General features: G+C 61.0%; 57 protein-coding genes and 1 pseudogene (1 of these 58 cut by a window edge). 30 read left to right on the top strand and 28 right to left on the bottom strand.

Going from position 1 to position 56,299, the window contains the following annotated elements:
• The 5 genes from fghA to NKJ32_RS23195 all read right to left on the bottom strand — a co-directional run.
• A protein-coding gene (gene fghA / locus NKJ32_RS23215) for an S-formylglutathione hydrolase (RefSeq protein ID WP_352593991.1) crosses the window boundary here: on the bottom strand, window positions 1–817 show its 5' portion. Its footprint begins 35 nt before the window's first position; 817 of the gene's 852 nt are visible here — the first part of the coding sequence; its start codon is at window positions 815–817; the stop codon falls past the left edge of the window.
• Window positions 818–1,274: 457 nt separating this feature from the next.
• Window positions 1,275–2,729, bottom strand: a complete 1,455-nt coding sequence (locus NKJ32_RS23210) for an aldehyde dehydrogenase family protein (RefSeq protein WP_352829018.1) — start codon at window positions 2,727–2,729, stop codon at window positions 1,275–1,277.
• Window positions 2,726–4,000 carry an NAD(P)/FAD-dependent oxidoreductase gene (locus NKJ32_RS23205; protein WP_352829016.1) on the bottom strand — a complete coding sequence of 425 codons (1,275 nt, stop codon included), beginning with the start codon at window positions 3,998–4,000 and terminating at the stop codon, window positions 2,726–2,728. Before NKJ32_RS23205 ends, NKJ32_RS23210 begins: the two co-directional genes overlap by 4 nt.
• Before the next feature lie 56 nt (window positions 4,001–4,056).
• The gene (locus NKJ32_RS23200) at window positions 4,057–5,235 is read right to left on the bottom strand and encodes an alanine racemase (RefSeq protein ID WP_352829014.1); all 1,179 of its coding nucleotides are present in this window, start codon (window positions 5,233–5,235) and stop codon (window positions 4,057–4,059) included.
• An 11-nt stretch (window positions 5,236–5,246) separates the two neighbouring features.
• Entirely contained in the window at window positions 5,247–6,284 is a 1,038-nt protein-coding gene (locus tag NKJ32_RS23195; RefSeq protein ID WP_352829013.1) for a GNAT family N-acetyltransferase, read from the bottom strand.
• A gap of 54 nt (window positions 6,285–6,338) precedes the next feature.
• On the opposite strand from NKJ32_RS23195, the gene NKJ32_RS23190 reads away from it, so the two are divergent.
• Complete coding sequence (locus tag NKJ32_RS23190) at window positions 6,339–7,277, top strand: ornithine cyclodeaminase family protein (protein WP_352829011.1); 939 nt, start codon at window positions 6,339–6,341, stop codon at window positions 7,275–7,277.
• Window positions 7,278–7,423: 146 nt separating this feature from the next.
• Here NKJ32_RS23190 and NKJ32_RS23185 read toward each other — a convergent pair whose 3' ends face one another.
• From NKJ32_RS23185 to NKJ32_RS23160, 6 genes are all read right to left on the bottom strand, one after another.
• A complete protein-coding gene (locus tag NKJ32_RS23185) occupies window positions 7,424–8,755 on the bottom strand; it encodes an NAD(P)/FAD-dependent oxidoreductase (protein ID WP_502902697.1) in 1,332 nt (443 codons plus the stop codon).
• A 30-nt stretch (window positions 8,756–8,785) separates the two neighbouring features.
• On the bottom strand, window positions 8,786–9,664 hold the full coding sequence (locus NKJ32_RS23180; protein ID WP_352829008.1) for an ABC transporter permease: 879 nt from the start codon (window positions 9,662–9,664) through the stop codon (window positions 8,786–8,788).
• Window positions 9,665–9,696: 32 nt separating this feature from the next.
• A complete protein-coding gene (locus tag NKJ32_RS23175; RefSeq protein ID WP_352786750.1) occupies window positions 9,697–10,647 on the bottom strand; it encodes an ABC transporter permease in 951 nt (316 codons plus the stop codon).
• Between the two features lie 84 nt (window positions 10,648–10,731).
• A complete protein-coding gene (locus NKJ32_RS23170) occupies window positions 10,732–12,402 on the bottom strand; it encodes a peptide ABC transporter substrate-binding protein (RefSeq protein ID WP_352450650.1) in 1,671 nt (556 codons plus the stop codon).
• Window positions 12,403–12,425: 23 nt separating this feature from the next.
• The gene (locus NKJ32_RS23165) at window positions 12,426–14,090 is read right to left on the bottom strand and encodes an ABC transporter ATP-binding protein (protein ID WP_352622922.1); all 1,665 of its coding nucleotides are present in this window, start codon (window positions 14,088–14,090) and stop codon (window positions 12,426–12,428) included.
• A gap of 416 nt (window positions 14,091–14,506) precedes the next feature.
• The gene (locus NKJ32_RS23160) at window positions 14,507–14,710 is read right to left on the bottom strand and encodes a hypothetical protein (RefSeq protein ID WP_352622923.1); all 204 of its coding nucleotides are present in this window, start codon (window positions 14,708–14,710) and stop codon (window positions 14,507–14,509) included.
• 156 nt (window positions 14,711–14,866) lie between these two features.
• On the opposite strand from NKJ32_RS23160, the gene NKJ32_RS23155 reads away from it, so the two are divergent.
• The 3 genes from NKJ32_RS23155 to NKJ32_RS23145 all read left to right on the top strand — a co-directional run bounded on the left by NKJ32_RS23155 (window position 14,867) and on the right by NKJ32_RS23145 (window position 17,837).
• Entirely contained in the window at window positions 14,867–16,192 is a 1,326-nt protein-coding gene (locus NKJ32_RS23155; RefSeq protein WP_352829006.1) for an NAD(P)/FAD-dependent oxidoreductase, read from the top strand.
• An 84-nt stretch (window positions 16,193–16,276) separates the two neighbouring features.
• Window positions 16,277–17,350 carry a tartrate dehydrogenase gene (locus NKJ32_RS23150; protein WP_352593981.1) on the top strand — a complete coding sequence of 358 codons (1,074 nt, stop codon included), beginning with the start codon at window positions 16,277–16,279 and terminating at the stop codon, window positions 17,348–17,350.
• A 10-nt stretch (window positions 17,351–17,360) separates the two neighbouring features.
• Window positions 17,361–17,837 (top strand): Lrp/AsnC family transcriptional regulator, encoded by a 477-nt coding sequence (locus tag NKJ32_RS23145; protein ID WP_023678802.1) that lies wholly within the window; start codon window positions 17,361–17,363, stop codon window positions 17,835–17,837.
• A 305-nt stretch (window positions 17,838–18,142) separates the two neighbouring features.
• On the opposite strand, the gene NKJ32_RS23140 is transcribed toward NKJ32_RS23145, so the two are convergent.
• On the bottom strand, window positions 18,143–19,519 hold the full coding sequence (locus tag NKJ32_RS23140; RefSeq protein WP_352786752.1) for an aspartate aminotransferase family protein: 1,377 nt from the start codon (window positions 19,517–19,519) through the stop codon (window positions 18,143–18,145).
• 429 nt (window positions 19,520–19,948) lie between these two features.
• Between NKJ32_RS23140 and NKJ32_RS23135 the strand changes: the two genes are divergently transcribed.
• A complete protein-coding gene (locus tag NKJ32_RS23135) occupies window positions 19,949–20,638 on the top strand; it encodes a haloacid dehalogenase type II (protein ID WP_352593978.1) in 690 nt (229 codons plus the stop codon).
• Window positions 20,639–20,792: 154 nt separating this feature from the next.
• On the opposite strand, the gene NKJ32_RS23130 is transcribed toward NKJ32_RS23135, so the two are convergent.
• From NKJ32_RS23130 to argE, 5 genes are all read right to left on the bottom strand, one after another.
• Entirely contained in the window at window positions 20,793–22,268 is a 1,476-nt protein-coding gene (locus NKJ32_RS23130) for an NAD-dependent succinate-semialdehyde dehydrogenase (RefSeq protein WP_352593977.1), read from the bottom strand.
• Window positions 22,269–22,286: 18 nt separating this feature from the next.
• The gene (locus tag NKJ32_RS23125; protein WP_352786753.1) at window positions 22,287–23,330 is read right to left on the bottom strand and encodes a tartrate dehydrogenase; all 1,044 of its coding nucleotides are present in this window, start codon (window positions 23,328–23,330) and stop codon (window positions 22,287–22,289) included.
• A gap of 171 nt (window positions 23,331–23,501) precedes the next feature.
• Window positions 23,502–23,858, bottom strand: coding sequence for a cupin domain-containing protein (locus tag NKJ32_RS23120; RefSeq protein ID WP_352786754.1), 357 nt, complete (start codon window positions 23,856–23,858; stop codon window positions 23,502–23,504).
• Window positions 23,859–23,872: 14 nt separating this feature from the next.
• Window positions 23,873–24,796, bottom strand: coding sequence for a 2-hydroxyacid dehydrogenase (locus NKJ32_RS23115; protein ID WP_352786755.1), 924 nt, complete (start codon window positions 24,794–24,796; stop codon window positions 23,873–23,875).
• Between the two features lie 16 nt (window positions 24,797–24,812).
• Window positions 24,813–25,937, bottom strand: coding sequence for an acetylornithine deacetylase (argE, locus tag NKJ32_RS23110; RefSeq protein ID WP_352786771.1), 1,125 nt, complete (start codon window positions 25,935–25,937; stop codon window positions 24,813–24,815).
• Between the two features lie 242 nt (window positions 25,938–26,179).
• Here argE and NKJ32_RS23105 point away from each other — a divergent pair, with 242 nt between their 5' ends.
• The 6 genes from NKJ32_RS23105 (at window position 26,180) to NKJ32_RS23080 (ending at window position 31,265) form a co-directional block, all read left to right on the top strand.
• Window positions 26,180–27,058: a GNAT family N-acetyltransferase gene (locus NKJ32_RS23105; RefSeq protein ID WP_352786756.1), complete on the top strand. Its 879-nt coding sequence runs from the start codon at window positions 26,180–26,182 to the stop codon at window positions 27,056–27,058.
• Window positions 27,059–27,124: 66 nt separating this feature from the next.
• The gene (locus tag NKJ32_RS23100) at window positions 27,125–27,304 is read left to right on the top strand and encodes a YdhR family protein (RefSeq protein ID WP_352455573.1); all 180 of its coding nucleotides are present in this window, start codon (window positions 27,125–27,127) and stop codon (window positions 27,302–27,304) included.
• Window positions 27,305–27,737: 433 nt separating this feature from the next.
• Window positions 27,738–28,706 (top strand): helix-turn-helix domain-containing protein, encoded by a 969-nt coding sequence (locus NKJ32_RS23095; RefSeq protein WP_352829030.1) that lies wholly within the window; start codon window positions 27,738–27,740, stop codon window positions 28,704–28,706.
• Between the two features lie 145 nt (window positions 28,707–28,851).
• On the top strand, window positions 28,852–30,369 hold the full coding sequence (gene adh, locus NKJ32_RS23090) for an aldehyde dehydrogenase (protein ID WP_352786757.1): 1,518 nt from the start codon (window positions 28,852–28,854) through the stop codon (window positions 30,367–30,369).
• 69 nt (window positions 30,370–30,438) lie between these two features.
• Window positions 30,439–30,771 (top strand): DUF779 domain-containing protein, encoded by a 333-nt coding sequence (locus NKJ32_RS23085; protein ID WP_352455633.1) that lies wholly within the window; start codon window positions 30,439–30,441, stop codon window positions 30,769–30,771.
• 62 nt (window positions 30,772–30,833) lie between these two features.
• Window positions 30,834–31,265: a potassium channel family protein gene (locus tag NKJ32_RS23080; RefSeq protein ID WP_352593970.1), complete on the top strand. Its 432-nt coding sequence runs from the start codon at window positions 30,834–30,836 to the stop codon at window positions 31,263–31,265.
• 12 nt (window positions 31,266–31,277) lie between these two features.
• Here NKJ32_RS23080 and hemN read toward each other — a convergent pair whose 3' ends face one another.
• Window positions 31,278–32,627 (bottom strand): oxygen-independent coproporphyrinogen III oxidase, encoded by a 1,350-nt coding sequence (gene hemN, locus NKJ32_RS23075; protein WP_352829005.1) that lies wholly within the window; start codon window positions 32,625–32,627, stop codon window positions 31,278–31,280.
• A 155-nt stretch (window positions 32,628–32,782) separates the two neighbouring features.
• On the opposite strand from hemN, the gene NKJ32_RS23070 reads away from it, so the two are divergent.
• Window positions 32,783–33,511 (top strand): Crp/Fnr family transcriptional regulator, encoded by a 729-nt coding sequence (locus NKJ32_RS23070; protein ID WP_352593968.1) that lies wholly within the window; start codon window positions 32,783–32,785, stop codon window positions 33,509–33,511.
• Here the strand turns inward: NKJ32_RS23070 and NKJ32_RS23065 are convergent.
• Window positions 33,508–33,924 carry a hemerythrin domain-containing protein gene (locus NKJ32_RS23065; RefSeq protein ID WP_352706550.1) on the bottom strand — a complete coding sequence of 139 codons (417 nt, stop codon included), beginning with the start codon at window positions 33,922–33,924 and terminating at the stop codon, window positions 33,508–33,510. The two genes, NKJ32_RS23070 and NKJ32_RS23065, sit on opposite strands and share 4 nt — an antisense overlap.
• 252 nt (window positions 33,925–34,176) lie before the next feature.
• Here NKJ32_RS23065 and ccoN point away from each other — a divergent pair, with 252 nt between their 5' ends.
• From ccoN to NKJ32_RS23015, 10 genes are all read left to right on the top strand, one after another.
• Window positions 34,177–35,787 carry a cytochrome-c oxidase, cbb3-type subunit I gene (ccoN, locus tag NKJ32_RS23060; protein ID WP_352593967.1) on the top strand — a complete coding sequence of 537 codons (1,611 nt, stop codon included), beginning with the start codon at window positions 34,177–34,179 and terminating at the stop codon, window positions 35,785–35,787.
• Between the two features lie 11 nt (window positions 35,788–35,798).
• Window positions 35,799–36,530 carry a cytochrome-c oxidase, cbb3-type subunit II gene (gene ccoO, locus NKJ32_RS23055; RefSeq protein ID WP_352578058.1) on the top strand — a complete coding sequence of 244 codons (732 nt, stop codon included), beginning with the start codon at window positions 35,799–35,801 and terminating at the stop codon, window positions 36,528–36,530.
• Window positions 36,531–36,542: 12 nt separating this feature from the next.
• The gene (locus NKJ32_RS23050; protein ID WP_023759205.1) at window positions 36,543–36,692 is read left to right on the top strand and encodes a CcoQ/FixQ family Cbb3-type cytochrome c oxidase assembly chaperone; all 150 of its coding nucleotides are present in this window, start codon (window positions 36,543–36,545) and stop codon (window positions 36,690–36,692) included.
• Between the two features lie 2 nt (window positions 36,693–36,694).
• Complete coding sequence (ccoP, locus tag NKJ32_RS23045) at window positions 36,695–37,558, top strand: cytochrome-c oxidase, cbb3-type subunit III (protein ID WP_352622943.1); 864 nt, start codon at window positions 36,695–36,697, stop codon at window positions 37,556–37,558.
• 217 nt (window positions 37,559–37,775) lie between these two features.
• Window positions 37,776–39,335, top strand: coding sequence for a cytochrome c oxidase accessory protein CcoG (gene ccoG / locus NKJ32_RS23040; RefSeq protein WP_352829003.1), 1,560 nt, complete (start codon window positions 37,776–37,778; stop codon window positions 39,333–39,335).
• A complete protein-coding gene (locus tag NKJ32_RS23035) occupies window positions 39,332–39,829 on the top strand; it encodes a FixH family protein (RefSeq protein WP_352829002.1) in 498 nt (165 codons plus the stop codon). Before ccoG ends, NKJ32_RS23035 begins: the two co-directional genes overlap by 4 nt.
• Complete coding sequence (locus tag NKJ32_RS23030; protein WP_352706455.1) at window positions 39,826–42,114, top strand: cation-translocating P-type ATPase; 2,289 nt, start codon at window positions 39,826–39,828, stop codon at window positions 42,112–42,114. The genes NKJ32_RS23035 and NKJ32_RS23030 overlap by 4 nt, the downstream gene beginning before the upstream one ends.
• On the top strand, window positions 42,111–42,266 hold the full coding sequence (gene ccoS, locus NKJ32_RS23025; protein ID WP_352455561.1) for a cbb3-type cytochrome oxidase assembly protein CcoS: 156 nt from the start codon (window positions 42,111–42,113) through the stop codon (window positions 42,264–42,266). The genes NKJ32_RS23030 and ccoS overlap by 4 nt, the downstream gene beginning before the upstream one ends.
• A 208-nt stretch (window positions 42,267–42,474) precedes the next feature.
• Entirely contained in the window at window positions 42,475–43,581 is a 1,107-nt protein-coding gene (gene nirK, locus NKJ32_RS23020) for a copper-containing nitrite reductase (RefSeq protein ID WP_352829000.1), read from the top strand.
• A gap of 39 nt (window positions 43,582–43,620) precedes the next feature.
• Window positions 43,621–44,502: an SUMF1/EgtB/PvdO family nonheme iron enzyme gene (locus NKJ32_RS23015; protein WP_502897487.1), complete on the top strand. Its 882-nt coding sequence runs from the start codon at window positions 43,621–43,623 to the stop codon at window positions 44,500–44,502.
• A gap of 18 nt (window positions 44,503–44,520) precedes the next feature.
• On the opposite strand, the gene NKJ32_RS23010 is transcribed toward NKJ32_RS23015, so the two are convergent.
• Window positions 44,521–45,735, bottom strand: a complete 1,215-nt coding sequence (locus NKJ32_RS23010; RefSeq protein WP_352828998.1) for an NnrS family protein — start codon at window positions 45,733–45,735, stop codon at window positions 44,521–44,523.
• Window positions 45,736–45,838: 103 nt separating this feature from the next.
• Window positions 45,839–46,276, bottom strand: coding sequence for a pseudoazurin (locus NKJ32_RS23005; protein WP_352570953.1), 438 nt, complete (start codon window positions 46,274–46,276; stop codon window positions 45,839–45,841).
• Window positions 46,277–46,428: 152 nt separating this feature from the next.
• On the opposite strand from NKJ32_RS23005, the gene NKJ32_RS23000 reads away from it, so the two are divergent.
• Window positions 46,429–47,130 (top strand): Crp/Fnr family transcriptional regulator, encoded by a 702-nt coding sequence (locus tag NKJ32_RS23000; RefSeq protein ID WP_352578065.1) that lies wholly within the window; start codon window positions 46,429–46,431, stop codon window positions 47,128–47,130.
• 4 nt (window positions 47,131–47,134) lie between these two features.
• On the opposite strand, the gene NKJ32_RS22995 is transcribed toward NKJ32_RS23000, so the two are convergent.
• The 6 genes from NKJ32_RS22995 to NKJ32_RS22970 form a co-directional block, all read right to left on the bottom strand.
• Entirely contained in the window at window positions 47,135–47,320 is a 186-nt protein-coding gene (locus NKJ32_RS22995; protein ID WP_352594021.1) for a DUF1858 domain-containing protein, read from the bottom strand.
• Window positions 47,321–47,453: 133 nt separating this feature from the next.
• Complete coding sequence (locus NKJ32_RS22990) at window positions 47,454–47,597, bottom strand: hypothetical protein (protein WP_352455556.1); 144 nt, start codon at window positions 47,595–47,597, stop codon at window positions 47,454–47,456.
• 65 nt (window positions 47,598–47,662) lie between these two features.
• Window positions 47,663–48,121: an RrF2 family transcriptional regulator gene (locus NKJ32_RS22985; RefSeq protein WP_352578066.1), complete on the bottom strand. Its 459-nt coding sequence runs from the start codon at window positions 48,119–48,121 to the stop codon at window positions 47,663–47,665.
• A gap of 55 nt (window positions 48,122–48,176) precedes the next feature.
• Window positions 48,177–48,647: a group III truncated hemoglobin gene (locus tag NKJ32_RS35540; protein ID WP_352783693.1), complete on the bottom strand. Its 471-nt coding sequence runs from the start codon at window positions 48,645–48,647 to the stop codon at window positions 48,177–48,179.
• Window positions 48,648–49,020: 373 nt separating this feature from the next.
• A complete protein-coding gene (locus NKJ32_RS22975) occupies window positions 49,021–49,230 on the bottom strand; it encodes a DUF6455 family protein (protein WP_352640996.1) in 210 nt (69 codons plus the stop codon).
• Window positions 49,231–49,381: 151 nt separating this feature from the next.
• Window positions 49,382–49,618, bottom strand: a complete 237-nt coding sequence (locus tag NKJ32_RS22970; protein WP_352786763.1) for a putative universal stress family protein — start codon at window positions 49,616–49,618, stop codon at window positions 49,382–49,384.
• Between the two features lie 291 nt (window positions 49,619–49,909).
• On the opposite strand from NKJ32_RS22970, the gene NKJ32_RS22965 reads away from it, so the two are divergent.
• Window positions 49,910–51,457, top strand: a complete 1,548-nt coding sequence (locus NKJ32_RS22965) for a sensor histidine kinase (protein ID WP_352786774.1) — start codon at window positions 49,910–49,912, stop codon at window positions 51,455–51,457.
• Window positions 51,447–52,058, top strand: a complete 612-nt coding sequence (gene fixJ, locus NKJ32_RS22960) for a response regulator FixJ (protein WP_352786764.1) — start codon at window positions 51,447–51,449, stop codon at window positions 52,056–52,058. The genes NKJ32_RS22965 and fixJ overlap by 11 nt, the downstream gene beginning before the upstream one ends.
• Here the strand turns inward: fixJ and NKJ32_RS22955 are convergent.
• Window positions 52,055–52,279 (bottom strand): hypothetical protein, encoded by a 225-nt coding sequence (locus NKJ32_RS22955; RefSeq protein WP_352593954.1) that lies wholly within the window; start codon window positions 52,277–52,279, stop codon window positions 52,055–52,057. The two genes, fixJ and NKJ32_RS22955, sit on opposite strands and share 4 nt — an antisense overlap.
• Before the next feature lie 274 nt (window positions 52,280–52,553).
• Between NKJ32_RS22955 and NKJ32_RS22950 the strand changes: the two are divergent.
• The 5 genes and pseudogenes from NKJ32_RS22950 to NKJ32_RS22930 all read left to right on the top strand — a co-directional run bounded on the left by NKJ32_RS22950 (window position 52,554) and on the right by NKJ32_RS22930 (window position 56,227).
• Window positions 52,554–52,999: pseudogene (locus NKJ32_RS22950) on the top strand (pyridoxamine 5'-phosphate oxidase family protein).
• 160 nt (window positions 53,000–53,159) lie between these two features.
• Window positions 53,160–53,609, top strand: a complete 450-nt coding sequence (gene trxC / locus NKJ32_RS22945) for a thioredoxin TrxC (protein ID WP_352825015.1) — start codon at window positions 53,160–53,162, stop codon at window positions 53,607–53,609.
• A 2-nt stretch (window positions 53,610–53,611) separates the two neighbouring features.
• A complete protein-coding gene (locus tag NKJ32_RS22940; RefSeq protein WP_352622935.1) occupies window positions 53,612–54,865 on the top strand; it encodes an MgtC/SapB family protein in 1,254 nt (417 codons plus the stop codon).
• 158 nt (window positions 54,866–55,023) lie between these two features.
• Window positions 55,024–55,614, top strand: coding sequence for an NAD(P)H-dependent oxidoreductase (locus NKJ32_RS22935; RefSeq protein WP_352593952.1), 591 nt, complete (start codon window positions 55,024–55,026; stop codon window positions 55,612–55,614).
• Window positions 55,615–55,936: 322 nt separating this feature from the next.
• A complete protein-coding gene (locus NKJ32_RS22930; RefSeq protein ID WP_352828996.1) occupies window positions 55,937–56,227 on the top strand; it encodes a hypothetical protein in 291 nt (96 codons plus the stop codon).
• The last annotated feature ends 72 nt before the right edge of the window (window positions 56,228–56,299 follow it).

The raw sequence follows: 56,299 nt of genomic DNA, 5'->3' as shown, positions 1-56,299 counted from the left end.
TATGGTCATGCATGAATGTCGAAATGAAAAAATAGGAGTGATCGTATTCGTCCTGCATCCGCAATTTCAACGGAATGCCTGCCTTGGAGCAGGCGTCTTCGAGCAGCCAGGGCCTGAGGCCCTCCTGGAGGAAACCGTCTGACGTTCCCTGATCGACCAGGAATTCCGGGAAACGGTGTCCATCTTCGATGAGCGAAGTGGCATCGTAGCGCCGCCACGAGGCCTTATCCAGGCCGAGATATTTTTCGAAAGCCGGCTTCGACCAGCCGGCTGTGCTTGGCTGCACGATCGGCGCAAAGGCCGAGCAACTTCTGAAACGCGCGGGATTGTTCAGTGCGATCGTCAGCGCGCCATGCCCGCCCATCGAATGGCCGAAGATCGACTGGCGCGCCATATCGGCGGGAAATTCGCGCCCGATCACGGCTGGCAGCTCCTCGACGATATAGGAATACATGCGATAGTTCTTGGCATACGGCTCTTGCGTCGCGTCGAGGTAGAAACCGGCGCCGCTGCCGAACTGCCAATTGTCCTTTTCATCCGGAATGTCGGCACCACGCGGGCTGGTGTCGGGACAGACAACGATCAAGCCAAGTTCGGCGGCAATACGTCTGTATTCGCCTTTTTCCATTACATTCGCATGGGTGCAGCTGAGCCCGGAGAGGTACCACACCACGGGGCAACGGCTTTCCCGTGCCTGCGGAGGCACGAAAATGGCAAACGTCATTTCGCACGAGCAGCTCGTCGAAAGATGAGAGTAAACATGCTGGGCGCCGCCATGCGACTTGGCAGTCGAGACGAGTTTCGGGTGCTCTGGCATATATTCTTCTCCACCAATTACCGCCGACCGTAGGCTCTACGACATCAAGGGTGATCGCGGCAACCTTGGTGGGCCGGGTGGCGCGCGGGGCTCTTGATCGGAGCCGGGATGGCCTGCCTTCGCCGACCGTCTTGGCGCAGCAAGGCGCGAGAGGCCACTCGCTGGCGCAGCGTTGCCCAGCAAGCCATACGGGCCAGGCTGGGCGATTGTTGGCGATGCTGGCTATAACAAGGACGCACTCACTGCGCAGGCATCGGCGATGCTTCCGGGACGCCGAACTCTGCGCAAATGCACTTGCCCTGGCTTTCAGTGGCGACAGCCGCTTCGACGCGGCTATGGCGGACGAGCACGCACGCGTCATCGCGTGGGCTCACAGCAAGCGCGACAGGGTACCGAGCAAGAACTTGTGAGCCGACGGCTATTCCCGACCGTCGAAAGCCACGGACAGGCCCAGGGCCTAGAAATAGCCGAGTATGGATTTTACCTCGAGATACTCCAACATGCCCTCGATCCCATATTCGCGTCCGTTTCCGGACTGCTTGAAACCGCCAAACGGGGCGTGCGGATCCCAGGCCGGGTAGTTGAGATGCACCTGACCGGAGCGGATCCGCGAGGCCACGTCCCTGACGGCGTCCACATCCTGGCCCTGCACATGGGCCCCCAGACCGTAGACCGTGTCGTTGGCGATGGTGACGGCCTCCTCGATTGTGTCGTAGGGGATGATGCAGAGAACTGGCCCGAAGACCTCTTCCTGGGCAATGCGCATGGTCGTGCGCACGTCGGAAAAGATGGTCGGCCTCACATAGAACCCGACGTTCAGATCGCGCGCACGGCCCGGTCCGCCGGTGAGAAGCCTGGCGCCCTCAGAAATGCCGACGCCGATCATGATTTGGATGCGGTCGAATTGGGCACGGTTTGCGATTGCACCGTGAGTTGTGGCTTCGCAAAGCGGATCGCCAATGACGATCTGGGCTGCGGCCCTTTTGGCGATTGCCTCGATCTCGGAGAGCAGCGAGCGTGGCACAATCATGCGCGTCGGGGCGCTGCATGACTGGCCGAGATTGCGGAAGGCGGCGGCTACGCCCAGAGAAACGGCGCGATCGAGATCTGCGTCCGGCAGGATCACGTTCGGCGACTTGCCGCCCAGCTCCTGCGCGACACGCTTGACCGTGGTCGCTGCCGCCTGGGCCACCGCAATGCCCGCGCGGGTGGACCCGGTAATGGAGATCATGTCGACATCCGGATGGGAGGCGAGACCCATACCCACGCCTGGACCATCACCTTGCAGGAGGTTGAAAACCCCGGCAGGGAAGCCGGCTTCCTCGATTGCCTCGGCGAACAGCAGGGCGTCCAAGGGAGAAAGCTCACTCGGCTTCAGCACGATCGTGCAGCCTGCAGCGAGCGCCGGCGAAACCTTGGCGGTGATCTGGTAAAGTGGCCAGTTCCACGGAGTGATCAAGGCGCAGACACCGATCGGTTCGTGGGTGACGGCGGTTTGCCCCCGTTGCTTGACGAAGCGAAAGTCTGTCAGCACATCGCGAGCGACCTTAACATGCGTGATCGCCAGCGGCACCTGGGCGCTGCGCGCATAGCCGATCGCCGCGCCCATTTCGAGGCTCAGGCATTGAGCCAGCAGTTCGCCGCGCGCCTCGAGCAGCGCTTGCAGGCGATCGAGCAGACCCGCGCGGTCTTCTGGCGTGGTCCGACTCCAGGAGGCGAATGCCCGGCGAGCCGCTGCAACGGCCGCGTCAACGTCCTCGCCATTTCCAAGCGGAAACTGGCTCACAACCTCTTCTGTGGCGGGATTGACGACGACGCCCGTCGCGGTGCCGCTCGGCTCAACCCATTGACCGTCGATGAAGAACTTGTCCAGGTGGCCGTTGCGGGCCAGGTGTTCGAGGGGTGTCATCACCCTACAAGGTCCTTCATGCGGTAATAGGCGCCGAGAATCGGCAGGAACCAGGGGCGCCCGAAATAACCGGGGATCGCTGGCCAGTCGAAATCCTTCCAGGGATTGAGCTCGGGGCGCCCGTCCATGACGTCGGCCATGATGGCGCCCATCAACGTCGACATCTGGGTCCCGTGTCCGCTATAGCCCATCGAGTAATAGATGCCATCGCGCTCTCCGGCGCGCGGCAGGCGATCGCGGGTCATATCGACCATGCCGCCCCAGCAGTAGTCGATGCGGGTGCCGGCCAGTTCCGGAAAGACCTCGACCATCGCCGCCTTGAGTATCCGGCCGCTTTTTTCGTCGGATTGAGGGTTGGACGCGGCAAAGCGCGCCCTCCCGCCGAACAGAAGGCGATTGTCCGGCGTGAGCCGCCAGTAGACAACGAGATTGCGCGTGTCGACGACCATGCGCCCAGTCGGCATGAGACGCCTAAGATGGTCGGGCGACAGCGGCTCGGTCACGATCAGAAATGCGCCGACCGGGATCATGCGCCGGCGGATCCAGCCGAGCGGGCCAACCTGGGAAATGCCGCTTGCCAACAGGACCTGCCGCGCGACGATCTTGCCCTTTGGCGTCGTTACCTCATGCCCGCCTGAAACCTTGCGCATCGCAATGACGGGCGAGCGTTCATGGACCTCTGCGCCACGCCGGGCAGCAGCGGTCGCGAGGCCCCGGACGAACCGGCCGACATGCATGCCCGCGCTCTTGGGAAAGAGCAGCCCGCCATGGTAGCGGTTGGTGCCGACTTCGGTTCGCAGCTCCTCGCGCGCGATCATCCTGGTGTCGGGATCGACATTGGCAGCCAGTAGTTCCTGGCTGCGCGCCAGCATGTCGTAGTGCTCGGGCTTGGCGGCAAGCTTGAGCTTGCCGACGCGGGAGAAGCTGCAGTCGATCTTCTCTTCCTGCACCAACCGCTCGACCATATCGACGCCGGCGTCAAAAGCCTTGTAGAGCGCATTTGCGGCCGGCTTGCCGTGCTTGGCAGCCATGATTGCATAGTTCTGGGCAAAGCCGTTGTTGCACATGCCGCCATTGCGGCCGGACGCGGCATTGCCGATCGTTTCGGCCTCCAACAGGGCAACCGGGGCGCCCTTTTTGGCAAGGGCCAGCGCGGCGGAGGAGCCGGTCAAGCCGCCGCCCACAATCGCCACGTCGTAGTGGCCTTCGAGCGGTTTGGACGACCCTTCATTGAACGGCTGAGACGTATCCAGCCAGTAAGAGGTAAACTTCATTTTCTTGACCACCAGTGTTGATTTGAGTGGAGCGACATCCGAGCGTAGTCGCGCGCCTACCAGCCGCGCATCCGCTCCCAACGCGCTTCAATCTTGGGGCTGGCCCCGTTGACGACGCTGTAGAAATCATGCTGGGCGGCCATCGCACACGCATGGTTGGGCACAATCCGGACCCGAGTCCCGAGCGGCAGCTCGGGCATGGACTTTCCAGAACCGGCACGAATGGCGAGAATACCGTGTTCCTGGCTGGCCTGGGCCACGATCACATCTTCAAGCACCCGCCCCTTTTCGTCGCAGACCACGCCGTAACCCTGATCGATCTGCTGATTCGCGGTTCCCCGGTCGCGCGAAAGTGCCATCCATCCAGCGTCAACCAGCACCCATCCCTTTTCCGGCTTGGACCCGATCACCGTGGCCAATACGGAAATCGCGATGTCGTCGAGTTCGCATACCCCAACGCCGTGCTGGACCAGGTCGAAGAACATGTAGACCCCGGCGCGCAGCTCCGTGACCCCCTCAAGATTGTCGACGAAATGCGCTGTCGGCGTTGAGCCGACGCTGACGATCGGGCAGGCATGGCCATGGGCGCGCAGGATTTCAGCGGCGCGCACCGTGGCTGAACGCTCGTTCTCGCCTGCCTTGACCAGCGCATCGGGCGTGTTCAAGCCATAGGATTCGCCTGCATGGGTGAGAACGCCGACGAGTTTGGCACTGGCCGCGACGACACTGCCGGCCACGTCGAGCAACTTCGGATCGTCCGGCCTCAAGCCACCGCGATGGTCATCGCAGTCCAGTTCGATGAAAACAGATGGGGTCATACCGGTGGCTTGGCGGACGCTGGCTAGGGCATCGGCCTGCCCGACCGAATCGAGCAACAGCTTCACATCAGCGCCGGTGCGGCGACAAAGCTCCATGGCCCGCTTGGCCGAGGCCGGCGAGATGCCGACCGCGTAGGTGATGTCTCGAAAGCCATGGCCCGCGAAATACTCCGCCTCGGCGATGGTCGAGACCGTGATCGGACCGCGTTCGCGATGGAACGCGTATCGGGCGACATCGATGCTCTTGGCCGTCTTCATATGCGGGCGCAGCACCACGCCAAGCTTCCTGGCGCGCTCAGCCAGACCCTTGATGTTGTGCTCGAGCCGGCCACGGTCGAGAAGCAGCGTCGGGGTGACCAAGGCGTCGATCGTCCTAGCCGTCTCGCTCACCGCCAGGCTTGCCGCCATCTTGTTCATAGTCTCGTTTCCTAGGTGAACGACTGGTTTGCCAACGCATACATATGGGCTGGCCCCTCGGCGACGGGTCGTTGTCCTTTGACCATGGCGGTCGCAGTGCCGGACCGCTGCAGGCCAAGGCTCGCAAGCCAGTCGCCCAATCCATCCTCGGCATAGACGTCGATGCGAACGAATTGATTGTGAAGCTTCGAAAGCTGGGCCAGGATCAGAAGCCGCGCGTCGTGGTCGCTCTCGGCTGCACAAGGGCCGACGACATAGCCGCGGCCAAACCTCCTCGCGACAGCGTAGCCTGCAATCCGTCCCCTGCGCTCAATGACCAATGCGTTGCCCACATTGGCGAGCGCAGCCACCATCGGCAGCCGGGGCATGCCCGTGGCCCGTTCGTCGAAGGCCTGGATTGCCGCGAGGTCAGAGGCTGTCGCTTGACGGATGTCGTCGTGGGTACTCCGCGTCACGGCGACAGCCAGCGAGCCCTGATGCTGAAGCACCGTGCCCCAAGCAGTGAAGCCGCGTCGCTTGTAGAGCGCCAGCCCCTCTTCGGTTGAGTTGAGCAGCAGTTTGCGACCGTGTGTCGCCTCAAGCAATCCATCAAAGAGCCGGGCGCCGTTGCCACCGCCTTGCGCGGAGCCAGTAACTATGATCATCCCGATCGAGGCATAGGACTGTCCGTAATTCCAGGACATGGCCGTGCCAATCACCTGTCCTGCCCGCTCAAGGACCAGGCCATTGCCGACCATCAGGGCAAATTCCCAATCCTCCTGACGGTAGGGCCAGGCCATCTCCTGCGACAGCTTCAGTGCGCCCGGCAAATGGCGGGTTTCCAATTTCATCAGCTCGATCGGGGCGCTGACGATATCTCTGTCATGCTCAAAGGCCATAAGGTGCAACGCTGTCAGTTGATCCAGAGTCGGATTGAAGTCGGATCTTAGAGTCGCGCCCGGCGGACAGATTTCGCTGCTGTTTTGCCCCTTCAAATCAGCGGTATTATTCGTTTTATCCAGTTCCTCGGCACGCCAAATCGTGCAAATCGGGCGAGGAATACCTGGCACCTTGAATCGCCGCTTCGTGGTTGCCCGATCGGCGATGCCCAGGAGGAATTTTGGATGATCTACATCAGCGACGAGGAGTCAGCCGCCCTCGTCACGCATGAACTTGCTTTCGAGGCGGCGCGCGAGGCTCTCGTGGCGGCAGCATCGCGGCAGAGCTGGGTCTTTCCGGCTGTTCTCGGGCGCACACAGGAGGTGACCAATACCTTCTCAATCAAATCCGGTTCGTCGGGCGAGCTGACCGGCGTCAAAATTGGCTCCTTCTGGTCGGGCAACCCGGCACGTGGCCTTCCCCGCCACAACTCGACCATCGTGCTGCTCGATCAGCATACAGGTCGGCTCGGCGCCGTAGTCGAGGCCGGGAAGGTCAACGCCTACAGGACGGCCGCCGCCGACGCGGTTGCGGCCGATCTTCTTGCGCGCAAGCAAGCTAAGGTTCTGGCGATCTTCGGGGCCGGCAACCAGGCGAGCTTCGAAGTGATGGCGCTGGCACGCATCCGCCCAATCGAAACCGTGCTGGTCGTGGCCCGGTCTTCGCCGCGGCGCGACGCTTTTGTCGATCAGATCGGCGAAAGGGGACTGAAGGCGCGCGCTGCCTTGGCGGAAGAAGCCGTGCGCACGGCCGACATCGTGGTGACGGCGACACCCGCACGCGAACCGCTGTTCGATGCCGCTTGGGTGGGACCCGGAACCCATATCGTCAGCATCGGGTCGGATGCTCCGGGTAAACGCGAATTGCCGAGCGAATTATTTCCCAAGGCACGTCTGTTTTGTGATCTGCTTTCCCAGTCCGTCCAGATCGGCGAGTTCCAATACGTGCGCGACGAGATCGACGTCGGCGTGCTTGCGGTAACGCCAATCGGCGACGTTATTGAAAGGCGTGCGCTCGGACGCCGCTTCGACAATGAGATCACGGTCTTCGACAGTTCCGGTATCTCCCTGCAGGATCTCTACATGGCCGACGCGCTGATCCGCGCGAACGCGTCCCACCGCTGATCAGCTTCGCACCAGGCCCCAGTCCCGACGGATTTTTCCACACTCTCCGGCAACAAGGTGACCTCGCGCGATCCTGCAGTCGTGTCAGCGGCGGGCGCGCCAAAGGGTTGCCCGCATGAACCACGGATCGCCCCCGATGTCGGCGACTAGCGTCTGGCGCGCCAGAAGGCGATACGGTCCTGCAACCGATAGCACTGGATAATCGCCGGCATGAACCACGGATTGCCACGATAGAGCGGGACGGCCGAAGGCGGTCGAAAGTCGAACGCAGTGCGCGACTGCTCGCCATGCCCCATCAACTTGTGGGCCGCACGCATGCCAATCCATGGCGCCCAGACCACGCCCGAACCGCAGAAGCCGGAAGCATAGACCACACCGTCCTTCTCGAAGATGCGGGGCAGCATGTCTCGGTTCATCGCCACGTTGCCGAACCAGCAATGCGAAAGACGCACGTTCTCCAACTCCGGGAAAAGGTTCACCAGGCCCTTGCGAAGGAGAAGTTTCGGCGCCGCCGGATCGCCGACGCGGGAACTGTCACGGCCCCCCAGCAGGATACGTTTCCCGTCGGGCGAGGGACGATAATAGAAACCGAGTTGCCGGTTCTCGGTGATCGTCATCAGCTTCGGCATCAGCCGCGCCATGATATCGGGCGCAAGTTCCTCGGTCACGATGATCCGGCTGCGGACCGGAACCAGGCGGCGGCGCAGGAAGGGAGCGGCGCCGTCGGTATAGCCGTTGGTACAGACCAGAACCTGCCGTGCATCCACCGTCCCTGCCGAAGTCGCGACACGGAACCCCGAACCGTTCCTCTCGATCGACTTGACCACTGTATGCGAATGAACCGTCAACCCGGATGCGAGCGCCACCCGCAGGAGCTCAGCATGGAATTTTGCGGGGTGCAGCCCGCCAATGTCCATCCGAACGGTTCCGCCGCGGTAGAGGTCGGTGCCGATATAATTTCGCTGCTCGGCATGCGGAACCGCGTAGGACTCGATCCCCAGTTTCTTCGCCAGCGTCTCGGCGCCGCGCGCCATCTTCTCATACTGTTCATATCCGAAAGCGCCTTTGAACTGGCCAACCAGTCGGAAGTCGCAGTCGAGCCCTTCGGTCTTGATGAAGTCGTAGAGGAATTCGCGTGCGACCTTGCCCTCGGCCTCGATCGCCATGGCCTTCTCTTCCCCGAAGCGCCGGGTGATCGTGGCATAGTCCGGCCGGATGGTCCCGCTCGTAATCCCGCCGTTGCGGGTGGAAGCACCCTCGCCCGGATTCATCGCATCAAAGGCTGCGACCGAGCGCCCTTCGCGCGCCAGCGCAAGCCCGGCCGAAAGCCCGGCATAACCGGCGCCGACAATTGCCACGTCAAGGTTCTTTGCGACCGGCTGTCGCGGCCGCGGCATGACGGGCGCTGCTTCCCACCAGTAGGGTGTGTTCTTGTCGGCGATATGAGGCTCTTGCACGTGGCTGACTTCTCGCTGCATTGCAGGGGTAATCTACGGTCGGTGAAACTTTCAGATGTGGTCGTCTCGGACGTCGAGCGCATCACGCAGCCCGTCACCGATGAAATTGAAACTGGTTACCGCGATGGTGATTGCAGCTCCGGGAATGATTGCCAGCCAAGGTGCGCTGCCCAGATATTGCTGGGCGCCATTGAGCATGTTGCCCCAGCTGGGCAGTGGCGGCTGGATCCCGTAGCCGAGGAAACTGATGTAGGCTTCCATGAGAATGGCGCGCGCGACCGTCAACGTGGAAGCGACGATAATCGGCCCCATGGCGTTGGGCAGTATCTCGCGGAACATGATGTGGGTGCCGCTCAATCCCAGCATTCGCCCGGCTAGGACGAACTCGCGTTCGCGTAACGAGCGGACTTCCGCTTCGACTATGCGGGCAACCTCCATCCAACTGGTGAGGGAGATAATGAGGGTGATCATCACAGGACTGGGCTTCAGTGCGGCAGCCAGCGCCAGCAGCAGAAAGATCGATGGGAATGACAGGAATCCATCGACCGTGCGCATCAGCGTGGCCCCGACCCAGCCGCCGCGATAGCCGGCAATTACGCCGACCAGGGTGCCGATGAGTGTCGACAAAACCATGGCAAAGAAACCCACCAGCAGCGAGATTCGTCCCGCCATCAAAAGCCTTGCCGCCACGTCGCGGCCAAGCGGATCGGTACCTAGAAAGTGGTAGCCCGTCAGCGGAGGGGCAAAGCGGGCCCGCAGATCGATATCCAGTGAGTCATAAGGCAGGAGATGGGGGCCGAGGACGCAAGCGAGGCTCAGGAAGATGATCATCGCCAGCCCGAGCAGCGCCAAGCGATGACGCATGAAACGACGTGCCGCGCGGTTGTTTCTCCATCGGCTTGGAGCTGCATTTGCGGTGAAAGCGGTCATATCGGCTGTCTCCTGTCGGGGAAGTTGCGCGCTCAAGCCAGACGAATGCGCGGATCGACAACAGCGACGACAATGTCGGCGATCAGGTTTCCAAGCAGAACGAGGATGGCGGAGAACATCAGCAGCCCCATCACAACCGGATAGTCGCTGTAACCAAGGCTATCGAGGAACAACCGTCCCATTCCTGGCCAGGTAAAGACGGTTTCGGTCACGAGCGCGCCAGTGAGGACACTGGGAAGCTGCATCCCGGCCAGGGTAATCATCGGCAAAAGTGCGTTGCCGACGACATGCTTCATCAGAATCCGGCGTTCACTCAACCCCTTGGCCCGAGCCGTCTTGACGAAGTCCTGGCTAATGGCATCGAGAGTGGCCGTCCGCATGTAGCGGCTCCAGATCGCGACATGGACCAGCGACAGCACGATACTTGGCAGGATCAGATGGTGGAGGTAGCCCAGGATTGAGGCGTCGCCGATCTCGGACATATTACCCGCAGGCAGCCAACCCAACTTCAGGGAAAAGACGTAGATGCCGACGAGTCCGAACCAGAAGGTGGGGACCGACAACGCAACCATGGCCCCGACAGTTGCAAGATAATCGAACAGCGAGTAGCGGCGCGTGGCGCCTCGGATACCAATCCAGGCGCCAATGGAGATCGCAATTGCGGTTGAGGACCCCATCAGCAGCAGCGTGGCAAAGAGATGGCTGCCGATCACCTCCAATACCGGCGCTCCGTCGCGGAAGGAGTGACCCCAGTCGCCCCGCACCAGCCGCCATGCCCAGTCCAGATATTGGATCCATATGGGTCGATCGAGGCCCAGCAGCCCCTTGAGACGCTCGATATCCTGCTGGGTCATTCCGGGATCGAGCCCGAATTGCGCCAGCGGGCCGCCGGGAAGGAGGTTCAGAATGCCGAAGCCGATGATCGAAACGATCACAAGCAGCACCAGGCTCTGCGAGAGGCGATTTAGCAGGAAGCCGCGCATTCGAGTCCCTCCATTGTGGGTTGATGATTTTAGTCTGTTGCCGCCGCCGCGGCGGAATCGGCGGGGCGGCGGCAACTGCGTGGATTAGGCCTTCCACTGCCAGGCTGCGGCATCCCACGACGCGGTGCGGGTGTTGGCGTTGGGCTCGAAGCCGTCCAACCCCTTCTTGCGCCCGAGGACGATTGTGTACGCGAACAGCGGCAGGAAGGGCAGATCATGGCGCACCACTTCCTGCACGCGATTATAGATCCCGCGTCGTTCTTCCGGATCGAAGCTGCGAGCGCCCTTTTCGAGCAGGGCATCGACCTCAGGGTTGGAATATTGCCCGGTGTTGGAACCGTGTCCGCCTTGAGCGGCGATTGCCTTCGTATGGAGCCGGTTTGTGGCGTCGGGGTCCGCGGCAATCAGATAGGTGACGCCCACCATGGCGGTGTCGAATTGCGACTTCAGCCAGAACTCGCCCCACATAACTGCAGCCGGCAAATTCGAGATCGTCATCTCGACGCCGATCTCGGCAAACGTCTGCTGCAGGAACTGCTGCGTCTGCTCGCGGAGGTTGTTGCCGGAAGTTGTCGAGTTGGAGAAGGACAGTCGCACCCCATCCTTGGCGCGGATTCCATCCGGCCCCGGCGCCCAGCCGGCCTCATCAAGGATTTGGCGCGCCCGGTCCAGATTGAACTCCTGAACCGGCAGGTTCGGGTCGTAGTAGTAGGACTCCTTCGGCATGAAGGTCTCGGTGAGAGTGCCCACGCCGTAATAGATCGTGTCGACGATCGCTTTCCTGTCCAAGGCGGCGTAGAGCGCCTGGCGCACTGCCAACTCCTTGAACTGCGGGCGGCCCAAATTGAGGTAGATCGACTCCAGGGATGACCCGGTCTCAAGTGTCACCACGCGGTCTGCTAGTTCGCGGGCTTCAGTATAATGGTCGGCGGTGATGTACGACTGATCGACCAGGTCCACATCGCCGCTCTTGAATTGCGTGTAGAGCACCGTCATGTCGGGGATGTATTTGAAGATGAGCTGCTCGACATAGGGGCCTTCGCCCGCGTACTCAGGATTGGCGACGAGCTCGATGTGATCACCTGCGACGCGCTGGCTCCATTTGAATGCGCCGGTGCCGACCGGCGCCTGGTTGAAGGCGGCTGTATTCGGATCGGCCTCTTTCTCCAGAATGTGCTTGGGCACGATGAACGTTTCGGCCAAGAACGAAAGATAGGGCGCAAAAGCCTCCTTCATCCGCCATGTGATCTCGGTGGGCGAAACCACTGTGATGTCCTGCACGAGCGAATGGCCGCTCGTGCGCCAAGCGCGAAACTTCGGGTTCGTGATGAGTTCAAGGGTGAATTTCACGTCCTCGGCCGTGAAGGGCTCACCATCGTGCCAGCGGGCATTGTCACGCAACCGGATGCGCCAGTTGAGACCGTCCTCCGAAATGCCGCCGTTCTTTTGGCTTGGCACCTCGGCTGCGAGGTTTGGATGTAGACCACCTTGGGGATCCATGCGGACCAGCGCGTCGAAAACCGAGAAATGGACCGCGTCATCGACTTCGATATGCGCCATCAGCGGATTGAACACGGTCGGCTCTTGGGAGAGGCCGACGATGACGCGACCGGCCGGGCCTGCAGGAGGGGTCTTGGCGAAGGCGGGCTTGCCCAACAGATTGGGCGCGATGAGGCCTGCAGCCCCACCTATCGCCATCAGTCGCAGCGCTTCGCGCCTCGAGTAGTTGGACGTAGTCGATGAATTTTTGGTCATGGTAGTTCCTCTCTTGTTATTTCTTATGCGTTTGCTGCTACTGGACGGGCATTGCCCGGCCGCTCTCCTGGAATTGCCGCTACCAGTTGGCGCGTGTAGGCTGCTTGCGGGTTCAGGAATATTTGCGAGGGCGGTCCGCGCTCGACGATCCGGCCCTTCTGCATCACCGCGATTTCGTCGCAGATCTGGCTGGCGACGCGCAGGTCGTGCGTGATGAAGACCATCGACACGCCCGTCTCGCGCTGGATCTGGTCCAGAAGCTGCAGGATCTGCGCCTGGATCGACACGTCGAGTGCGGAGACCGCCTCGTCGGCAATCAACAGCTTCGGCTTGAACATCAGCGCACGAGCGATGCCGATGCGCTGGCGTTGCCCACCCGAGAACTCGTGCGGGTAGCGGCCAAAAGCGCCGGCATCGAGACCGACATGGGCCAGAAGCGCACGCGCTTCATCGCGCGCTTGGACATAAGGCATCCCGTGCGCCATCGGGCCCACCGTCATGATGTGACCGACCGTCGAGCGTGGGTTCAGAGAAGCGAAGGGATCCTGGAAGATCATCTGGATCCGCGGTCGAAGCGGGCGGAACTTCGCTTCGGAAAGCTTGGCTATGTCACAGCCCTCGAACAAGATCCCGCCGCCGTCATTGTCCAGCAGCTTGATCAGCAGCCGGCCCAGCGACGATTTCCCCGAACCGCTCTCGCCTACGACCCCAAGCGTGCGGCCGGGCGCCAGTTCGAACGAAACCTCGTTGACCGCTGTCACAACTCGTTGCGCGCCGAACAGCGCGCTGCCGCCGCGATAGGTCTTCACCAGACCCTCAACCTTCAGGATCGGCTCCTTGCTGGCAGCCTCCGGACGAGGGCGATCTTCGCCGGTCAAATGCGGTACGGCTGCAATCAGGCGCTGGGTATAAGGGTGCTTGGGCGACTTCAGCACCTGTTCGGCGCTGCCCTGTTCGACGACATTGCCCTTTTCCATCACCACGACGCTGTCGGCGATCTCGGCCACCACGCCGAAATCGTGGGTGATGAACATAACGCTCATGCCCTTGCGCTGCTGAATGTCACGGATCAGTTGCAGGATCTGAGCCTGGGTGGTGACGTCGAGCGCGGTGGTTGGCTCATCCGCAATCAGCACCGTCGGCTCGAGCGCCAGGGCCATGGCGATCATGACGCGCTGCCGCTGCCCGCCCGAAAGCCGGAAAGGGTACTGGTGATACATGAGTTCGGGATCTGGCAGGCCTACTTCAGTGAGCAGCTCGATAGCGCGGTTTCGACAGGTTTGTGGCGTGCCGAAGCCATGCGCGGCCATGACCTCGTCAATCTGCGCGCCCACCGTCATCAGGGGATTGAGCGCCGAGAGCGGGTCCTGAAAGATCATCGACACGACCCGTCCACGCAGGTTGCGCAGCTTGTCGGGCGACATGCCGATGATGTTCATCCCCTCCAGCTGGATTATTCCCGATGAGAGGCGGATCACCTTGGGCAGTAGCCCCATGATCGCGTTCGCCGTGACCGACTTACCCGATCCGGACTCGCCTATGATGCAGAGTATCTGGCCGCGTTTCAGATCGAAGGAAATGTCCTTGACAGCATGGGTCCGTTCCATGCCTTGCGGCAAATTCACCGTGAGGTCGCGCACCGAAAGCGCCACATCGTGGGGGGCTACAGCCTGGATGCTTGCGACCATCGAGATCACCTCCCCTTTCAACCGAGCGCGTCCACCCTGTTGCGGACCGCTTCATCGCCCTTTGAGCAGAAGCGCCTCACCGTAGCGGCCGCAGTCTGGCCTTCTCGGCGCTTCGCGCGCTGAGTCTGCGAGAGACGGGTTCTGCTCATCCTGGCGGTTCCCTTATGAAATCCGGTCCGTGTACCGGACTCTGTTCCCTTTTTTCTTGGAGAACTCTCTGAAGGGGCAAGCCCTGCCTGTCGGATGTCCTCTGGAGCCTGCCTACCATAAGGAAGGGTTGCTCCGTTCTTCCAGCCAGTTTGACTGTTCTGTTTCCGCAGAGTCTTCGAAACTTGGCCCTCGCGCGGCAGGAACTTCTGAAAAGAACATCCAGTTCGGCATTTCACTCTGTTCCCGTTTCGGCGCGGAAACCGGGATCAGGCAACCATATCCTTCATCCGGCAATACGCGCCCAAGAGGGATAGGACCAAGGCTTTCCGGTGTACATCGGCACATGTGCAGGTCATGCCGCCGAGCGGATTGGTGACCGTGCGGCCCATCACAATGTCGGCCAAGGCGCTGCCGATCAAGGTCGACAACTGCGCCGTGTGCCGCCCATACCGCAGATGACGCGACTGCATGAAGTGTACTCCTGCTTGGCTCGCAGCGAGCTTTTCGCACAATAATTGCCTGTCCTGGAGGCTGCTAAACGCAGGAAATTCCGTCCAGGCACAAACTCCGCAGCCTGCATTTGCGGGCGGCAGGTTAGGATGCTTCAAATTACCGGAGTCCCATCCATGCCCGCGCCGCTCATGCACATCGACTGCAGCCCTTCCCTCCCTCGCGAGGCGGAAGTCGTCGTCATCGGCGGCGGCGTGGTGGGCGTGTTCAGCGCATATTATCTGGCGCGCCGCGGCCTCAAGGTCGCCCTGGTCGAGAAGGGGCGTATCGCCGCCGAGCAGTCCAGCCGAAACTGGGGCTGGTGCCGCCAGCAGAACCGCGATGCGCGCGAGTTGCCAATGGCAACCAAGAGCCTCGATCTCTGGGAGAAGGTGGCACAGGAGACTGGTGAGGATACTGGATTTCGCCGCTGCGGGCTCCTCTATCTCTCACAAGACGAAAATGAGCTGGCAGGCTGGGCGAAGTGGCGCGATTTTGCGAGAACGGTCGGGATCACCACGCACATGCTGAGCACGGAAGAAGCCACCGAACGGGGCAAAGCGACGGGCCGCAAATGGAAAGGTGGCGTGTTCTCGCCAACTGACGGAACGGCGGATCCTTCCAAGGCAGTGCCGGTTGCGGCGCGCGGCATCATGGCGGCGGGCGGCACCGTACATCAGCATTGCGCGGCGCGCGGGCTGGAATTGAGCGCCGGCCGGGTGAGCGCTGTGGTAACCGAAGCGGGCACCATCCATACAAAGACTGTTGTCATGGCCGGGGGCGCGTGGGCTTCTTCCTTCTGCAACCAGCTCGGTGTTCGTTTCCCGCAAGCTGCCGTGCGTTCGTCCATTCTGGCCGTGGCACCCGGCGCAAACAGCCTGCCGGATGCCCTGCATACCACGCGCGTCTCTCTGACGCGGCGCAGCAACGGTGGATACGCGCTGGCGATCAGCGGGCGGGCGCGTGTCGATCCAACGCCGCAGCAGTTCAGGTTCAGCCGCGAGTTTGTACCTATGTTCGCCCGCCGCTGGCGCAATATCGCCCCGGGCGCCTTAGAGGGCTGGCGTCAAGGCCATGAAAGCCTGCGCAAATGGGCCCTCGACGAGATCACGCCAATGGAACGGAACCGCATTCTCGACCCGAAGCCCGACATGGGACAGATTCGGCTGACATATCGAAGAGCCTGCGAATTGATCCCCGAACTCCAACGCGTCGCGATCTCCGATGTGTGGGCGGGTTATATCGACAGTACACCCGATGGCATTCCCGCAGTCGGCGAAGTGGAGGGGATTCCGGGCTTCATCCTGGCGGCGGGATTCAGCGGTCACGGCTTCGGGATCGGCCCAGGCGCGGGGCATATGATCACCGACATCATTACAGGCAGCGAGCCTATCGTCGATCCGCGTCCTTATAGGCCCGAGCGCCTGAAGACTGCTGCGTGGGGCAAGGTCGCTGAATTCTGAGAAGACCGTCTTGCCAACATACAATCGATCGCACACGAGATTGAGGTCACCAGGCGGCCAGCACCAAAAAACAGGGAAGTGACGATGCGCGAATATGAGATTGCCGCCATTCCGGCCGACGGGATCGGCCCAGAGGTGATTGCCGCAGGTCTCCAGGCGCTTGAGGCGCTGCAGCAGCGCTGCGGCGACTTCAAGCTGCGCCTCCAGCACTTCGACTGGGGCTCAGACTATTACAAGGTCCATGGTCGGATGATGCCCGAAGATGGGGTGGCGCAACTGAAGCGCTTCGACGCCATCTTCTTTGGCGCGGTGGGCGCCCCCGATCTGCCTGACGACATCACGCTCTGGGGCCTCCGGCTGCCGATCTGCCAAGGCTTTGATCAGTACGCCAACGTGCGGCCGACCAGGATATTGCCCGGGATTGTTTCGCCGCTGGCGGGCGTTGGCCCTGGCGATCTGGATTGGGTGATCGTACGGGAGAATTCCGAGGGCGAGTATTCGGGCCACGGCGGCCGCGCCCATCGCGGACTCCCCGAGGAAGTCGGAACCGAGGTCGCGATCTTCACGCGCGTCGGCGTCACCCGCATCATGCGATATGCATTCCGGCTGGCGCAGTCACGGCCGCGAAAGCTCCTGACAGTTGTTACGAAATCCAACGCGCAGCGCCACGGCATGGTAATGTGGGACGAAATCGCAGCCGAGGTGGCGCAGGAATTCCCGGACGTCGCGTGGGACAAGATGCTAGTCGATGCTATGACAGTGCGTATGACGTTGAAACCTCGGAGCCTCGATACGATCGTCGCCACCAATCTTCACGCCGACATATTGTCGGACCTTGCAGGCGCGCTCGCGGGCAGTCTCGGCGTTGCACCGACCGCCAACATTGATCCCGAGCGGCGCTATCCCTCGATGTTCGAGCCAATTCACGGCTCGGCATTCGACATCGCCGGCAAAGGTATTGCCAACCCGGTCGCCACCTTCTGGACCGCTGCCCAGATGCTCGAACATCTGGGCGAGAGCGCAGCGGCGGTGCGGTTGATGAGCGCTGTGGAAGCGGTGACGAGTGAAGGCGTGCTGACGCCGGACGTAGGAGGGACAGCGACCACGCAGGAGGTGACGGACGCCGTCTGTCGGGCGATCCGCGGTTCGAACCTGTGACAGGTTTCCAATGAAGCTCGACAGGATCGACATCAAGATCTTATCCCAACTGCAAAAGAACGGGCGGGTCACGAATGTCGAGCTTGCCGACCTGGTCAACCTTTCGCCGAGCCCTTGCCTGATGCGGGTGAAGAAGCTTCAGGCGGAAGGCTTCATCACCGGCTATTCCGCCCAGATCGATGTGTCCAAGCTCGGACAGACTCTAACGATCTTCACCGAAGTCACGCTCAAGCACCATCAACAGAACGACTTCGCGAGATTTCTCACCGCTATTCAGAAAGTCGATTCTGTCATCGAATGCCATCTGGTTTCAGGCGGCTACGACTATCTTGTGAAGTTTGTCACAGCGGGCATCAGCGAGTACCAGACAATCATGGAGCGGATGATCGAATTGGATATCGGAATCGACAAATATTTCAGCTTCGTCGTGCTGAAGTCACCGATCGTGAAATCCCATTTGCCTCTCGACATCATTTTCGACAAATGAAGCTGCTCCGCAGTCTTGGACCTGGAGAGCCGCGCGCCAGCATTCCCTCTTGCTGTTTTCGCTGCGCTTGTGCAACGGCATGCGATTCCACATACCGGCAAATGCTTGGCACTTGGCAGACGGCGGCATCACCTGAGGATTTGTTTCGGGGCCGCTAAAGCGCGTCGCGTTCGACCGGCCTCATGCGACGCGCTTTAGGTTCTTGTTTTGATGCATGTCGTTATCGCAAAACCGCTGCACACTTTTGCGCGACATGCATTAGGCGTCTACCGCATTGACCGAGGTCGCTTCGGCGATGCCAATGATCATCCCTGCATCGCTGACCGCACGTCCTTGTCTTCGAGCGTTTGATCCAGCGTCATTCGGGTACGTTCGAGGATTCCATCAATATCGTCCTCGGTGCAGCAGAGCGGCGGCGCAAAGCCGAGGATGCCGCTGTTGAAGGCGCGGATGACAAGGCCGTTCGCCCACGCGCGCTCGAAGATGCGGCGCCCCGGATCGGCCGCCGCCGGCAGCGGCGTTTTGCGCTCCTTGTCGGTGACCAACTCGATTGCTGCCAGCATACCGCGACCGCGGATGTCGCCAACCAGCGGGTGGTCGGCGAGCGAGCGAAGGCCTTGCATCAGGCGCTTCCCGGCCTTGCGCCCATTCTCGAGCAAGCCATCTTCATAGAGACGCAGGCATTCGAGCCCAACTGCCGCGCTCACGGGATGGGCCGAATAAGTATAGCCATGGCCGACGGCCGCTTTGCCGGCTCCGTCCGCGATCGTATTGTACACGTGGTCCGACATGAAGACGGCGCCCATCGGCACGTAGCCCGAGGTCAGTCCCTTCGCTGTGGTTATGAAATCCGGCACGACGTCGTCTTCCTCACACGCGAAGAGCGGGCCGGTACGGCCAAAGGCAGTGATAACTTCGTCGGCAACGAACAGAATGTCGTGTTCCTTGCACACGGCGTGCAGAGCCTTCAGCCAACCTGTCGGTGGAACGAGGACACCGCCCGAACCCTGGATGGGTTCGGCGTAGAAAGCTGCAACCCGGCCGGCGCCGAGTTCCGCGATTTTGGCCCGCAGGGCCGCGACCGATGCATCGATGATCGACTGCGGGTCAGAACCGACCGGATTGCGATAGGCGTAGTGCGAGGGAATCTTGTGCTGCCAGTCGTATGGCACACCGAAACCAGCATGGAAAGCCGCGATCGCTGTCAGACCTGACCCTGCCGTCGAGGATCCATGGTAGCCATACTCAACCGAGATGAACTGGTCTTTTTGCGGCGTACCCTTGGCATGGTAGTAATAGCGAATAAAGCGGATCGTACTGTCGACTGCGTCGGAGCCGCCAAGCGTGAAATAGACATGGTTCAAATCGCCGGGCGCCAGTCCGGCAAGCCTGGCGGCAAGGCGAATGGCAGGCTCGGATCCCAGCCCGAAATATCCCGTCGCATAGGGAAGCTCTCTTAGCTGCTTTGCGGCTGCTTCAACGACGCTTTCCTGGCCGTATCCGATGTTGACACACCATAGACCGGCGAATCCGTCCAGCAGGGTTTTCCCGCTTGCATCGGTCACGGTTGCGCCTTTGGCGGATTTGAGCACCCGCACGCCCGTGTCCTCGTGGCCCCGATAGCATGAAAACGGGTGAACCAGATGTGCGCGATCGAGTTCGATCAGTGAGTTTGCCAGCATTTCTTCCTCCGATTCAGCGCAGTGCCTGACTTACGAGAGCATTAAGTCCGGTGTGGTGTGGTTTCGTCCTTCAGCTCGTTTTCCAGCGTGATCTGCTGCGCGGTCATGGTTCATTCCGGGCCTGAATTCTCTAGGCCCAAGATAGGCTGCTGCGGACAGCAGTTCTTCCCGACCAGAACCTGAGCGATAGGCGTTTTGACTTTGCTTTGCCGCCGGCGCCGCATTTTATGCCGACGCACGGCTGAAGGATCGCGCTCCCGCCGAAGCCCGAAACGAACTCAGGCGCAACTCTCTGCCAAAGCTCTCACCCAATACAAAACAATCTGCTTCAGGGCGCATCGAATGCGGCGACTAGCCTTCTCCGGTCCTCATTATGATCCTTGCTGTAAAAGGCACGCAGTGCCGACAGGATCGGAAGGATCGACGCCCATGACCCAGTTCAGACCGAAATACATCACCTTCGACTGCTATGGCACGCTGACCAACTTCGACATGGCCGGCGCGGCGAGACGCATATACGGCGCGCAGCTCTCCCCAGCTGGGATGGCGCAGTTCATCAAGGATTTCTCGGCCTGTCGCCTCGATGAGGTCCTTGGCGCCTGGAAGCCCTATGTCGAGGTCGTGCACAGTGCCGTGGAACGGACCTGCAAGCGCAACGGCGTCGCATTCCGGCCCGAGGATGCCCAGCGCATCTATGCGGAAGTGCCGACATGGGGTCCGCACCCGGATGTCCCGGTGGGCCTGGCCAAGGTGGCCAAGGAGATTCCGCTGGTGATCCTGTCGAACTCCATGAAGAGCCTGATCATGTCGAACGTGGAGAAACTCGGCGCGCCCTTTCACATGGTCATCACGGCCGAAGAGACGGGCGCCTACAAGCCGCAGATGAAGGGCTTCGAATATATGTTCGACAAACTAGGCTGCGGCCCGGAGGACATTACGCACGTGTCGTCCTCATTTCGCTACGATCTCATGACCGCCTATGATCTCGGTATCAAGAGCAAGGTCTGGGTGAACCGCGGCCACGAGCCTGCGAACCCCTTCTACGAATATACCGAAATCAAGGATATCGGCGGTCTGGCCGGCGCCGTCGGACTGGAGCCCGTTCGGGAATTCGCCTGAACGTCTGTTTGCTGGCGCAGTCACACCAGACTGAGGCGCTCCCAAAACGTTAATGCTCACTGGTCGCAATAGAGAAAGGGGCGGTTTTCACCGCCCCTTTCTTGTGGTTCCAACGCTTTAGGGCTGCAAGTGTTTCCACCTGCGTGCAAGATAACTAGTTAAGCCCGCCAACATGAAGCGCCTTGACCTCGAGATATTCCTCGATGCCGAGCTGCGATCCTTCGCGCCCCACTCCCGACTGCTTGACACCGCCGAAAGGCGCAACCTCGGTCGAGATCATGCCTGTGTTGAGCCCGACCATACCGAACTCCAGCGCCTCGGCAACACGCCATGAGCGCTTGAGGTTGTCGGTGTAGAAGTAGGCGGCAAGGCCGAACGGCGTACCGTTCGCAATGGCGATGGCCTCTTCCTCCGTCTCGAAGCGAAAAAGCGGCGCCACCGGACCGAACGTCTCTTCCGATGCCAGGAGCATCCCCGTAGTAGCTTCTCCCAGCACGACGGGCCGTGCATATTGCTTACCCTCCGGCATCGTCTCGCTTTGGGCGATGATCTGCGCACCTTTCGCCCGTGCATCCGCGATGTGACGCTCGATCTTGTCGATCGCGGCCGCGTTGATCATCGGGCCGATCTCAGTGCCCTCGTCGGTCCCTGCGCCAACCTTCATCCGCGTGACGCGCTGGCTCAGCTTTTCGGCGAAAGCATCGTAAACGCCTTCCTGCACGAGAATCCGGTTCGCGCAGACGCAGGTTTGACCGCCATTGCGGAACTTGGATGCGATCACCCCTTCAACTGCCTTATCCAGATCGGCGTCGTCAAAGACGATAAAGGGTGCGTTGCCGCCAAGCTCCAGGCTCAGCCGCTTGATGCTATCGGCCGCGCCACGCATGAGTAGCGCACCGACGCGGGTCGAACCGGTGAACGAGATCTTGCGCACCGTCTCGTTGGCCATCAGTTCGTTGCCGATTTCGATGGGCATGCCGGTTACAATATTGATCACGCCGGCAGGGATACCTGCCCGTTCCGCCAGAACGCCGAGCGCCAGCGCCGAGAATGGCGTAAATTCCGACGGCTTGATGACAACCGTACAACCTGCGGCCAGCGCCGGTGCCACTTTGCGTGCGATCATCGCGTTGGGAAAATTCCACGGCGTGATGATGGCGCAGACGCCGACAGGTTCTTTCAGCACCAGAATGCGGCGATCGGCCGTGGGTGACGGAATGGTCGAGCCACCGATCCGGCGCGCCTCCTCCGCAAACCATTTCACAAAAGATGCGCCGTAGCGGATTTCATCCACCGCCTCGGCAAGCGGCTTGCCCTGTTCCAGCGTAAGCAGGAGCGCGAGATCCTGTTCGTGCTGACGAATGAGGTCGTGCCAGCGCTCCAGAAGTCCTGCACGCTCGGCATGGGTCTTCTTCTTCCAGCTTTTGAAGGCCTCAGCCGCGGCGCCGATTGCGGCTCTCGTCTCGTTCTCCCCCATTGCGGGAACGGTGCCGAGAACACTTTGGCTGGCAGGGTCAATGACATCGACCACGCCCTTCGTTTCGCCATCCCGCCAGACACCGCCAATCAGCGCCTGCTGGCGGAAAAGGTCGGAATCGTTGAACATGCCAATCTTCGTCATCGCATTCATGGTCTTTCCTCTGCTTTTTCAGATCAATCCTGCCAGCACGGCCTGCGTGATTGTTTCAGTCCTGTCCTTGCCAGCGATCGTGCCAATCCCCCGCGCGGTTGCGGACTCGATTGCGGACATCACTTCTGCCGCAGCCTGCCCCTCACCCAGATGCTCGAGCATCATCGCACCGGACCAGATCGTGGCGATCGGATTGGCGACACCGAGATGCCCGATGTCGGGCGCCGAACCATGGACCGGCTCGAACATGGAAGGCGCGCTGCGATCGGGATTGATATTGGCGGAGGCGGCGTAACCCAGCCCGCCCTGAATGGCCGCTCCAATATCGGTGAGGATGTCGCCGAAAAGGTTCGATGCGACGATTACGTCGAGGCTTTCCGGCGCCAGGACCATACGGGCGGCAATGGCGTCGATGTGGTAGTGCGAGACCTCCACATCGGCATAGTCTTTTGCCAACTCGCGCGTGACCTCATCCCAGAAAACCATGGTGTGTTTCTGCGCGTTGGATTTGGTGACAGATGCGAGCTTCCTGCGACGCGCCCGCGCCTGTTCGAAACCGAAACGGATGATCCGTTCGACACCCGTACGCGTGAAGATCGCAGTCTCTACCGCGACCTCATCGGCCGTGCCGGAATGAACGCGCCCACCGGCGCCGGAATATTCGCCTTCCGTATTCTCGCGGATGCACAGGATATCGAAACCATCGGAGCGCAGCGGCCCCTGAACGCCCGGCAACAGCCGGTGCGGTCGTATGTTGGCGTACTGCGTGAACCCTCTCCGGATCGGCAGGAGCAGTCCGTGAAGCGATACCGAGTCGGGCACTTCCGCGGACCAACCCACAGCGCCGAGATAGATCGCATCGAATTTTCGAAGTGTCTCGATGCCGTCTGACGGCATCATTGCACCGGTCTCCAGGTAGTAGGCGCACGACCACGGGAATCTTGTGTCATCAAGGGCGAAACCGCCCCGCTTAGCCGCCGCCTGTAGCACCTGCCATGCCGCCTGCGTGACGTCCTTGCCGATGCCGTCGCCGGGGATGAGCGCTATCTTGTAGGTCTTCATTGATGGAGGTCCTCATTCGCACTAACGTCATCGGAAGAATAGTCGACCGCCTGCCGCATTTTCCGTCGAGGATGAGCCGTGTGACGGCGTCGAATCGCGTCAGGCGGAACTTGAAAAGCCGATTGTTCTGAAGCCTCCGCGCGCTATTCGGCGGGACTTTGAGCGCTGAACTCAGTCATAAACGCAGACGTAGATCTTGCGCACGGTCTCGATAGTGCGCCAGACGCCGACGAAACCAGGCTTCATCACGAAACTGTCGCCGGCGCGGTAGGTCTTGGTCTCACCGCCCTTCTCCTCGATTTCGACGAGACCCGAAACTATGTGGCAGAACTCATAGATAATGCCCTTGATCGAATGCGTCTCGCCGGGCGTCGCCTCCCAGACACCGGTGAGCACCTTTTCGCCCTTCGAGGCATCCTGCGCCCAGGTCTTGAAGGATGGATTGCCGGAAATGAGCCGCTCCGGAGCCGGTAGTGCCTCCTTCGGCGCGAAGTCTGGAACTGTGTCGATCGTGATCAGAAGTGACATGTGATGTTTCCTGGTTAGTAGCCGAGTGTCCGATCGACGAGGCCGATCAGTTCTTCTCCGGCGCGGTGGCGCCGGATGTTGTCAACGACGGATTGTGCCGCCGTATGCGGTTGCGTCACCGAGGCGATGTGCGGCGTTATCATCACCTTCGGATGCGACCACAGCGGATGGTCTTCCGGGAGCGGTTCTGGATCAGTGACATCAAGCATCGCCGCAGCTACGTGACCGGTGTCGAGCGCGTTGATCAGCGCGGCCTGGTCCAGTTGCGGACCCCTGCCGACATGCAGCAGCTGCGCCCCGACGGGCAGCAAGTCGAAGAACTCTGCATCGAGCACGCCGCACGTTTGTTCCGTGAGCGGGAGCAGGCAGACGAGAATATCCGTTTGCTTCAGAAAGCCCGCGAGTTGGTCCGTGCCGTGAAAACAGGCGACGTCCTCTATCCGCTTTTCGCTGCGGCTCCACCCGGCAAGCGGAAACTGGAAGGGCTTCAAGCGCTCGATAGCCGCCTGGGCCAGCATGCCAAGGCCGAGGAAGCCAACCCGGCGTTCGGCCGCCTGTCGAGCGGCAATCGGTTGCCAGAGGCATCTTTTCTGCTGCTCAAGATAGGCGGGCATCTCGCGGTGGAGCGCCAACACGCCGAGCGCGACGTATTCCTGCATCATGCGTATGATGCCGTCCTCGACCATGCGCACAAGCTTCACATGGCTTGGCACCACGTCCTGCTTGAACTGGTCGACGCCCGCTCCGATGGAAAACAGCACTTCCAGATTGCGGTAGCGCGAGATCTCGTCCGGCACAGTCCAGGTGATGAGATAGCGCACCTTCTCCGGCTCCGTCTCGTCCCCGGAATGGACGAATTCCAGATCCGGGAGCTGGCGCGCAAAGACCTCGCGGAAGACCGCAGCACGCGCCGCATCGGAATTGAAAAGAAACGCCATGGTGACCGCCCTTCCTTCAGGCCGCAAGACGCGCGCCGAGCCCCTCGATCATCTTCCGGCAAGCGGCGAGTTCACCAATCTCGATATATTCGTCGGGACAATGGGCACGGCCGATGTCGCCGGGTCCGCAAACGACCGCATCGATGCCGGCGTGCTGATAAAGTCCGGCCTCCGTGCCGTAACTCACAGCTGTCAGCGGCTCCTGCCCAGTCAGCTCCGTCAGAACGGCCGCTAGCTCACTCCCGTTAGCGGGCGCAAGGGCAGGATAGGTGCTCAACTCGTGCCACGCCACATCAAAGCCGCTGTCTCGCAGGGCGAAAAGCCGGGCCTTGACCGGCTCAAGCAGGGAGGCTGGAGAAACGCCGGGCAAGGCACGCGCCTCGATATCGGCTGTGCAGTGACCAGCGATGATGTTGACCGCCTGTCCACCGGCGATGACGCCCACTTGCAAGGAAGAATACGGGGGCTCGAAATTTTGATCGAGCGGCCCGTCGGCGAGGGATTGGCCGTAGGCCACGGCGTGCGCGATGACGCCGGCCATGGCGTGCACGGCGTTGAGTCCGAGATCGGGGCGTGAGGAATGGCCGGATCGCCCGATCACCTCGAGCCGCGCGGCGGCCTTCCCCTTGTGCGCGCGCACGGGCTGCATCCGGCTCGGCTCGCCGACAATCGCGCCAAGCGGCCTCTCGCATAAGCTCGGCAACGCGGCTAGGAGATGCGGCACACCACGGCACCCCGCCTCTTCGTCATATGAGAATGCGAGATGAACTGGCTGCCGCAGATTCATCGCCGCAAGTCCTGGGAGCGCCGCCAATGCGCAGGCGAGGAAGCCCTTCATGTCGGAGGTGCCGCGGCCGTAAAGCCTGCCGCCCTCGCGACGCAGAACGAACGGGTCCGAGCTCCATTCCGGCTCGCCGGCCGGGACGACATCCATATGCCCGGAGATGATATAGCCCCGACCCTGGCGCGGGCCGATCGTGAGGAAAAGGTTGGACCGGTCGCCCTCGGGACCGGCGAGAACCGTCACCTCGGCTCCGGCTGCCTGACAGTAGTCGCGGATCCAATCGACGATCGCGCCGTTTGGCGTGCCCACAACAGAGGGAAATGCAACCAGGGTCGCGAGGATTTCTTCCACGTTCATGGCGGTCCGCTCTGCTTGCACACTATCACCGGGTGCAACCAGCCTATCCGCAGGCAGCAGTGTTCCCTGCCGAATTGCGTCGTGCTTTGGCCGAAGATTGCGAAAAAGCACCTCGAACCAGCGAAACCTGCTGGCTTTCCCGTATAATGCTGCGGCAAAAGAGGTATGTCGCGACATGGCGATCGATGACAGGATCAACACCGCGTGCCTTGCGCATTCGTTGAAGGAGCGGATCGATTGAGATGCAGAGATCAGTACGCCTGAAATCCTTCGAACTGGTCGCGCGGGACATTGATGATGTCGACGTCAAGCTACTGCACGCGCTGTCGATCTCAGTCCGCTGGCCTCACCGGCCGAAGGATTGGGACTTTCTGCGCCGTGCAGGACGCGGCATTGTTGCCGTTGATGGTATTGGACGCGTTTTCGGGAGCGCGATGTGGTTTCCCCACGGGGACGACTTTGCCACCATTGGCCTGGTGATCACAACGCCACGCACACAAGCGCAAGGAGGCGGCCGATGGCTCATGGACCTAGTCCTTGAGCAGTGCGGCGATCGCAATTTGGCGCTCAACGCGACCCATGCTGCCTACCCCCTCTACGTTTCACTCGGCTTCACGACCGAGGCGATCGTATACCAGCGCCAGGGGGAGGTCCCACAAACACTCCCGGCTATGCCGGCCTTGAACGGTGAATTGCAGGCGCTGTCGAGCGACAGGCTTAAGGACATCACGCCGCTGGATACGCGCGCGTTAGGGCTAAACCGCGAGAGGCTGCTCGCGTTGCTCGCAGCGGATGCCTCAATCTGCACTTTGAGCCGCGGCGGCGAAATCGTCGGCTATTCCATGTGTCGCGAGTTCGGTCGTGGTCACGTGATCGGCCCCATGGTCGCGCGAAACGATCTCGACGCGGTCCATCTTACAGCCCTGCATCTGAAGGAACTGGCAGGACGATTCGCCCGCGTCGACACCCGCGAGAAGGATGGCGTGTTTGCCGCGTTTCTCCAGCAGAGCGGCCTCGGCATTGCCGAGACCGTTACGACCATGTCCAAAGGGCGCCGCTTCCTGAACCGGCAAGACAATGGGCCTTGGGTCTATGGATTGGCCGGCCACGCCTTGAGCTGAATGCAAGCATACTGTCGCCTTCAACCAGCCGTCAGAGAATCAATGAGCCCGGGCTGATCTGGAAGTGTGGACCGAGGCGCCCGATCGAGATGTCGCGGGCGGGTCTATTTGTTCGACAGCGTCGAGCACGCGCAAGCGTATACCGAGAAACATTCCGCGCACCTGAACTGTTTCGGTATCGCCGACATCGGCGTTCGCTCGTACGCTGTCAACGAACGGCTGTCGATGGCCACCCGTGGACGATGAGCCGATATTGATATGTAATAATTTGGTGGGCCCGGAGGATGTGCCGAAAGCGTTGATTTGTTGGGTTTTGGAGGCCACAATCAGAAAGCTTCCCGTATTGTTCCGCACGATCCCGCAGCTGATTATGGTCAGCCGTCTTTGCTATGGATCAATGAATGCCCAGTTCATACCGGTAGGCTTGCGGGGATCAGCCGAACAGTTGCCTGGAAGAGAGAGAGAGTGTGTGTGTGTGGGGGGGCACAGGCGAGGACGACTACCCATTGGCCAACGTCACTGACTGACAGGAAAACATAGCGGATGTCTGGTTCTTCTGTCGAATTGACAGTGCGGTGATCGAAAGCGGAACTTGGCAGGACACCAGCGTTAGCTTGCCTTGAAGCAGCCGTGGTTTAGTAGCCGACAGGAAGAGAGCTGGGGTTCTGGGAGGACAAGCATGGGTGAGGATCTATCCGGTCATCACGCCGACCGCGTTCAGGCCGCGATCGCTTCGGACGCGGCGGCGAAGTCCGCGCTGGTCGCTTCCTGGCGACGGTCTTCCAGTCTGCACCGGCTCGATCCGGCCGATTGCAGCCCCCCACGCTATCTGACAGAGGCGGAATTGGGAGAGGCCCGGCAACGCATCGGGCCGCTCGTCCGGGTTGCTCAATCAAGCCTGGACCGGCTCTATCTTGCGGTGGGCGGCGTTGGATGCTGCGTCCTGCTCGCCGATCGCGACGGCGTGCCGGTCGAACGGCGCGGCGCGCCTGTGGACGACGAGACGTTTCGTTCCTGGGGGTTATGGACAGGGTCCGTCTGGAACGAGGAGAGCGAGGGCACCAACGGTATCGGCACCTGTCTGGTGGAACAGCGCGTCCTGACGATCCACCGTGATCAGCATTTTCACACGCGCAACACCGGGCTGAGCTGCACCACGGCTCCGATTTATGATCACCGTGGAGACCTTGCGGCTGCCCTTGACGTGTCTTCCTGCCGGGCTGATCTGACCGAGGTCTTCTCCAAGCTTATTTCCATGGCCGTCGTCGACGCGTCGCGTCGGATCGAGGCCGAGAACTTCAAAATGGCATTCCCCAAGGCGCGCATTCTGCTGGCGCCGGTGCCCGACAAGGGTTCCGGCGCGTTGATCGCGGTTGATGCGGACGACCTTGTGGTCGGCGCGACCCGTTCGGCTCGCCTGGCGCTTGGAATTACGCAACAGTGTCTCGACAAGCCGATGCCTGCGGCCGATCTGCTCGGTTGGGCCGAGAGCCGCCCCGAAGTCCTCGCCGAGGCGGAGCGCGGCGTTCTGCAGCGGGCGCTGGCGCGCGCAGACGGAAATGTCTCGGCCGCGGCCCATGCGCTCGGCATCAGTCGCGCCACGCTTCACCGCAAACTCAACCGCCTGGACGTCCACAGGTCCCACTGACTTTTGAAACGTCGCGTGACTGTCGCAATTCTGCGACACACCCGCCCGCCCACTGTCCCCGGCGCATTGGCAATAGCGGTGGGAGATCGCAAGTGTCTTCCCGAAGCGTCGCATTCCGCGGCGCCAGCTTTGCGGAGGAAGACACATGAACAAGGTAGAATTCTCACGCCCGGTCAAGGCGCCCTTCGATAAGCGCTACGGCAATTTCATCGGTGGCAAATGGGCCGAGCCGCGTTCGGGCCGTTATTTCGAAAACTTCTCGCCGGTGAATGGTCAGTTGCTCTGCGAGGTGGGTCGCTCGGATGCCCAGGACATCGAGGCGGCTTTAGACGCTGCCCATGCCGCCAAGGACGCCTGGGGGCGCACGAGCGTGGCCGAGCGCTCACTCATCCTCAATCGCATCGCCGATCGCATGGAGGAAAACCTCGATCTCCTCGCATCTGCCGAAACCTGGGACAACGGCAAGCCGATCCGCGAAACGACCGCCGCCGACCTGCCTCTAGCCATCGACCATTTCCGCTATTTCGCCGGTGCCTTGCGTGGCCAGGAAGGCAGCCTTTCGCAGATCGACGACGATACCGTTGCCTATCATTTCCATGAGCCGCTCGGGGTGGTTGGCCAGATCATCCCGTGGAACTTCCCGCTGCTGATGGCCTGCTGGAAGCTTGCTCCCGCGCTTGCCGCCGGAAACTGCGTCGTGCTGAAGCCTGCCGAGCAGACGCCGGCTGCCATCTTGCTGTGGGCCGATCTTATCGGCGATCTGCTGCCGCCGGGTGTGCTCAACATTGTCAACGGCTTCGGCCTCGAAGCCGGTAAGCCGCTCGCGTCGTCGCCGCGCATTGCCAAAATCGCCTTCACCGGAGAAACCACGACCGGCCGGCTGATCATGCAGTATGCCAGCCAGAACCTGATCCCCGTCACCCTGGAACTGGGCGGCAAGTCGCCCAACATCTTCTTCAAGGACGTTGTCGCCGAAGACGACGATTTCTTCGACAAGGCGATCGAAGGCTTCGTCATGTTCGCGCTGAATCAGGGCGAAGTCTGCACCTGCCCGAGCCGCGCGCTCATTCATGAATCGATCTACGACAGGTTCATGGAACGTGCGCTGAAGCGTGTCGAGGCGATCGTGCAGGGCGATCCGCTCGACCCCGCAACGATGATCGGTGCCCAGGCATCATCCGAGCAGTTGGAAAAGATCCTGGCCTACATCGACATCGGCCGCCAGGAAGGCGCCGAGTTGCTGACCGGTGGCGAGCGCAACGTCCTGCCCGGCGATCTCGCCGGCGGCTACTACGTGAAGCCGACGGTGTTCAAGGGCCACAACAAGATGCGCATCTTCCAGGAAGAGATCTTCGGACCGGTGGTCTCGGTCACGACCTTCAAGGACGACGACGAAGCGCTCAGCATAGCCAACGATACGCTCTACGGCCTCGGCGCCGGTATCTGGACACGCGACAGCAACCGCGCCTACCGGTTCGGCCGCGCGATCCAGGCGGGCCGCGTCTGGACCAACTGCTACCACGCCTATCCCGCGCATGCGGCCTTCGGCGGCTACAAGCAGTCCGGCATCGGCCGCGAGACGCACAAGATGATGCTCGACCACTACCAGCAGACCAAAAACATGCTGGTCAGCTACAGCCCGAAGAAGCTCGGCTTCTTCTGATCGCCGCTTTGACCCACAGGCGCGGCTCCGCGAGGGGGCCGCGCCAAAGGCTGGAAATCGGAAAACATGATGCGAGCGAAGGTCACAGCGACACCGGCAGCCCTTGAACTGATCGCCGAGATTGTCGCCGAGCACGGTCCGGTGCTGTTTCATCAATCCGGCGGCTGCTGCGACGGCTCTTCGCCGATGTGCTATCCGCGTATCGGCTTCATCGTGGGCGACCAGGACGTGCTGCTCGGCCACATCGGCGACGCGCCGTTCTACATCGGTGCGTCGCAATTCGAGGCTTGGAAACATACCGATCTCATCATCGACGTGGTGCCGGGTCGCGGTGGCATGTTCTCGCTGGATAACGGGCGGGAGAAGCGGTTCCTGACCCGGTCGACAATCTGCACCGCATAGGCGAAACCTGCCGGTTTGATTTCGAGCAAGGAAGGCACCGCAGCAATCTCTACCTTCCGAAGATGATCCTCAATCTGCTCATCGGCACCGTCGTCATTAGCCTTACGGTCCTGGTTCACACCTTTGGTCTGATCGTGGTCACACATGTGATGGGTCACCTGGTCGCCCGGTTTCGCATGCACGGGCGCCGCAGCCGCATCGTTGCGATGATCAGCGTGGTGATGGGGCTCTTTGCCATCATGACCGCAGAGGTGTGGCTCTGGGCAGGACTATACCGGCTGCTCGATATCTTTCCTGACTTCGAAACCGCGCTGTACTTTTCCACCATCACCTTCTCGACCGTCGGCTACGGCGACATTGTGCCCGCTCACGCATGGCGCGTCCTCGCGGCGCTAGAGGGCGTGAACGGATTTCTTCTGATTGGCTGGTCGACCGCCTATCTGATCGCGGCCGGCACCCGCATTGGCCCATTCAAGGCCGGCGAGCATTTCTGAACGGGCGATCGTTCAGACCGCTACGGAATGCCTGGCTGTACCGGTTTCGAAATATTTGTCGAACTTCGCCGCGATGCTTCTGACAAAGGGCCGGCTTTCCGCCGGCACGACGAAGCGGTCACCATCAAGTTCAAGCAGCCGCGCAGGACCATGAAGAGCCGTGGAACTCGCCTTGAGGAGAAGTCTTTGGCCGGCTTCGCCAAAGCGCTCCACCAGCTCAATCGCCGAGAAGGCGAAGTCACACATCAATCGCTCGATGATCCAGCCGCGAACACGGTCGTCGTCGGAAAGCGCGATACCCCGAACAGCGGCCAGCCCGCCATCAGCAACCATGCGTCCATACTCGGCGGTCGAAGGCATGTTCTGTGCATAGCCCTGGCGAAACTGGCTGATGGATGACGGGCCAAGGCCAATCAAGGTCTCGCAGCGATCCTCGGTATAGCCCTGGAAGTTCCGGTGCAGTGTTCCGGCGCGGGCGGCAAGCGCGAGGGCATCGCCCGGTTTGGCGAAATGGTCGAGCCCGATTGCTTCGTATCCCTGGTCCACGATCGCCCGCGCCGCAAGTTGCGATTGAGCAAACCGCTCTGCCGGACCCGGCAGCCATGCCTCGTCGATCATCGTCTGATGTTTCTTGGACCACGGCACATGGGCGTAGCCAAAAAGCGCTATCCGGTCCGGTTCCAGGGTCAGTGCCTGCGCGACGGTGGAGGAGACACTCTCCCTGGTCTGGTGTGGCAAGCCGTAGAGCAGGTCCAGATTGACCGATTCGACGCCGCGCGAACGAACGCCGTCGACTACCGCTTTGGTCTGAAAAAAGCTCTGCTCGCGGTTAATTGCCTTTTGCACCTTCGGGTCAAAATCCTGGACGCCGAGGCTCGCACGGGTCATGCCGATTTCGGCGAGTGCGTCGAGGCGGGCATCGTCCATATCATTGGGTTCGATTTCGACGCTGATCTTGGCGCCGGGAAGAAAGGTGAAGCTGTTGCGCAGGGCGGTTCCCAGCGCCACCAGATCCTCCGGTTTGAGCATCGTTGGCGAACCGCCGCCGAAATGGACGGCACGCACGCGGCCCTTGCCTGCGACAAGACCGGCGACGGTGGCGATCTCGGCATGCAGTGAGCGAAGATATGTGGTCACCGGTTCGTAGTGGCGTGTCTGCTTGGTATGGCAGGCACAGAACCAGCAAAGCTTGTCGCAGTACGGGATGTGCAGATAGAGCGATATCTCGTGGCCCTCGTCGAGCGCCTGCAGCCAGCCCCGACAAACGGCAGCATCGACGCTTGCATTGAAATGCGGCGCTGTCGGGTAGCTCGTATAGCGCGGCACGTTCTCACCAAGTCTGGCAACTAATTCTGGCCGCACGTCTCTATCCGCTCCACTTTGCATGGCCCGACGTTGCCCACATTACTGGCCGGTAGCCTTGATTTCGGTCAAAGTCCGCGGTGGACAAACTGCCGCAAGGATTTTCCTGCCGCCGATGCTATCTTGCCGGCACTTTGGGTCCTCGGACGACCATGATGACAGTGCGTCAGGATATTCACAGCACCGGCATTCCAGTGCTTTGCCGATCATGCGAAGCGCGCCACCATGGCGTCTGCGGCGCGCTCGATCCCGATCAACTGGTGGGCCTCGCCAAGACCTCATCGAAGCACACCGTTGAACCGGGCGCAGAACTGATTGGTGACACCCAGACCGTCGACCGTTATTCGAACGTACTTTCCGGCGTGGTGAAGCTCACAAAGAGCCTGTCGGACGGACGCCAGCAGATTGTCGGCCTCCAGTTTGCCCCCGATTTCCTGGGCAGGCCCTTCAAGGTGGAGAGCGCGATCAACGCCGAAGCCGCAACGACCGTTTCCCTGTGTTCCTTTCCAAAAGCCGCCATCGAACGCATGATGAAGGAATCGCCACAGCTCGAGCACCGTCTCTTCAAGCAGACGCTCAATGAACTAGACGAAGCACGAGACTGGATGGTGACGCTGGGGCGCAAGAGTGCTGCGGAAAAGGTGGCGAGCTTTCTCCTGATGATCGCCAGGAATATCGATCCCACGCTTGACCCGGCGGCCCAGTCGACAAGCTTTGACCTGCCGCTGACGCGCGCCGACATCGCCGATTTTCTCGGCTTGACGATCGAGACGGTCAGCCGCCAACTGACCAGGCTGAGAACAGACAGCGTAATCCGGATCGACAACAACCGGCACATGACTGTGGAGAACATGAGCCGGCTGCAGCGACGCTCCGGCGCCTAACCGGCATCGACGACCCCGATCATCGGCAAGACGTGCTCGCGTTCGAAGGCGATATGCCGGCGCAAGCTTTCGAATAAGCCGCGCAGCATGAAGCCGACAGCCTCGGCATTCTCGACTGTCTCGCCATGGCCGATCGCCAGCAGGATTTCAGTCACCTCGCCGGCGAAGCATTCGTCCTCGACGTGTTCTGCGCGCAATCGACGAGTTGAAGCAAGGTTGGAATCGCTGCCAGTCAAAGCAGCCTCGTAGGCCGGAAAGATAACCGTCTCCTCGTATTGGTGAATGTTGCGCAACAGCGGAACGATCGCGTTGGCCACGCCAATACACTTCAGGCGATCTGCGGCCGGCAACGTATCGGCGATCTTTTCCAAGGCGTCACAAAGCCGCAGCTTTTCCCCATGGGCACGTTTCATCACAGCGCCAGGGAGGAACTCTCGATCGAACCGTGCGACCGGCATGGAAATCTCGCGGCGGGCTTCAAACAGCGACGATTTCCGCTCGTTCTCCCCGTCCAATGAAAGCCTCCTGATCGTTTGCGAGTTCGAAGCTGCCCAATCCAAAAGCAAATGGCTTTGACATGGATCAAGGCAGCGACGACGCGACTGCTGAATTGGTGTCAAGCGGATTGGTATCCGCGCATCCCAATCCGAGGTCGGGGACAGGTCATGAAGTTCGGCACGCAAATCTTCGCCTTGGGCCTGTTCACATTTGCGGCCCTTGTGGCAGCCGGGTTCGGTGTGGACGAGCCATTCCGGCAGCATATGTGGGTACTGTTTTTTGTGCTGCTCGGCTTTGTCGCCATCCTCATCCGCAACACGAATTTCGAAGTGGCTGCTCCGATCGACCCGTCCGCCTACATGGATGGGCCAGTCCGCTATGGCGCCATCGCCACCATGTTCTGGGGTGTCGTCGGCATGCTGGTCGGCGTCGTCATTGCGCTGCAACTTGCCTACCCCGATCTCAACATTCAGCCCTGGTTTAACTTCGGCCGTTTACGGCCATTGCATACGTCGGGCGTCGTCTTCGCCTTTGGCGGCAATGCGCTGCTCTGCACGTCCCTGTATGTCGTCCAGCGCACCTGCCGCGCGCGGCTGTTCGGCGGCGATCTCGGTTGGTTCGTGTTTTGGGGCTACCAGCTCTTCATCGTCATGGCCGCGACCGGCTACCTGCTCGGCATCACCGAGAGCCGCGAATACGCCGAACCCGAATGGTATGTGGATATCTGGCTGACCATCGTCTGGGTCGCCTATCTCATCCTGTTCCTCGGCACGATCCTGAAGCGCAAGGAGCCGCACATCTACGTCGCCAACTGGTTTTACCTGTCCTTCATCGTCACCATCGCGATGCTGCATGTGGTCAACAACCTGTCGATGCCGGCCTCATTCCTGGGTTCCAAGAGCTACTCCGCCTTTTCCGGCGTCCAAGACGCCCTGACGCAATGGTGGTACGGCCACAACGCCGTCGGCTTTTTCCTCACCGCCGGCTTCCTCGGCATGATGTATTACTTCGTGCCCAAGCAGGCGAACCGGCCGGTCTATTCCTACCGGCTGTCGATCGTCCATTTTTGGGCGATCATCTTTCTATACATCTGGGCCGGCCCCCATCACCTGCACTACACCGCCCTGCCCGACTGGGCGCAGACACTCGGCATGGTGTTCTCGATCATGCTGTGGATGCCGTCATGGGGCGGCATGATCAACGGCCTGATGACGCTGTCGGGCGCCTGGGACAAGCTGCGCACCGATCCGATTATCCGCATGATGGTGATGGCCATCGCCTTCTACGGCATGTCGACCTTCGAAGGTCCCATGATGTCGATCAAGACGGTCAATTCGCTGTCGCACTATACCGACTGGACCATAGGTCACGTGCACTCCGGTGCGCTCGGCTGGGTTGGGATGATCTCGTTCGGCGCGATCTATTACATGGTGCCGAAGCTTTGGAACCGCCAACGTCTCTATTCGCTGCGGCTCGTCACCTGGCACTTCTGGCTGGCGACGCTCGGCATCGTCGTCTACGCGGCCGTCATGTGGGTGTCCGGCATCATGCAGGGCCTGATGTGGCGCGAATACGACGAGCAGGGCTTCCTGGTCTACTCCTTTGCCGAAACCGTGGCCGCCATGCACCCCTACTATGTCATGCGCGCCATCGGCGGGGCCATGTACCTCTCCGGCGCCCTGATCATGGCCTGGAACATCGCCATGACCATCCTCGGCTACCAGCGCGAGGAAGAGCCGATGCCGGGCTCCCTGCCCGTCCTGCAGCCTGCCGAATAAGGAGCCAGACAATGGGCTTGATGGACAAACACGCGCTGATCGAGAAGAACGCCACGCTTCTGCTCATCGGCTCTCTTCTTGTGGTGACTGTCGGCGGCATCGTCGAGATCGCACCGCTCTTCTATCTCGACAACACGATCGAGAAGGTCGAGGGCATGCGCCCTTACTCGCCGCTCGAACTTGTCGGGCGCAACATCTATGTGCGCGAGGGTTGCTACCTCTGCCATAGCCAGATGATCAGACCGTTCCGCGACGAGGTCGAGCGCTATGGTCACTACAGTCTGGCGGCCGAGTCGATGTACGATCATCCTTTCCAATGGGGATCGAAGCGCACCGGACCGGACCTCGCCAGGGTTGGCGACCGCTATTCCAATCAATGGCATGTCGAGCACCTTACGGATCCTCGTTCGGTGGTGCCTGAATCAATCATGCCGAGCTATGCGTTCCTGAAAGACACGCCGATCGAGGTGAAGGATTTCTCGACGCATCTGGTCGCCAACAGCCGTGTCGGTGTCCCCTACGGCGACGACATGATCGCACACGCCAGCGCCGACTTGATGGCGCAGGCTGATCCCAACGCCGACACATCCGGCCTCGAAGCCCGCTACCCCAAAGCCAAGATCGGCGACTTCGACGGCAACCCGCAACAGGTCACCGAAATGGACGCCCTCGTCGCCTATTTGCAGATGCTCGGCACGCTGGTCGATTTCAAGAACTACGACGAAGCCGCCGGCTACCGCTGAGGAGTTTTATCCATGGATTACAATTTGATGCGGGAGTTTGCCGACAGCTGGGGTCTGGTCGCCATGGCGCTTTTCTTTGTCGGCGCAATTGCCTTCGCCCTGCGCCCCGGCAGCCGCAAGTTGGCCGACGAAGCTGCCCGGATTCCCCTTGAGGACGAGTGATCATGAGCGACGAGCACATCGATGAAATCTCTGGCGTTTCGACCACCGGCCACGAATGGGATGGCATTCGGGAGCTGAACAACCCGCTTCCGCGCTGGTGGGTCGTAACCTTCTACGCCACCATTGTCTGGGCAATCGGATACACCATCGCCTATCCGGCATGGCCTTTGCTGCATTCGGCAACAACGGGCGTGCTCGGCTATTCGAGCCGCAACGAAGTCAAGAACGAGCTATCGGCGGCTGAAGCGGCGAAGGGCAAATATGTCGCGGCGATAGAATCGAAGAGTGTTTCGGAGATCGCGGCGGACGATGGTTTGCGCGAATTCGCGATCGCCGCTGGTGGCGCCGCGTTCAAGGTCAATTGCGTGCAATGTCATGGCTCCGGGGCCCAGGGCTCCAAGGGCTTCCCCAACCTCAATGACGATGACTGGCTGTGGGGCGGCAAGGCGGATCAGATCCAGCAGACGGTCACGCATGGTATCCGCTTCGCATCGGATCCGGATACGCGGCTTTCGGAAATGCCAGCCTTTGGCGACATTATCACTGCCGACCAGATTAAACAGGTCAGCGCCTATATTGCCGGCCTGTCCCAAGCCGTCAGCGACGAATCTTTGGTGGCGCCCGGTGCCAAGGTTTTTGCGGAAAACTGCGTTGCTTGTCACGGCGACAACGCAAAGGGCAACAAGGAGCTCGGCGCTCCTGATCTGACCGATGCCATCTGGCTCTACGGATCGGGCGAAACGGCCATTGCCGCCCAGGTCACAGCGCCGAAACAAGGCGTGATGCCGGCCTGGGGGGCGCGCCTGGGCGAAACCAGGATCAAGGAGCTGGCGGTCTACGTGCATTCGCTAGGCGGTGGAGAATAGGAACGGAGGCCTATTCTCCGGCCCTCACCGCCGAAGCGACGAGGCCCGGCTCTGCCGGGGCTCGATTTGTTTTCCGTGGGCCAGGCGATTGACCTGCATCAACGCGGCGCAATCCAGTCGGCAGCAAAATCCGCTCGACGCTGTATTTCGCTGACCTGCCTGTGCCCAGTCAGAACATTTGCCCGGCGAAATCAAAGCTGCGCGACGGGAGAAACCAGTGCTGGACAATACGCAGGTAGAACGGCTCGAAGCCGAGGCGGTCAACTCCGCCAAAGTGCGACAGCCGATGTATGCCGCGCGCAAGAAGATCTTCCCGAAGCGGGCCTCGGGCAGCTTTCGCCGATTCAAATGGCTGGCAATGGCGGTCACGCTTGGTATCTACTATCTGACACCTTGGCTGCGGTGGGACCGCGGCCCGTTTGCCCCTGACCAGGCCGTGCTGCTCGATGTCGCCAACCGGCGTTTCTACTTCTTCTTCATCGAGATATGGCCGCAGGAATTCTACTATGTGGCCGGCCTTCTGGTCATGGCCGGCGTCGGTCTTTTCCTGGTTACGTCGACTGTCGGTCGTGCCTGGTGCGGCTATACGTGTCCGCAGACCGTGTGGGTCGATCTGTTCCTGGTCGTCGAGCGAGCTATCGAGGGCGACCGCAACGCGCGCATGAAGCTCGATGCCGGGCCTTGGACCGCCCGCAAGCTCGCGCTGAGAATGTCGAAACACGCCATCTGGCTGATCATAGGTGCAGCGACCGGCGGCGCCTGGATCTTCTATTTCGCCGATGCGCCGACCTTGCTCGTCGAACTCTTCACCGGCACGGCAGCGCCTATCGCCTACATCACCGTCGCTGTGCTCACAGCGACGACCTATACGTTCGGCGGGCTGATGCGCGAGCAGGTCTGCACCTATATGTGCCCGTGGCCGCGCATCCAGGCGGCCATGCTCGACGAAAGTTCGCTCACCGTCACGTACAATGACTGGCGCGGCGAACCGCGCACGCGCCACACCAAGAAGGTCCAGGCCGCCGGACAGTCAGTCGGCGATTGCGTCGACTGTAACGCCTGCGTGGCTGTCTGCCCGATGGGGATCGACATTCGCGATGGCCAGCAGCTCGAATGCATCACCTGCGCGCTCTGCATCGACGCCTGCGACGGCGTCATGGACAAGCTCGGCAAGGAGCGCGGCTTGATCTCCTACGCGACACTCTCCGACCACAATGCCAACATGATGCTGGCGACCGCGGGCGGCGCCTGTTCGGTCAATCCGTCATTGGTCAGGACCGCTGACGGCCTGTTTTCGGACAGGGTGGCGCATTTCCATGTCCGCAAGATCTTTCGGCCACGCACCTATGTCTACATGGCCATGTGGTCGCTGATCGGCCTGGGTCTGCTCTTTTCGCTGCTGACGCGCGACCGGCTCGAGATCAATGTTTTGCACGACCGCAATCCACAATTCGTGACGCTGTCCGACGGCTCGATCCGCAATGGCTATACCGTCAAGCTGCTGAACATGATCCCCGAACCAAGAACGATCGTCGTCAGCATTGGGGGTTTGCCAGGCGCAGAGATGAGCATCGTTGGTGTCGACCTCCCTGCCGATCGCTCTTTTGCGATCCAGGTCGAACCCGACCGGCTGAAGATGTTGAAGGTTTTCGTGCGCCTGCCTGCTGATCAGATCCATGGCGCAGCGCAGACCTTCACACTCCGGGTCGAGGACAAAGCGAGTTTCGAGTCCAACGAATACACCGCCACCTTCAACGCGCCGGAGATCGCCAGATGAAGGCCACCACGCGAAAATCCCGGGAATTCACCGGCAGGCACATGTTGGCCATCATCCTTGCTTTTTTCGGCGTGGTCATCGCGGTCAATCTGACCATGGCGACGCTTGCCAATACAAGCTGGACCGGGCTTGTCGTCGAAAACACCTATGTGGCGAGCCAGCAATTCAACAGGAAGGCCGAGGAAGGGCGCGCGCAGGCAGCCCTCGGCTGGACCGGCAAGTTGACCATTGCATGGGGCGAAGTCCGCTATGGCGTCACCGACGCCGCCGGCAAGGGGGTTCCCTTGCATGGCGTCAAAGTGCTGTTTCGCCATCCCGCTTACGAGAAAGAAGATGAGTCCATCACGCTCGCCGCCGCCTCGGGCCAGGAGTTTGCCGTGCAGCACATGCCAAGGGACGGTGTGTGGATCGTCGAAATCGACGCCGATGCCGGTCTGGCAAGGCCTTTCCACGACGTGCGCAGGATCATGATCTCCGATGGTGCGCTGAAATGAGCTGCTGTGCACCGGGCGCGGAAATGGCGCTGGATCTGGGCAACGCTACATCCGTCCTGCCGTCCAGCGAAGAGATCAAGCTGGCGAGCCGGTCGCTTGGCGATGGCCTTAGCCAGACCGATCTTTCAGTTCCGACGGTTCATTGCGCAGCCTGCATCCAGACAATCGAGACGGCGTTGGCAAAACTCGATCACGTCGAGGCCGCTCGCGTCAACCTGTCAACGAAGCGGGTCTCGGTCCGGTGGCGCGGGGACGAGGCCCCACCATTCGTCGCCATGCTGGGGCGGCTGGGTTACCAGGCGCATTTGTTCGAACCCGAGATTGGTGAAAAGGACAAAACGCTCTCGGAGCTTATCCGCGCCGTCGCTGTTGCCGGATTTGCGGCGGGCAACATCATGCTGCTGTCGGTTTCGGTCTGGTCCGGTGCCGAGGGCGCGACCCGCGACCTGTTCCACTGGGTCTCGGCACTGATCGCCATCCCCGCACTCGCCTTCGCCGGCGGCATCTTCTTCAAGTCGGCCTGGAATGCCTTGCGTCACGGCCGCATGAACATGGACGTGCCGATCGCGGTCGGCGTGTCGCTGGCCTATGCGATGAGCCTCCATGAGACGATCACCCACGGCGACCACGCCTATTTCGACGCGTCGGTGTCTCTGCTGTTCTTCCTGTTGATCGGCCGCACGCTGGATCACGTGATGCGCGCACGCGCCCGCACCGCCGTGAAAGGCCTGTCACAACTGGCCGCGCGTGGCGCCATGGTGCTGCGCGACGGTGGCGCACGCGACTATCTGCCGGTTGGCGAGATCGAACCGGGCATGCTGTTGCTGATAGCGGCCGGCGAAAGGATCCCCGTCGACGGCAAGATCACGCGTGGGACATCGGACGTCGACTGCTCGCTGGTTTCGGGAGAGAGCACGCCCAGAAGCGTGGCTCCAAACGATGCCGTCCAGGCCGGCGTGCTCAACCTTACCGGCCCGCTGACCATCGAGGCGACAGCCGCCGCGAAGGATTCGTTCCTGGCGGAAATGGTTCGGCTGATGGAAGCCGCCGAGGGCGGTCGCGCACATTACCGCCGCATCGCCGATCGCGTTTCAGCACTCTATGCTCCAGTTGTTCATCTCACCGCCTTCGTGACATTCCTTGGCTGGATGGCGGCAACCGGCGACTGGCATCGGGCGATAACCATCGCCATCGCCGTTTTGATCATCACATGTCCGTGCGCGCTCGGGCTCGCCGTGCCGATCGTCCAGGTGGTCGCCGCGCGGCGGCTGTTCGAGAACGGCATCATGGTCAAGGATGGTTCGGCCATGGAGCGCCTGGCAACGATTGATGCAGCGGTGTTCGACAAGACCGGCACGCTCACGCTCGGCCAGCCCCGTCTCGTCAATGCGGCCTCGATCGATCCGGCCATGCTGACGATTGCGGCCGACATGGCCGCGCATTCGCGTCATCCCTTTTCAAAGGCCATAGCCGGTCTTGCCGCTGGCGGCGGGCAGCACAAATTCGATGCCGTCACCGAGCATCCGGGGTTCGGTATCGAAGCAACTGACGTCGGAAGTATCTGGCGGCTGGGCAGACGCGGATGGGCTGGATGGAAGGCCCGCACAGGCGGCGAAGGCAAACATGGCTATGGCGGGACGGTCCTGACGAAAGACGGGATCGTTGTCGCGACCTTCAATTTCGAGGATGCGTTGCGTGCCGACGCCAAGGCGGCGATCGAGCGATTGAACGATGCCGGGATGTCGGTTCAGATGCTGTCGGGCGATAGCGCGGCCGCCTGCCGCGAAATCTCGAAAATGCTGGGTATCGATGACTTCGTTCCGTGCCTGCTGCCGTCCGGCAAGGTCGAATGCATCGAAACCCTGGCGAAAGAGGGACACCGGGTTCTGATGGTTGGCGACGGCTTGAACGACACGCCTGCGCTGAGCGCGGCGCATGTTTCGTTCGCGCCGGCCACGGCCGCCGACATTGGCCGCAATGCGGCGGATTTCGTATTCCTGCGCGAAAGCCTTCTGGCAATCCCCCTCGCGCTGGACGTCTCGCGCAAGGCGGGAAGCTTGATTCGCCAGAACATCACGATCGCCATCATCTACAATGCCGTCGCCGTGCCGATCGCGATCCTGGGGCACGTCACCCCTCTTATCGCCGCGATCGCGATGTCCGCGTCTTCCCTGCTTGTCATCGGAAATGCTCTGCGTCTGCGAGGTTCTATGCCAGATTCGCCGGCCAAAGATGTCCGGCGCGACAGGCTGTCCGACAGCAGCAAACTGGCCCAATCCTCATGACCACCCTTGCCTACCTCATCCCTGTCGCCCTGTTCCTTGGTGCGCTTGGCCTGGGGGGCTTCCTGTGGGCGTTGAGGAGTGGCCAGTACGAAGATCTTGACGGAGCTGCCGAGCGGATCCTTATCGATCGGGAAGACAGACTGGAGCGCTGATCCAGGGCCGAGGGCTGACAAACAGCGCCGGTGCAGCCAACCGCTCCCACACACCTTCCCCACTGCGACTATGCCGCGCACGATTGCTGTTTCCGGGGTTGTTGCTGCCTAACACTGAACGCCACCAATTTGCGCCAGCGCAAAGAAACGCTGCGTCAGGCCAGATACCTTCTGCTCATCCGCAACGGTTGAGAGATAGGAGACTGACATGATCACGCGACGCGACGCCCTTTTCGGAGCAGCGATTGGGGCTGCCACCGTGGCGGCACTGCCGGCATTTTCGGCAACGGTGACAAAGACGGACATTCGAGGGTTCGCCCGCGAAAAGATCGAGCTCGTGGCACCGCCCTTTGTGCATCCGCACGATCAGATCGCCACGGGTGGACCGAAAATCGTCGAGTTCACCATGACCATCGCGGAAAAGCCCGTCGTCATCGATGCCGACGGCACGACGCTCAATGCGATGACCTATAACGGCTCGATTCCTGGCCCTCTGATGGTCGTGCATCAGGACGACTATGTCGAACTGACGCTCATCAATCCCGACACCAACTCACTCGCTCACAACATCGATTTCCACGCCGCAACCGGCGCGCTGGGCGGCGGCGCCCTGACGCTGATCAATCCCGGCGAGCAGGTGACCTTGCGCTTCAAGGCAACCCGAACGGGTACGTTCGTCTATCACTGCGCACCCGGTGGCGCGATGATCCCATGGCATGTCGTCTCCGGCATGAGCGGCGCCATCATGATCCTGCCGCGCGATGGGCTCAGGAACGACAAGGGCGAACCGGTAAAGTACGACAAGATCTTCTACATCGGCGAGAACGACTTCTATATTCCGCGCGACGAGAAGGGCAACTTCAAGACCTACGAATCGGCCGGCGACGGTTACGACGACATCGTCAAGGTCATGCGCGGGCTGATCCCGACGCATGTGGTGTTCAATGGCAAGGTCGGTTCGCTGACCGGCGACAATGCGATGAAGGCGAAGGTCGGCGAGACCGTGTTGATCGTCCATTCGCAGGCCAACCGCGATACGCGACCGCATCTGATCGGTGGCCACGGCGACTATGTCTGGGAACAGGGCAAATTCGCCAATCCGCCGGCCAAGGATCTGGAAACCTGGTTCATCCGTGGCGGCTCCGCGGGGTCGGCGCTCTACACGTTCCTGCAGCCCGGCGTCTACGCCTATGTCAATCACAATCTGATCGAGGCCGTGGAACTCGGTGCGACCGCTCACTTTATGGTCGAGGGCGAATGGAATGACGACCTGATGACGCAGGTCGAGGCGCCGACACCCCTCGCCACCAACTGACGGCACTCCAATTTGCCCGGACAGCGATGCTGTCCGGGCATGGACAAAGCGATGTCTCCATTGATCCTCAAGGTTCTTCCGGTCGCCCTCGTCGCCGCTGCCGTTCCGGCAGGGCTCTCGATACAGACGGTCTTCGGGGATCGACAACCTCACCCCATCGCTATGACGGTTACCTTGCTTTCGGGTTCGATCACCTATCCGACGCCAGGGGAGTTCCTGATGGAGGGACGCCCGCAAGCCAATCCCCGCCTCAAGCGGCAACTCAACAGACCTCTCGAAATCATGGCCTACCAGATCAGCGCGGCCGACTATGCGGACTGTGTGTCGGCAGGAAGCTGTCAGCCGGCACAGGAGACGCGCGCGATCCCAAGCAACGCTCCCGTAACTGGAGTGAGCTATCTCGATGCCAATGCCTACGCCCGGTGGTATTCGCAAGTGACGGGCGACCAATGGCGGCTGCCATCCGACGAAGAATGGGCGTTTGCCGCGGCGGAGCGGTTCGCAGGGGAATTTGAGGGTGTCGAAAACGACGCCAACAACCCCGCCAGACGCTGGCTCACCAGCTACAAGGCCGAGGTGGACCTCAATCGCAAACCGGACCCGTTGCCCAAGAGCCGTGGCTCTTTTGGTTTCAATTCCCTGGGCCTCGCCGACTTTTCCGGCAATGTTTGGGAGTGGACTTCGACTTGCTATGTCCGCACCACATTGCCTGCGGATGGAAGCGGCGTTGCGAGTTCGGTCGACAATTGCGGCGTCCACGTCCTTGAAGGGCTTCACAGAGCCTACATGTCGAACTTCGTCAGCGACGGAAAAAGCGGCGGCTGTGCCGTTGGCACGCCTCCCGACAATCTGGGTTTCAGGCTGGTCCGGGACCATCGGGGCTGGGCGAACCGTATCGTCGGCTACCTCGGCATTGCCTGACAAATCAGAAGCGGCTTTTCATTCGCGTTTCGACGGTCGCCTGCTCTCCCCGCCGCCTCGCCGCACCTTTGGCCTTATCAACGCACTTCCATAGATCAGAATGAAGCCGGCAAATGCCGCCACCCATGCGGTGCCGGCCATGTCGATCACTATGTCATAGGGGACGAAGGCAGCCAGGATTCTCAATGATCCTGCGAGGAGGACGGCTCCAAAAATGAACGAGGCGCCTTTTCCAGCCTTGAGCTCTCGCCCGGTGTGACCGAGCGTTGCGCGGGTCATCACGGCAAGCGTCATCGCGCCGACCGCGCCAGTTCCGAGTGCGTGGAGTCCCGCCGCCGCCGGCACGGCATCGGGGAAGAAGATCGACACCGAGACAAGGGCGAGACCGACCGGCACGAAGGCATATGCGAGATGGAGTACGAGCACCAGCGGATCCCGCAAGGTGCGCTCGCCGGCCCACCGCGACAAGCGCCACGCCTGGCTGATTGCAGCGGCCGCCAGGAGCATTCCTGAGGCGCTGTTGTCGGGCGCGAACGTCCATGCTCCCAGCGCGATGGCTGAGATGGCTATCGATGCCATGTCAAAACGGTCGAACGGAGCAGGCAGCCGGCCAGGATTTTCGCGGACGAGCCAGTTGCGGGTGAAGCTCGGAATGATGCGCCCGCCAATTAGCGAGATGAGCATGATCGCCGCGGCCATGCCGAGCCTGCGGCTGATGTCCGATGTGCCTTGGCTATGCGCCTCGATATGGAACGCGCCGTTGGCGCATGCCAGGACGGCAAGCGGCAGCAGCACCTTGAGATTACGCCAGTTCCTTCCCGCGACGATTTCGCGCCCCGCCGCGGTAGCGACCGCAAGCAGAAAAGAGCCGTCGATCACAGCAGCTGCTTCCCAGCCGATATCCGCCGAGACAAAGACAGCGACACGGCCGGCAAGCCATAGGACCACCAGCGCCAGCAGCGGCAGGCCTTGCACGGGCAGCCGGCCGGTCCAGTTGGGAATGGCGGTCAGCAGGAATCCGGTGACGATCGCCGACAGATAGCCGAACAGCATCTCGTGAATATGCCAGTCGACGGGAACGAACGCACTGTGGGCATTGAGTTCGCCGGCATACATCGGCAGCCAAAGCAGAATGGAGAGCGCGGCATACAGCGACCCTAGGAAGAAGAAAGGTCTGAATCCGTAGGAAAGAAATGCGGGCCCGGTGTAGGCCCGCTGGCGTGGAATTCCCATGATCTGCGTCTCCAAATGAACAGGGCCGGATGAACCGCCGCCCTCGGTTCGTCCGGCCCGCGCCCGCCCCTTGTGCGGCAGGCATGGCTGTATCGATTGCCGGTCAGTTGGCGGGGATCTGGGTGAACAGGTCGGCGAACACTGTCTTTGCCTTCCCGGGATGCTTGACCGCTTTGGCGGTATCGAGATTGACTGGCTTGCCGACAACGATCAGCGCGACCATGCCCATGCCGTAGTGCGGCGCGCATTTGACGCCATACACACCTTCCTGGGTGAGTGTGACGGTGATCTCCTCGCTGGGCTTTCCCTTGAAAGGCTCAGCGCCATCCGGAAGCATGCCCTTGATCGACTCTGCGTCATGGCTCTTGTCGGTCGGCACGAACTTGACGGTATCGCCGGGTACTGCCTTGACGAAGGCCGGCTGGAAAACCATGGCGCCCTTTTCGCCCTTGTTGAGCATTTGCACCACATGCTCTTCCGCGCTTGCGCCGCCGGCCAGCGCGAGGATGGAGATTGCGGCGGCGAGAATGGTGAGTTTCATCGGTTCGTCCTTTTGTTTCGTCGTCACGACATTTTGCCGTTCCATGCCTTTTAGCCTGACAAGCCCCGGCAGAATTTGCGCTGGCGCAAACTCGGAGTAGAAAGGTCTTCCGCATGGACTGATGCGAAACTACAGGATCGTGAGGAATCCGCTTGGCTGCGTTGGACCGATCGCTGATATCGCGGCTGCCGCTCTTTCAAGGACTGACGCCCGACGAGCAGAGCGAGATCCTGCGAGATGCGCGGTCGTCTCGCTATGCCAAGGAGACGACGATCTTCGCGCAGGAAGCCGATGCCCATTCCTTCTTCGTGCTGATCGCCGGGCACATCCGCGTGGTTCGCACCACGCCGGATGGACAGCAGGTCATCGCTAGATACATCAGCGAAGGCGAGATCTTTGGCGTCGCCGCAGCCCTTGGCCGGACGACTTACCCCGCCAGCGCAGTCGCGGCGGTGGACTGCGTGGTGTTGGCCTGGCCCAACGCGCTATGGCCGGAACTGGCGAAGCGGTTTCCTGTGTTTGGGGCGACCACCTACCGGACGGTCGGAAACAGGCTGCAAGAAACCCAGACGCGGGTTGTGGAGATGTCCACTGAACAGGTGGAGCAGCGCGTTGCTCACGCGCTGCTGCGACTGGCAAATCAGACTGGTCGGAAGACCGACAGCGGCATCGAAATCGACTTTCCGATCTCGAGGCAGGACATTGCCGAAATGACGGGGACGACACTGCACACGGTCAGCCGGCTGCTCAGCAAATGGGAAGAGAATGGGATAATTGCCAGCGGACGCCAGAAAGTCACTGTCAAGGACGCGCACCGGCTTGTGGTCCTCTCAGGGAGTCGAACCAAGCGCTGATTTATCACCTGCGCGCTCGAACAGCCGATTCCAAATCCACCAGGAAGGCGGTCTCATTGATCTGATGCTCTCGGCACGCCTCAGCGATCGTATGGAAGGTACCGATTGGACAACCGACGCAAAGCATCCTGTATCTCAGCACGACAGCCACGGTTGCCGGCCATTTTCTCATGATCTCGTCGACGACCATGTCGGAATTGAACGAACTGAGCTCCTTCACGATGAAGTCTCCGCTATTGCGAAGCGTCTTAATAGATTCCTCTCAGGCCGCCTTCTTTGCGCTTTCGCAACTTTGATGAGCATTGCCGTTTGGCTAGGAAAAGCTAGACAAACGTCATGACCATAATTGCACCGATGACAATCAGAACAAGCCCGCCGATCAGCATAGGGAGCAGCGTGTTGTTCAGGTCGACGCCCGACTCGAATTGGTTGGCCACCGGTGTGTCATTTTTGTCTGGGTCAGTCATGCTTGTCTCCACGGGCCGGCAGACGCGAACCGCGCGGCGTTGCGGTTGAATTGTCGATCGAGGCCTTACCCATGCTTATCGTACGCCGAAGCTTCGGATGCAGGCAGCCCGCCGACAAAGTCCTGGGGCATCAATGCGACGTCGGCCAGCGTGTAACGATCAAGGGTGTTCTGGAAGGAGGCCATCGCGTCGCCGAACATTCCTGAAAGTTTGCAGCGGCCGGTGAGCACGCACTGATTTCCGGTCCCGAAGCACTCCACAAGCGCGAAATCTGGCTCCGTCAGCCGTACCACGTCGCCGATCCGGATCATCTCGGGGCTCCGCCCGAGGGCTAGCCCACCGGAGCGACCGCGGACCGCTTTCAAGTAACCGCCGCGCGTCAGGGTGTTGGCGACCTTGTTGAGGTGCGTTTTGGATACCTTGAACGTGCGTGCCACCTCCTCGATCGTGATCAGGCGATCACCGGCAGAGGCCGCGTACATTAGCATCCTCAAGGCGTAGTCCGAGAAATTGGTCAACCGCACTAATGGTTCCTCTTTGCAATTCTCGTACAGGAGCCACTTACAATCCAACCCCGCATCACAGGTCCTTCTCGACGATCGGTTCTATGCCCATCGTAGTCTCGCCACGGCTGAAGGCGACCGCGAGACGGAAGCTGTGAGCTATGCGCAGTGCGCGGTCCATGAACAGCGCCGCAACCTCGGGTGGGCAAACACGGCGCACCGTTGCGCGAAACAGCTTTAGCCAACGCCGGAAATGCGCGACTCCAAGGCCGGAGATCGCCAGGTGTGGCGGTAATGGACGGCCTTCATAACGGGACGACCGGAGCAGCGTAGCGGACCAGAAGTCGCACATCTTAGCCAGATGGCGCGGCCAAGCCTCAGGATGGATAGCGTTATGAAAGATGGGGCCGAGAAGGTCGTCGCGGCGAATCTCATCATAAAAGCCGTCAACCACAAGACGGATCATGGCCTCGTCAAGCACGTCTGGCAACGGGGCACCACCGATGACGATCGTTTTGTTGCTCCGACCATTCGCAATCATGTGCATGCTCTTAGTTTTCGAAGACCCAAAGACCTCAAAATAATTCCCACACTCAAACAGCTCCGCAACGCACCGAGTGAAGTCGCGTCCACGATGACGATTGATGCATTTGCTTCAAAGGAGGCCTTCGTCGGTATGGGTCAGAATCGCACCTTAAAGAAAGATTGTCAATATATCTTATTGGCGGGCAGCTCGTGGCTGGAGGGGCCGGTCGGCTGTTTAATGAGAGCGGAGTTGCAGGCATTCGCGGGCGGTGTGCGCCGGAACGCCATCAGCCAGCAGATGCGAAACATTGGCCGAGCAATGACCGCCCAGGAAATCGAGGAGCTGCAGCACGCGGCCTTGGTGACGCGATCTGCGGTATGCCTGCACAACCGCTCTATCGTTGGCCGGCTGCGTGCTGCAGCCGTGCGATCAGGTCGCGGTTGCGGCAATAGTCTGGCGGATCATCAGCTTGCTGGTGTTCATCAAGCCAAGTCGAGCATTCATCCTGGTGCCCGCAGGAGCGACACCGGTCGACCGCTCGATTGGTGACGGCAACATGGTCCGGAACGACCTTCAAATATTTGTCGACGCCGAGCTTCTGCATCATGCGGCTCATCAAGGCGGTCCTGGCGTCAACTGAAATCAGGTAGTCGAGAAAACTCATGTCGTTTCGCTCCCGTTTTCTGGCAGATCATTGCGATATCGGCGATCGCTGCATTGATCTCGGTCAACAGGCGTCTCCCTCGTGGTGATATCTATCGTGCGTGCCTCAAGCGATGGCGTGAAGGTCCTGATGCGACCGGCGGCCAATACAACATGAAGCGGTTGATGCTGCTCTCTTCCATCAGCGTACGCGTGACGCCGCCGAACGCCCATTCCCGCAGGCGGCTATGACCGCATGCGCCGGAAACCATCAGGTCTGCATGAATCATGCGTGCGAACGCCACCAGCTGTTCGCCATCACCATCGCCGGGGATGAATTCGGTCCGCACCGTGATGCCGTGGTGCTCAAGAAAGACGGGGACGTCCGCGAGGCTGTCACAAGATGCTTTCTTTGTAGCACATTTGTGGTCGCCTTTCGCTGGAGCGTTTGGATGCTATGATGAAGTGCATCCGCCGGCACTCGACGCCTTGATGCGTGTCAAATGACACTACTCACCGGATCCCGAACCTCTGACTATGCCGGTTTTTGCGTGTGCAGAAAGAGCGATGAATGATAGTTAGAATGCGTTGCGGGTTCCCTGATCAAAGGACTTGATTTGGACGACAAACAAACACGTGACCTGTCGACCGGCGTTCGCGCCGAAGGGCGGGTCGCGGCCGAACACGACCGGCTCTCCCAGATGTTCGAGCAGGCCCCTGGTTTCATGACCTTGATGCGTGAGCCGGGTCATGTATTCGAGCTGACCAATGCCGCCTATCAACGTCTGATTGGCCAGAGGCAAGTGATAGGAAGGTCGGTACGCGAGGCCCTGCCCGAGCTCGAAGGCCAAGGATTCTACGAACTGCTGGACCAAGTATACGAAACGGGCAAGCCCTACAGAGGTCAAGGCGTGAAGGTCGCCCTTCGCAACAAGGACGGCGAGCCGGTCGATGAACGCATCCTCGATTTCGTATATCAGCCCATCAAGGCTGACGATGGTCGCATCACTGCGATCTTCGTCGAAGGCACCGACGTCAGCGAACTCTCCTATGCAAACGCCGCACTTCGACTGCGCGAAGATCATTTGCGTTCGATCCTAGCGACAGTGCCCGATGCAATGGTGGTCATCGACGAACAAGGCCGTATTCAATCCTTTAGCACGGCTGCCGAAACGCTGTTCGGCTACCAGTCCAGCGAAGTCATCGGCCAGAATGTCAATCTGCTGATGCCGTCGCCCTACCGCGAAGAGCATGATGCCTATCTTCACCGCTATTTGGCGACAGGGGAGCGCCGGATCATCGGGCTCGGTCGCACCGTCACTGGAATGCGCAAGGACGGCTCGACCTTTCCGATGGAACTCTCTGTCGGCGAGATGCATCCGGGAACCGGGCGCTTCTTTACCGGCTTCTGCCGCGACTTGACCGAACGCCACCGGGCGGAGGCAAGAATACAGGAGCAGCAGCTGGAGCTTCTCCACATGGCGCGGTTTACTGCGCTCGGCGAAATGGCCTCGACGCTTGCCCACGAGATCAACCAGCCGCTCACCGCCATTACGAACTACCTTAAAGGCAGCCGGCGGCTTCTCGAAAAAAGCAAGGAAGACAACGCGCCGATGCTGAGGGAGGCCGTCGAAAAAGCAGCGGAACAGGCCTTGAGGGCCGGAGACGTCATTCGCCACCTTCGCGATTTCGTCGCAAGAGGCGAAAGCGAGCGCCAGGTCGAACGCCTGCCGGCGATTATCAAGGAAGCCTCGTCACTGGCCCTGGTCGGCGCAAGAGAAATAGATGTCCGCGCCAGCTACAAGCTTGATCCCGCCGCCGAACTGGTCTTGGCCGACCGCATCCAGGTTCAGCAGGTTCTGCTGAACCTGATGCGCAATGCGATTGAAGCCATGCAAGGCATGCCACGCCGCGAGCTGCAAATCATAACCATAGCCCGTGATGACGGCATGGCTGAGGTAAGCGTGGTTGACACAGGCACTGGACTGGCGCCGGAAGTCTCCGCCCAGCTTTTCCAGCCATTTGTCACGACCAAAAAGCAGGGCATGGGGGTTGGCCTCTCTATTTGCCGCACGATCGTCGAGTCGCACGGCGGTCACATCTGGGCTGAGGCAATGCCGGCCGGAGGAACCGCCTTCCGGTTCACCTTGCGCATCTGGGAAAAGGAAGAGGTCGCCAGTGGCCGGTAGCAATCTTGTGCACGTCGTCGACGACGACGTCGACGTTCGCAAATCGCTTGGTTTTCTGTTGGCGACGGCCAACTTCGCCGTGCGCTTGTACGAATCGGCGACAGCTTTTCTGGCGGTGGCCACGAGCAGTCTTGACGGCTGCATTGTGACCGATGTGCGCATGCCGGGCATTGACGGCATCGAGTTCCTGCGACAGCTCCGGAGCCGCGGGCATACGCTTCCGGTCATCGTCATGACGGGTCATGCCGATGTGGCCCTCGCTGTTCAGGCGATGAAGGAAGGTGCCGCCGACTTCATCGAAAAGCCGTTTGACGACGAGGTGCTGATCGAAGCGATCCGCTCCGCATTGGACAGTCGCAATCGGACGGAGGCGACACACCCACAAGGCGTGGAAATCCGTGGTCGTCTGGCGGCCCTGTCGGAGCGGGAGCGACAAGTGCTGGACGGCCTTGTGTCCGGCCTGCCGAACAAGACGATTGCCTATGACCTCGGCATCAGCCCGCGCACGGTCGAGATCCATCGCGCCAATGTCATGAGCAAGATGGCCGCGAGCAGTCTGTCGCATCTCGTGCGCATGGCTTTGGTTGTGGAGTCCACTTAAAGCGAGTCAGTAAGAGACCTGTGGTTGTTTGCCGGGATCGTATCCGGCACCCAGTCTCGCCAGTGGGTCGGGTGAACGTCGATGCGTGCGCGGGTGGCGGCGTTCTTCCAGCCTTCCCGCTCCTTGATGCACGGAAAGACAAGCGCATGTTCGCCGTCCTCGTCGAGGACGGCCAGTTCCAGCTCACGATCGAACGGAGCGCTTGAGATCGGCTTCCACATCATCCCCTATGATGGGTGGGAGCAGCAGGCCCCGCCTTGATCTGGATCATTTTCCAAATCCCCACTCCGGTATGGACGCTGACACTGACATGGGCCGCCATGCGAGTCACCGGCGGGCCTAGCCATGGTTGTCGATTCATCTGTCGGCCGACCGACTCCTTGATCGTGATCAATGACCTCCCTGGCGGCAGGGCTACGATCCGCGATGACGAATATCAGAGTCGATGGAGCACCGGCGACACCGTGCTGTCACGAAAAACAGGAGATCGCGCCGATGCTGATCCGCACGCTTTTTTGCTTTGGAATGTACAAAATTGCTGACGGCCAACCGGGTCGGCCACTTGGCATGCGCCAAGGATGGACACCCCTACGTCGTGCCATTCTACTATGCCCACGCCGACAATCACCTCTATGCATTTTCCATGCCGGGCAAAAAGGTCGACTGGATGCGTGCCAATCCGCTGGTGTGCGTCCAGGTCGACGAACGCGGCCAACGGCGGGCATGGAAGCGTGGTTGTCGATCGTGTCTATGAAGAACTGCCTGATCGGATCGGCTACAAGGTTCAGCGCGACCATGCGTGGTCGGTGTTGACCAAGCACGTCGACTGGTGGGAGCCTGGCGCTCTGAAGCCGGTTACGCCTCCTGTTTCGGACAGCACTCCGCATGTTTTCTTCAGGATCGTTATCAAGCAGGCATCGGGTCGGGAAGCAAAGGAATAGCGTGCTTCCCGTCCAAACACCGCGGGCGCACAACCGCTGTGGATTGTGCCGTGCAATCCGTTTTCACGCCAATTCGTCCATCGCGCAAAAAAACATTGGAAGTCCGAGCCAGCTTGGGGATAGGCACTCTGTGGCGCATGTATACCAGTGGTGAAGGGCGATGGCGCAGGAAAATCTGGTGGTGTGCAGCAAATGCGGCGGAATCAATCGACTGCCGCCAGCGCGCGATGCCAAAAACGCAAAATGCGGAAAGTGCGGGAAAAAGCTGTTCTCAGGCCACCCCGAGGATGTCGATGCACGAACCTTCGATCGTCAGGTCAAGCGAGGCACCGTTCCCGTTGTCGTGGATGTCTGGGCGCCATGGTGCGGGCCCTGCAAGATGATGGCGCCCGCATATGAAGCCGCAGCAAACGAACTGGAACCGCATGTTCGGCTGATCAAGCTCAACTCCGATAATGAGCAGGCCGTTTCAGCCAGGCTCGGCATTCGCGGCATCCCGACCATGATCCTGTTCCATGGCGGACATGAGGTTGCGCGCACTTCCGGTGCAATGACGGCGGGGCAGATCGTCACGTGGATCCGCGACCACCTGCCTGTGGCCGGCGCCTAATCGTGGATCCGCTCATCGCCCGACTCGGACTTGCACTGACTATAGGCCTGCTCGTCGGACTGGAGCGCGGCTGGCGAGAGCGGGACGCGCCCGATCGTAGCCGGACGGCCGGAATTCGAACCTACGGCATATCCGGTCTGCTCGGCGGCATTCTCGCAGCTCTGGCCGATGCTCTCGACGCAGTGTCCGTGCTGGTCGGTGGTTTCATCGCCTTTGCGGCAATCTTCGCCTGGTACAAGGCGCGTGAGGCAGCCCATGATGAGGATTTCAGTGTTACGGCGGTAGTAGCAGCCCTTTGCGTGTTCGCGCTCGGTGCATTGTCCGTCGCAGGCGATTACCGCGCCGCTTCTGCAGGAGGAACAGCACTCGCGGCCATCCTTGCCAGTCGAGAAATCCTGCACGGCCTCCTGAAGCGGCTGACCTGGATCGAGCTTCGTTCCGCGCTGATCCTGGCTGTGATGAGCGCGATCATCCTGCCCTTGCTGCCAAACCGGACGATGGATCCATGGGGCGGCTTCAATCCATGGGAAGTCTGGTTCCTCACGGTGCTGATGGCGTCGATATCGTTCGCCGGCTATGTCGCCGTTCGCGTCCTGGGGACCACCCGCGGCCTGCTCGTCAGTTCGCTCGCCGGCGCCATCATCTCTTCCACCGCCGTAACCGTGGCGCTGGCCCGCAACGCCGTGTCGGGAAGCAATCCTCTGCCGCTCGCTGGCGCGGCGTCGCTGGCCGCAATGGTTTCCTTGCTACGCGTCTGCGCCGTGGTTCTGATCGTCGAGCCAATCGTGTTCGCTTCGGTTGGCATTCCCGCAATTGCCGCGGCGCTCTCCTTCGCTGCTTGCGGAGCATTGCTGCTGGCTCGGGACAGCGGGGATCACGAGGGTCCCGCGGTCGCGCGCAATCCATTCGACCTAGGCCCGTTGCTGCTCTTTGCCCTGCTGTTTGCGATCGTCGCGACCGCGAGCGCTGCATTGGCTGCTCAATTCGGCGGACGCGGCTTGCTGGCGAGTTCGGCGTTTGCAGGCATGTTCGATGTCGATGTCTCGGTTCTCAGTGCCTTGCGCCTGGTCAAGCATTCGGTCCCTGTCGAGACCATTGGCCAGGCGGTGCTCGCGGCACTGGCAGCAAACGCGATCTGCCGCCTGTCGCTGGCCGCATTTGCCGGCCCGATCAGGTTCTGGTTCCCGCTCGCAGGTGCAACCCTCGTCGCCGCAATAGCCGGCTACGGCACGATGTTGCTGCCATCGACCTTCTGATAGCGCCGAGAACCGGCCTCTTTTGATGCCGATCAAGGGCCAAGCCGGACAGCCGCTTTATGAAACTCCGCGAAGGAGTACGCCATGATCAGCTTGAAGGGTCTCACCCCGAAATTCCGGCACGTCCGGTTGGTGCCAAGCCGCCTCGGAGGTAACCCATGCCGCGGCGCATCTTGATTGTTGTCGGCCATCCCGATCCATCGCCGCACCGGCTCTGCCGTAGTCTCGCCAAGGCCTATGCCGAGGGAGCGGAACTGGCGGGGCATGTCGTCCGCCGGGTCGACCTCGCGGCACTCGATTTTCCAATGCTTCGGACGGTGCAGGAGTTCGAGCATGGCGCGATTCCCGACAGCCTAAAGGACGCCGCTGAAGCGATAGTCTGGGCGGAGCACATTGTATTTGTCTTTCCGCTGTGGCTCGGGACCGTGCCGGCTCTGCTCAAGGCTTTTCTGGAACAGGTGATGCGGCCGGGAACTGCCTTTACCTACCGGGACAAGGGTGGCGGCTTGCCCAGGAAACTGCTCCGCGGCCGCTCCGCTCGCGTCGTGGTCACGATGGGCATGCCGGCCGTTCTTTACCGGCTATGGTTCCTCAGTCACGGCATTGCCGGCATGCGGCGGAGCATTCTGCGTTTCGCCGGCGTGAGCCCGGTGCGCGAAACCTTGTTCGGCATGGTCGCGGATGCCACCGATCCGACGCGGGCGAAATGGTTCGAACAAATGCGCAGGCTCGGTGAGCGGGCGCTTTAGCACGATCGTCTTCAACCGGAACAGCAAAACTCCCCTTTCGCACGAATGCAAAGGTGGGCGAACGTGAGAATTGGCACGGCTTTGCGAAGTGCTGGTCAGCAAAGGCTCGCCCGCCGACGTCGCAATGGACCCTGAGCGCACTGCTCGCCTCGGCCTTTGTCGTTGCGCTCGGCTACGGAATCGTCTTGCCGGTCCTGCCGATGATGGTCGAGCGGCTTGCCGGTGCGACAGATCCGACATTCAATGCGCGGCAGATTGGCTTCCTGACTGCTGCCTATGTCGCCGCGCCGGTGGGCGCCGCTTTCCTCTCGGGGAAGTGGTCTTGTTTGATCGGGCGCAGATCTGTCCTCTCCAGGGACTTGTCTTCTCGCCGCTCGTCAACCCGGCAGCGGCGAGGCTGCTTGTGGCTCCTGCCCTCCTGGTGATGGCGATGGGTCTGGCGGTTGTGCCGATACTTGCCGGGCTCACGGAAATGCTGTTTGCGGTTTCCGTTGTTTCGGCTTCGGCCGGCGTGATCAGCCCGCTGCCCGCCTACTGGGTGTCGCGCATCAGTGCACGACGCCAAGGTATGGAACTCGGCATCGAGTCGGCAGCGGTCAGGATAATGTGCTGAAGGTTCTGCAAAAAGTTTTGGAGAGAGAACGGCGCTTGCTCTGAGGGGCGAGCGGCCATGGCACGGTGGTGA

Origin of the sequence: Mesorhizobium sp. M0159, from assembly GCF_040322295.1 — a bacterium.
Lineage (GTDB): Bacteria > Pseudomonadota > Alphaproteobacteria > Rhizobiales > Rhizobiaceae > Mesorhizobium.
The sequence above is the reverse complement of the archived record's forward strand: the minus strand, read 5'-3'. Positions and strand labels throughout refer to the sequence as shown.

Bases quoted from the DNA above. Each gene is read 5' to 3' on its own strand.
- NKJ32_RS23205 (WP_352829016.1), bottom strand. From the start codon at position 4,000: ATGAAGTTTACCTCTTACTGGCTGGATACGTCTCAGCCGTTCAATGAA.
- NKJ32_RS23200 (WP_352829014.1), bottom strand. From the start codon at position 5,235: ATGAACAAGATGGCGGCAAGCCTGGCGGTGAGCGAGACGGCTAGGACG.
- NKJ32_RS23190 (WP_352829011.1), top strand. From the start codon at position 6,339: ATGATCTACATCAGCGACGAGGAGTCAGCCGCCCTCGTCACGCATGAA.
- NKJ32_RS23185 (WP_502902697.1), bottom strand. From the start codon at position 8,755: ATGCAGCGAGAAGTCAGCCACGTGCAAGAGCCTCATATCGCCGACAAG.
- NKJ32_RS23180 (WP_352829008.1), bottom strand. From the start codon at position 9,664: ATGACCGCTTTCACCGCAAATGCAGCTCCAAGCCGATGGAGAAACAAC.
- NKJ32_RS23175 (WP_352786750.1), bottom strand. From the start codon at position 10,647: ATGCGCGGCTTCCTGCTAAATCGCCTCTCGCAGAGCCTGGTGCTGCTT.
- NKJ32_RS23170 (WP_352450650.1), bottom strand. From the start codon at position 12,402: ATGACCAAAAATTCATCGACTACGTCCAACTACTCGAGGCGCGAAGCG.
- NKJ32_RS23165 (WP_352622922.1), bottom strand. From the start codon at position 14,090: ATGGTCGCAAGCATCCAGGCTGTAGCCCCCCACGATGTGGCGCTTTCG.
- NKJ32_RS23160 (WP_352622923.1), bottom strand. From the start codon at position 14,710: ATGCAGTCGCGTCATCTGCGGTATGGGCGGCACACGGCGCAGTTGTCG.
- NKJ32_RS23155 (WP_352829006.1), top strand. From the start codon at position 14,867: ATGCCCGCGCCGCTCATGCACATCGACTGCAGCCCTTCCCTCCCTCGC.
- NKJ32_RS23150 (WP_352593981.1), top strand. From the start codon at position 16,277: ATGCGCGAATATGAGATTGCCGCCATTCCGGCCGACGGGATCGGCCCA.
- NKJ32_RS23145 (WP_023678802.1), top strand. From the start codon at position 17,361: ATGAAGCTCGACAGGATCGACATCAAGATCTTATCCCAACTGCAAAAG.
- NKJ32_RS23140 (WP_352786752.1), bottom strand. From the start codon at position 19,519: ATGCTGGCAAACTCACTGATCGAACTCGATCGCGCACATCTGGTTCAC.
- NKJ32_RS23135 (WP_352593978.1), top strand. From the start codon at position 19,949: ATGACCCAGTTCAGACCGAAATACATCACCTTCGACTGCTATGGCACG.
- NKJ32_RS23130 (WP_352593977.1), bottom strand. From the start codon at position 22,268: ATGAATGCGATGACGAAGATTGGCATGTTCAACGATTCCGACCTTTTC.
- NKJ32_RS23125 (WP_352786753.1), bottom strand. From the start codon at position 23,330: ATGAAGACCTACAAGATAGCGCTCATCCCCGGCGACGGCATCGGCAAG.
- NKJ32_RS23120 (WP_352786754.1), bottom strand. From the start codon at position 23,858: ATGTCACTTCTGATCACGATCGACACAGTTCCAGACTTCGCGCCGAAG.
- NKJ32_RS23115 (WP_352786755.1), bottom strand. From the start codon at position 24,796: ATGGCGTTTCTTTTCAATTCCGATGCGGCGCGTGCTGCGGTCTTCCGC.
- argE (WP_352786771.1), bottom strand. From the start codon at position 25,937: ATGAACGTGGAAGAAATCCTCGCGACCCTGGTTGCATTTCCCTCTGTT.
- NKJ32_RS23105 (WP_352786756.1), top strand. From the start codon at position 26,180: ATGCAGAGATCAGTACGCCTGAAATCCTTCGAACTGGTCGCGCGGGAC.
- NKJ32_RS23095 (WP_352829030.1), top strand. From the start codon at position 27,738: ATGGGTGAGGATCTATCCGGTCATCACGCCGACCGCGTTCAGGCCGCG.
- adh (WP_352786757.1), top strand. From the start codon at position 28,852: ATGAACAAGGTAGAATTCTCACGCCCGGTCAAGGCGCCCTTCGATAAG.
- NKJ32_RS23085 (WP_352455633.1), top strand. From the start codon at position 30,439: ATGCGAGCGAAGGTCACAGCGACACCGGCAGCCCTTGAACTGATCGCC.
- NKJ32_RS23080 (WP_352593970.1), top strand. From the start codon at position 30,834: ATGATCCTCAATCTGCTCATCGGCACCGTCGTCATTAGCCTTACGGTC.
- NKJ32_RS23070 (WP_352593968.1), top strand. From the start codon at position 32,783: ATGACAGTGCGTCAGGATATTCACAGCACCGGCATTCCAGTGCTTTGC.
- NKJ32_RS23065 (WP_352706550.1), bottom strand. From the start codon at position 33,924: ATGAAACGTGCCCATGGGGAAAAGCTGCGGCTTTGTGACGCCTTGGAA.
- ccoN (WP_352593967.1), top strand. From the start codon at position 34,177: ATGAAGTTCGGCACGCAAATCTTCGCCTTGGGCCTGTTCACATTTGCG.
- ccoO (WP_352578058.1), top strand. From the start codon at position 35,799: ATGGGCTTGATGGACAAACACGCGCTGATCGAGAAGAACGCCACGCTT.
- NKJ32_RS23050 (WP_023759205.1), top strand. From the start codon at position 36,543: ATGGATTACAATTTGATGCGGGAGTTTGCCGACAGCTGGGGTCTGGTC.
- ccoP (WP_352622943.1), top strand. From the start codon at position 36,695: ATGAGCGACGAGCACATCGATGAAATCTCTGGCGTTTCGACCACCGGC.
- NKJ32_RS23035 (WP_352829002.1), top strand. From the start codon at position 39,332: ATGAAGGCCACCACGCGAAAATCCCGGGAATTCACCGGCAGGCACATG.
- NKJ32_RS23030 (WP_352706455.1), top strand. From the start codon at position 39,826: ATGAGCTGCTGTGCACCGGGCGCGGAAATGGCGCTGGATCTGGGCAAC.
- ccoS (WP_352455561.1), top strand. From the start codon at position 42,111: ATGACCACCCTTGCCTACCTCATCCCTGTCGCCCTGTTCCTTGGTGCG.
- nirK (WP_352829000.1), top strand. From the start codon at position 42,475: ATGATCACGCGACGCGACGCCCTTTTCGGAGCAGCGATTGGGGCTGCC.
- NKJ32_RS23015 (WP_502897487.1), top strand. From the start codon at position 43,621: ATGGACAAAGCGATGTCTCCATTGATCCTCAAGGTTCTTCCGGTCGCC.
- NKJ32_RS23010 (WP_352828998.1), bottom strand. From the start codon at position 45,735: ATGGGAATTCCACGCCAGCGGGCCTACACCGGGCCCGCATTTCTTTCC.
- NKJ32_RS23005 (WP_352570953.1), bottom strand. From the start codon at position 46,276: ATGAAACTCACCATTCTCGCCGCCGCAATCTCCATCCTCGCGCTGGCC.
- NKJ32_RS22995 (WP_352594021.1), bottom strand. From the start codon at position 47,320: ATGGTCGTCGACGAGATCATGAGAAAATGGCCGGCAACCGTGGCTGTC.
- NKJ32_RS22990 (WP_352455556.1), bottom strand. From the start codon at position 47,597: ATGACTGACCCAGACAAAAATGACACACCGGTGGCCAACCAATTCGAG.
- NKJ32_RS35540 (WP_352783693.1), bottom strand. From the start codon at position 48,647: ATGCACATGATTGCGAATGGTCGGAGCAACAAAACGATCGTCATCGGT.
- NKJ32_RS22975 (WP_352640996.1), bottom strand. From the start codon at position 49,230: ATGCAGAAGCTCGGCGTCGACAAATATTTGAAGGTCGTTCCGGACCAT.
- NKJ32_RS22955 (WP_352593954.1), bottom strand. From the start codon at position 52,279: ATGTGGAAGCCGATCTCAAGCGCTCCGTTCGATCGTGAGCTGGAACTG.
- trxC (WP_352825015.1), top strand. From the start codon at position 53,160: ATGGCGCAGGAAAATCTGGTGGTGTGCAGCAAATGCGGCGGAATCAAT.
- NKJ32_RS22935 (WP_352593952.1), top strand. From the start codon at position 55,024: ATGCCGCGGCGCATCTTGATTGTTGTCGGCCATCCCGATCCATCGCCG.